Origin of the sequence: Fibrobacter sp. HC4, from assembly GCF_023373925.1 — a bacterium.
GTDB lineage: Bacteria > Fibrobacterota > Fibrobacteria > Fibrobacterales > Fibrobacteraceae > Fibrobacter.
Genome location: NZ_JALCZV010000005.1, coordinates 173,014 through 218,088, shown reverse-complemented (window position 1 = coordinate 218,088; position 45,075 = coordinate 173,014). Strand labels below are relative to the sequence as shown.

Annotated in this window: 35 protein-coding genes and 1 pseudogene (1 of these 36 only partly in view); 20 read left to right on the top strand and 16 right to left on the bottom strand. The window is 49.5% G+C overall.

The window, feature by feature from the left end; genetic code table 11:
- Both MMG03_RS05170 and MMG03_RS16280 read left to right on the top strand, forming a co-directional pair.
- Positions 1-201 (top strand): hypothetical protein (locus tag MMG03_RS05170; RefSeq protein ID WP_249505795.1); only part of this gene is annotated, 201 nt, incomplete at its 5' end.
- A gap of 216 nt (positions 202-417) precedes the next feature.
- Positions 418-1,134, top strand: a pseudogene (locus MMG03_RS16280) (PD-(D/E)XK nuclease family transposase); the annotation flags it as partial.
- Between the two features lie 78 nt (positions 1,135-1,212).
- On the opposite strand, the gene MMG03_RS05165 reads toward MMG03_RS16280, so the two are convergent.
- Entirely contained in the window at positions 1,213-1,362 is a 150-nt protein-coding gene (locus MMG03_RS05165; RefSeq protein ID WP_249505794.1) for a hypothetical protein, read from the bottom strand.
- 18 nt (positions 1,363-1,380) lie between these two features.
- The gene (locus MMG03_RS05160) at positions 1,381-3,111 is read right to left on the bottom strand and encodes a hypothetical protein (RefSeq protein ID WP_249505793.1); all 1,731 of its coding nucleotides are present in this window, start codon (positions 3,109-3,111) and stop codon (positions 1,381-1,383) included.
- Positions 3,112-3,381: 270 nt separating this feature from the next.
- On the opposite strand from MMG03_RS05160, the gene MMG03_RS05155 reads away from it, so the two are divergent.
- Entirely contained in the window at positions 3,382-3,564 is a 183-nt protein-coding gene (locus MMG03_RS05155) for a hypothetical protein (protein ID WP_249505792.1), read from the top strand.
- A 358-nt stretch (positions 3,565-3,922) separates the two neighbouring features.
- On the opposite strand, the gene MMG03_RS05150 is transcribed toward MMG03_RS05155, so the two are convergent.
- On the bottom strand, positions 3,923-4,762 hold the full coding sequence (locus tag MMG03_RS05150) for a GGDEF domain-containing protein (RefSeq protein WP_249505791.1): 840 nt from the start codon (positions 4,760-4,762) through the stop codon (positions 3,923-3,925).
- A gap of 257 nt (positions 4,763-5,019) precedes the next feature.
- Between MMG03_RS05150 and MMG03_RS05145 the strand changes: the two genes are divergently transcribed.
- Entirely contained in the window at positions 5,020-6,024 is a 1,005-nt protein-coding gene (locus tag MMG03_RS05145; protein ID WP_249505790.1) for a hypothetical protein, read from the top strand.
- An 8-nt stretch (positions 6,025-6,032) separates the two neighbouring features.
- Positions 6,033-6,176 carry a hypothetical protein gene (locus MMG03_RS05140; RefSeq protein ID WP_249505789.1) on the top strand — a complete coding sequence of 48 codons (144 nt, stop codon included), beginning with the start codon at positions 6,033-6,035 and terminating at the stop codon, positions 6,174-6,176.
- Here MMG03_RS05140 and MMG03_RS05135 read toward each other — a convergent pair.
- Entirely contained in the window at positions 6,173-6,454 is a 282-nt protein-coding gene (locus tag MMG03_RS05135) for a hypothetical protein (protein WP_249505788.1), read from the bottom strand. The two genes, MMG03_RS05140 and MMG03_RS05135, sit on opposite strands and share 4 nt — an antisense overlap.
- 248 nt (positions 6,455-6,702) lie before the next feature.
- Between MMG03_RS05135 and MMG03_RS05130 the strand changes: the two genes are divergently transcribed.
- The 5 genes from MMG03_RS05130 (at position 6,703) to MMG03_RS05110 (ending at position 16,504) form a co-directional block, all read left to right on the top strand.
- A complete protein-coding gene (locus MMG03_RS05130; protein ID WP_073157357.1) occupies positions 6,703-7,476 on the top strand; it encodes a DUF6261 family protein in 774 nt (257 codons plus the stop codon).
- Between the two features lie 364 nt (positions 7,477-7,840).
- Positions 7,841-8,326, top strand: a complete 486-nt coding sequence (gene ispF, locus MMG03_RS05125) for a 2-C-methyl-D-erythritol 2,4-cyclodiphosphate synthase (protein ID WP_073157352.1) — start codon at positions 7,841-7,843, stop codon at positions 8,324-8,326.
- A 167-nt stretch (positions 8,327-8,493) separates the two neighbouring features.
- Positions 8,494-10,212 (top strand): Na/Pi cotransporter family protein, encoded by a 1,719-nt coding sequence (locus MMG03_RS05120; protein ID WP_249505787.1) that lies wholly within the window; start codon positions 8,494-8,496, stop codon positions 10,210-10,212.
- 132 nt (positions 10,213-10,344) lie between these two features.
- The gene (locus MMG03_RS05115; protein WP_073235465.1) at positions 10,345-12,708 is read left to right on the top strand and encodes an ATP-binding protein; all 2,364 of its coding nucleotides are present in this window, start codon (positions 10,345-10,347) and stop codon (positions 12,706-12,708) included.
- A 52-nt stretch (positions 12,709-12,760) separates the two neighbouring features.
- Entirely contained in the window at positions 12,761-16,504 is a 3,744-nt protein-coding gene (locus MMG03_RS05110) for an SNF2-related protein (RefSeq protein WP_083539642.1), read from the top strand.
- Between the two features lie 157 nt (positions 16,505-16,661).
- Here the strand turns inward: MMG03_RS05110 and MMG03_RS05105 are convergent, their stop codons facing one another.
- Complete coding sequence (locus MMG03_RS05105; RefSeq protein WP_073235469.1) at positions 16,662-18,737, bottom strand: glycoside hydrolase family 5 protein; 2,076 nt, start codon at positions 18,735-18,737, stop codon at positions 16,662-16,664.
- A gap of 202 nt (positions 18,738-18,939) precedes the next feature.
- Positions 18,940-21,072, bottom strand: a complete 2,133-nt coding sequence (locus MMG03_RS05100; protein ID WP_249505786.1) for a glycoside hydrolase family 5 protein — start codon at positions 21,070-21,072, stop codon at positions 18,940-18,942.
- 396 nt (positions 21,073-21,468) lie between these two features.
- Between MMG03_RS05100 and MMG03_RS05095 the strand changes: the two genes are divergently transcribed.
- Positions 21,469-22,032 (top strand): N-acetyltransferase, encoded by a 564-nt coding sequence (locus MMG03_RS05095; RefSeq protein WP_073283954.1) that lies wholly within the window; start codon positions 21,469-21,471, stop codon positions 22,030-22,032.
- Between the two features lie 79 nt (positions 22,033-22,111).
- Here the strand turns inward: MMG03_RS05095 and MMG03_RS05090 are convergent, their stop codons facing one another.
- The 7 genes from MMG03_RS05090 to MMG03_RS05060 form a co-directional block, all read right to left on the bottom strand.
- Positions 22,112-23,557, bottom strand: coding sequence for a glycoside hydrolase family 5 protein (locus MMG03_RS05090; protein WP_249505785.1), 1,446 nt, complete (start codon positions 23,555-23,557; stop codon positions 22,112-22,114).
- A 124-nt stretch (positions 23,558-23,681) separates the two neighbouring features.
- Positions 23,682-24,278, bottom strand: coding sequence for a hypothetical protein (locus MMG03_RS05085; protein ID WP_249505784.1), 597 nt, complete (start codon positions 24,276-24,278; stop codon positions 23,682-23,684).
- A 118-nt stretch (positions 24,279-24,396) separates the two neighbouring features.
- Positions 24,397-27,234, bottom strand: coding sequence for a DNA polymerase I (gene polA, locus MMG03_RS05080; protein WP_073283946.1), 2,838 nt, complete (start codon positions 27,232-27,234; stop codon positions 24,397-24,399).
- Between the two features lie 19 nt (positions 27,235-27,253).
- On the bottom strand, positions 27,254-28,861 hold the full coding sequence (locus MMG03_RS05075) for an NAD(P)H-hydrate dehydratase (protein WP_249505783.1): 1,608 nt from the start codon (positions 28,859-28,861) through the stop codon (positions 27,254-27,256).
- Between the two features lie 18 nt (positions 28,862-28,879).
- Complete coding sequence (locus tag MMG03_RS05070; RefSeq protein WP_083538158.1) at positions 28,880-29,587, bottom strand: outer membrane beta-barrel protein; 708 nt, start codon at positions 29,585-29,587, stop codon at positions 28,880-28,882.
- 30 nt (positions 29,588-29,617) lie between these two features.
- The gene (locus tag MMG03_RS05065) at positions 29,618-31,438 is read right to left on the bottom strand and encodes a hypothetical protein (protein ID WP_249505782.1); all 1,821 of its coding nucleotides are present in this window, start codon (positions 31,436-31,438) and stop codon (positions 29,618-29,620) included.
- A 14-nt stretch (positions 31,439-31,452) separates the two neighbouring features.
- Positions 31,453-32,847: a hypothetical protein gene (locus MMG03_RS05060; protein ID WP_249505781.1), complete on the bottom strand. Its 1,395-nt coding sequence runs from the start codon at positions 32,845-32,847 to the stop codon at positions 31,453-31,455.
- Between the two features lie 292 nt (positions 32,848-33,139).
- Here MMG03_RS05060 and MMG03_RS05055 point away from each other — a divergent pair, with 292 nt between their 5' ends.
- The 8 genes from MMG03_RS05055 to MMG03_RS05020 all read left to right on the top strand — a co-directional run bounded on the left by MMG03_RS05055 (position 33,140) and on the right by MMG03_RS05020 (position 41,645).
- Positions 33,140-33,574 (top strand): metal-dependent transcriptional regulator, encoded by a 435-nt coding sequence (locus MMG03_RS05055; RefSeq protein WP_073235490.1) that lies wholly within the window; start codon positions 33,140-33,142, stop codon positions 33,572-33,574.
- Positions 33,571-33,855 (top strand): FeoA family protein, encoded by a 285-nt coding sequence (locus MMG03_RS05050; RefSeq protein ID WP_073283939.1) that lies wholly within the window; start codon positions 33,571-33,573, stop codon positions 33,853-33,855. Before MMG03_RS05055 ends, MMG03_RS05050 begins: the two co-directional genes overlap by 4 nt.
- A 37-nt stretch (positions 33,856-33,892) precedes the next feature.
- Positions 33,893-36,727: a ferrous iron transport protein B gene (feoB, locus tag MMG03_RS05045; protein ID WP_249505780.1), complete on the top strand. Its 2,835-nt coding sequence runs from the start codon at positions 33,893-33,895 to the stop codon at positions 36,725-36,727.
- A 184-nt stretch (positions 36,728-36,911) separates the two neighbouring features.
- The gene (locus tag MMG03_RS05040) at positions 36,912-38,051 is read left to right on the top strand and encodes a hypothetical protein (protein ID WP_249505779.1); all 1,140 of its coding nucleotides are present in this window, start codon (positions 36,912-36,914) and stop codon (positions 38,049-38,051) included.
- Positions 38,052-38,178: 127 nt separating this feature from the next.
- Positions 38,179-38,739 carry a DUF3793 family protein gene (locus MMG03_RS05035; protein WP_073157315.1) on the top strand — a complete coding sequence of 187 codons (561 nt, stop codon included), beginning with the start codon at positions 38,179-38,181 and terminating at the stop codon, positions 38,737-38,739.
- Positions 38,740-38,764: 25 nt separating this feature from the next.
- Positions 38,765-39,193 carry a flavodoxin gene (locus MMG03_RS05030; protein WP_073235495.1) on the top strand — a complete coding sequence of 143 codons (429 nt, stop codon included), beginning with the start codon at positions 38,765-38,767 and terminating at the stop codon, positions 39,191-39,193.
- A gap of 86 nt (positions 39,194-39,279) precedes the next feature.
- Positions 39,280-39,507 carry a DUF1490 domain-containing protein gene (locus MMG03_RS05025; protein ID WP_073157310.1) on the top strand — a complete coding sequence of 76 codons (228 nt, stop codon included), beginning with the start codon at positions 39,280-39,282 and terminating at the stop codon, positions 39,505-39,507.
- 35 nt (positions 39,508-39,542) lie between these two features.
- A complete protein-coding gene (locus MMG03_RS05020) occupies positions 39,543-41,645 on the top strand; it encodes a heavy metal translocating P-type ATPase (protein ID WP_249505778.1) in 2,103 nt (700 codons plus the stop codon).
- Here the strand turns inward: MMG03_RS05020 and MMG03_RS05015 are convergent.
- Entirely contained in the window at positions 41,642-42,247 is a 606-nt protein-coding gene (locus MMG03_RS05015; protein ID WP_073235501.1) for an HD-GYP domain-containing protein, read from the bottom strand. The genes MMG03_RS05020 and MMG03_RS05015 overlap by 4 nt on opposite strands.
- 121 nt (positions 42,248-42,368) lie before the next feature.
- Between MMG03_RS05015 and MMG03_RS05010 the strand changes: the two genes are divergently transcribed.
- Positions 42,369-42,620 (top strand): hypothetical protein, encoded by a 252-nt coding sequence (locus MMG03_RS05010; protein ID WP_073235504.1) that lies wholly within the window; start codon positions 42,369-42,371, stop codon positions 42,618-42,620.
- Positions 42,621-42,754: 134 nt separating this feature from the next.
- Here MMG03_RS05010 and MMG03_RS05005 read toward each other — a convergent pair whose 3' ends face one another.
- Together MMG03_RS05005 and MMG03_RS05000 are read right to left on the bottom strand one after the other, a co-directional pair.
- Positions 42,755-45,040: an SUMF1/EgtB/PvdO family nonheme iron enzyme gene (locus MMG03_RS05005; protein WP_073235507.1), complete on the bottom strand. Its 2,286-nt coding sequence runs from the start codon at positions 45,038-45,040 to the stop codon at positions 42,755-42,757.
- 12 nt (positions 45,041-45,052) lie between these two features.
- A protein-coding gene (locus MMG03_RS05000; RefSeq protein ID WP_112132701.1) for a hypothetical protein crosses the window boundary here: on the bottom strand, positions 45,053-45,075 show its final stretch. It continues 1,360 nt past the right edge of the window; 23 of the gene's 1,383 nt are visible here — the last part of the coding sequence; its start codon lies off the right edge, out of view — the gene reads right to left on this strand; its stop codon occupies positions 45,053-45,055.

The following is a 45,075-nucleotide window of genomic DNA, read 5'->3' as shown; positions in this document are numbered from 1 at the left end:
TTCCAGAGTATTGGACAAAGGCTTGGCTTTGTGAGCGCCGGAGACGAATACCGCGCCCTTGAACGCAAGGTTCGCAGGATGGAGTCGGCAAGCAAGGCAAAAGATGCGAAACTGGCCGATCAGGCCAATGCTCTTGCCGATAACGCTGCTGAAATTGCTGCTCTCAAGGCAGAAATCGAACGGCTTAAGAGTGGCAAATAGCTGCTGCAAGCATTTCGCATAACGTCAGGACTCCTCGCGGGTCCTTTTTTTGTATAAAATGAAAACCCCCAGCCGGTGGGTTCCTTTTTTGTTTTTGGGATGAAAAAAAACAAAAAAAACGGGAGCGTCGTCTTGAAAAAGTCGTGTTATATAGCAGGTGGAAAATTCACTCCGCCTCAACTGCTATTTGGCATTTGAACAAGAATAAAGAGTAACATGACACGAGAAGAATTTGCCGAACTTTTGAAAAAATTGAGGGTGGAGAATGAAAATGGGGCAAGACCCGAGGATCTTGATAACATCTTTCAGCCTTATGCTGACCGGAATGTGTATATCTACAACGATGCTTGCATCAAGAAAATTCTAGCAAGCAATGAAAATCTTGACTTGACCACGGATCTGGTGAATGCAGCTCTTAATTTGCAAGGCGAAGAACGTATAGAGAATCCGACTCTCACGAATCCTTACATTCCCGGAGAACTTGGCTTTAAGAACGTTGAACCTGATGTTTTGCTGCGGAAAGTTCATCCTGTATATTGCGGAACAAAGCCTCCTGATGATATCATCTCAGTGGAGGTTCAGCACAACGGTAGTTCGATTTTTAGCGATCGGTTGATGCTTTATGTTGCCCGTCATACAAGTCGCATGGTGCCCCCAAACGACATGCGTCCGCTGGACAACTTGAATCTAATTAGCTTTCAACTTTTCGATACGTACCCGTGGAAAGTTTGCAAGGATTACCGTTATACAATCCAGATGCGGACTCAGAACGATCTCGTGTATTTCAGTAAACAGACAATCACCCTCGCGGAGGTGAAAAAGTTCTTGAAACACGCTGAGTACTTCAAGGATGACCATAGTCGGCTGGCTCAGTGGCTTCGTGCTATTGACGCTTTGAATAGGGAAGAATCTGCGGCCTTTGCAAGGTATGAAAAAAATTACCACCGAATTTTATTGCATAAAAAAAGCCCGACTTCAAACGAAGCCGGGCTTTTTCAAGATTCTCGAAACTTAGGCGTTCTTTGTGTTTTCAACATCGAAGTTGAGGCCGAACTCGCCTTCGTATTCCGGAACATCGGGACCATCACCAGAGCCTGCAAGCAGGGAAGATTCAAACTTCATGTCAACGATGGTCATTTTCGGTGCGACGTATTCTTTCATTTCCATTTTCCTATTCCCTTATTTGATAATGACCTTTTGGCCCTTGTTGTAATATGTTCCCTTGACAGTGGGCTTCTTGTTCATCATGCGGCCCTTCATGTCAAACCATTTGTTTTCGTCCATGGAGATTTCACCGGTTGTGGTGTTCATGGTGCCGATGGCGGTTGTTGATCCGTCGCCATCAATAAACTTGACGGTGATGGTTTCTGGAAGATCTTCTTCTGCGATTTCGGCGCCGGCTGCAGCCTTGGCAAGAACGCCTGCGCTGTTGTACTTGAGATAGGCTCGCATGGGCGGAACAGTTGCTCCTGTACCCGCCTTTATGAACTGGCCTGCGGTAATATTGTCTCCTTGAGAATTCCCGGCGAAACCATAGACGCCCTTCTTTGAGGATTCATTGAAGGTGATCTTTTCGTAGGTGCCCTTGAATGTCCAAGTTCCGGGTAGTCCCTGGTTGCCATCGTTTTTATTATAATCTGCTGTGAATTCAGCGTCGTTTATGCCATTTTTTGTGCTAAGCGTGTATTGACAAGGTCCGTCCCATCCAGAAGAATTGAACTCAATTTGTGCCTTGCTTGCTACAACGAAGTAGGGTGTGTTTGCTTTCATCGTGTTCAAATAACCAACTGCATAAACTGCCCATGAACCTTGGTTGTTTTGGATATTTGCTATTTCGTAGAGCTGTGTTGCGCTATTTAAGCATCCACCTGCGATGTCAAAGGGTAGAACGACTGTGGATGCAACATCACTGTATTGCCCAATATTGAATTCTCTATTATAAGCAATAGAGTCAACTGTCACGTCTTCAGGAATGCTCAACGTCTGCAGTCTTGCGTCGCTCTTGCCATCAATGCAGGCGACCCTCTTGTCATTGATCATCTTCACTTCAAAGATGCCGTCACCTTCCTGGAAACATTCTCCTTCTTCGATAACTTCTATTGATGCGGGGAGTAAGACGGAGTTGTCTGCTGCGGATGCAAAAGACAATCCCGGTGCGGGTTTTGCCATGGTTCCCTGACTATTGTAAACCAAGTAAGCTCGCATGGGCGGAACACTGGCGTTTGTTCCTGCTTTTACGAATTTTCCAATAGTGCCTGCACCAGCTAATCCATAGGAATGACTTCGCTCTGTATCGTTTGCGTCCCAGGTCTTTGTTGTGTAAACTCCCTTGAATTCCCAAATTCCTTTTAAACCAGTGGGTGATTTGGGATCAGGGTCTGCAGAATATTTGGAGACGGCAGCACCATCAGTGGTGTTCAGGTCAAATGTACAATCTTTTCCGCCCAACTTGAAATATAGTCCGTTACTATCGCGTTCCCCAAACTCGATTAGATAAGGACGGTTTGCCTCGAATCCTGTGGAAGAGGTTGTTACTGGATTTGTTAGCACAGTCCAAACAGAATCTTTGTTTTTATAAATTCTTCGAATATCGCTTAAGTTCGCGCCGGTAGATGTGGGTTTGCACCCTTGAGATGGATATACGGGCAATGCAATAGTTTGTTTTGCGTTAGTAGCAGAATTCTTTCTGTAGTAGTATACTGAATCCACCGTTTCTGTGGTAGTGATTGTCGCAGGCTCATTGTGATGTTCGCCATCTGCATCAATTTCTGCGAAACATTTATTACCGACCTTTTTGATAGTAATAGGTCCGTACTGTTTGGGTGTATCGGTGCAGGTGGTTGCTGCCTGGGCGACGGAGAATGCTCCGGCGATAGCGATTGCTGCTGAAATTTTTAGGGTACGTATCATGTTGTTCCCACTTCTTAGGTAAAATTCAGTTCCAAATTTAGTTAAGTGGTCTCTTGGTGTCACTAAAAAAAGTCGCAATAGATTGGAATATAGGGGAAAAAGGTGTTTTTTTTAGGAGTGTAAAATTTTTATAAAAATCGTAGTGATGAATATCACAAGGGGGTTGGAAAAAAAATTTACAGCTTATAATCCGTATTTTTATTTTTGTAACAAAATAAACCAGGTGGAAACATTATGTTAATAAAATGGACTCCCACTGCAGAAGTAAATATGGTTAAAAATTCTCGTGACTGTTATCAGATTAGAACGGCTGCGGATCTTTATCGCCTCAATTCTATAAAGACCGTTGATCCTTCTGTTGGTGGCGAAGTGATTGACCCGGAAGAAGAAACCTTCCAATCGTGGTTCCTTCTACAGCAAGCAAGTAATCGTCAAGTAAGGAGTGAAAAATGAATATTAACGAAAATATCGAAAAGAAAGAATGCGTCCTCCTCAAATGACCGTTTTGAAGATGGACGGTGTTGCGACTCCGCTCTGTTGTTCTGATAATTGCGGTTATGGTTCCCAGTCGCTTAATGATGAAGGTGAATCCCTGGATTAACTTTCGTTCTATCGATACGAGAACGTTCTTGTAACACTCTAGTCGAAGCAGAACAAATACAGCATTAAAAAATCCCGCAGATGCGGGATTTTTTTGTATCCTTCACGAAAAAGTCGGGACGATTTCCTTATTTCGGGGGCGACTTTTCTCCCAGCACTCACGAATAAATGTTGGTTTTAAATAGGGAAGAATTTTGGGGATTGTTTTCGCTTAACCGCGGTAGAACGTGAAGGACTTGCCGGGAACTTTCTTGCTTTCGTAAGTGCAAGCGTCCGCCTGCTTGTAAAGCTCATCGAAGTTTGCTTCGCCGCCCTTTGCGATAGTTGCACCTAGGCTTACAGAAATGCGATAATCTTCAAGGCCCTTCACCTGGGTGTTTTCCAGCGTATTAAAGAATCTCTGGATAACCCTTGCGCCCAGTTCCTCGGTAGTGATATCCTTGGCGAAAAGCACAAATTCGTCACCGCCCAAGCGCATCAGAATGTCGTTGTCGCGGAAAGCCTTGCGCAGTGCCTTTGCGGTAGCGATAATCACCTCGTCGCCAGCCTGATGCCCCAGCGTATCATTCACCTGCTTGAACTTGTCGATGTCGAAAAGGCAGAACATACCATCCACCTTGTTGAACAATTTTTCCTTGATCTTGGTGGATCCGGCCTGGCGGTTGAACAATCCCGTCATGGCGTCGGTTTCTGCCATGGAAGTCAAGTGTGCTTCGCGGTTCTTCTGTTCGTTGATATTTTCAACCACATAGATGACGCGGTGCAGAACTTCTTCTTCGCTATCTTTCACGGCGATGAAACGTGCGCGGCACCATCCGAAATGTTTTCCCAAAAATTCGTGGGTGATGGTGTTCTTGTCCTTCAGTCGATCCTTCAGGGTGGTCATGTCGGTAAAGGCGAGAACCTCTTCCAAGTAGTCGGGATCCGTGGTGGCTTCCATCACTTTTTTGACGCAAAAGGTAAAATTCTTTTCGGTGGGCAGGGTGTCCTGGATAAACTGGTTGGTTCGCATCATGGTGAACTCGTCGGTATCCATGTCGACTTGCGCCATGGAAAGCAACGAAAACGCATTTAGGGTTCTGCGGTTTCTGCTATCTTTTATTATGGACATCAAAAATCAAGTGCTAAATGTGATAGAACATACAGAAAAAGCAGGCCGAATATTGCCATATATATGGTAAAACCTAAATTTGGGACGAAAAGTTTTTAGGTCGTAAAGAACATAGCCCAATTTTAAAATATTGAAAATTTTTTCTGTTTTTCTAAATTTACCCTGGTTTGGTAATGTTATCAAAGGGAGTCTTAAGAATGAAACGTTTGTTCTTTTCTCTGTTTGCAGGCGCGCTGGCCGTGTCCGCTTTTGCAGTAGATGTGGATAGAAGACCGTTGGCTGAGCTGAATAAGCTTGCTGAAGGCAGTGTGAAGTTTGATAGCGTGAATGGCAAGTTGGTCGCTACCATTCTTGAAGCTCAAAGAACTTTCAACATTAGTGAAAATGTTGTGGTGGATTCTGTAAAATTGGAACGTAAGTTTCAAAAAGGTGTTTCCGCAACCGTTATGCTGCCTTTTAAGATTGCTCCGGGTAATGTTTCCGGTGCGACATTCAACAGGTTGGCTAGTGTAGATGTTGATAACGCAAGGGTTGGCTTGTATAGAGAAGATCAGTTTGTTTTTTCTTATGCGGCTTATATCGTTGTGCCTGAGGGTGAAACGATCTCTTTCAACGAATCTCCCGTAACATTATTGGCTACCGTTGATGCAAATACTGCTGGCAATGCCTGGAATAATCCGTGTGCAAATAACGGCGGATGGCGAATGATGGGAACCACGACCCTTAAGGGCTGGAAGGATGGCGGCAAGTATGAGGCTGAAATTGGCAAGGTGTATGGATTCGCTGGCTTTGCTCTTTCTGAAGCCGATGCTCAGAATTATGTGGATGGCGCAGGTCCTGTCCAAGTTGGCCAGTTTATAAAGGTCAAGTCCGGTGTCGCTGTGGATCCGATGCGCGGATACATGATGCAGGGTGAATGCGGTCAAAACAAGCCTGCCGTTCCTGGCAGCGAACCGCTTTTTGCTCCGGCTGTTTCTGTTGAAGACCTGCCCGAAACCTTCTCTGTTTATATCGTGAATCCGTCCGTTCCTGGCGCAGGTTCCGATGAAAAAGGTGACGAAGACGTCACTGCAATCAAGACTGTCAAGACTACTGCAGCTTCCAAGGCTGGTCGCTGGCATGATGCCGCTGGCCGTAGCCTGAATACGCCTAAGGCTCATGGCGTTTACGTTAACGACCGCACACCGGTAATGGTCAAGTAGGGGAAATCATGAACGTGAAAATCGAAAAGAAAGAATACGAAGCTCCCCAGATGACTGTGGTGGATGTTCAGACCGCGGCTCCCTTGCTGAGTGCCAGTCAGAGTGATCCTGCAGATGATGAAGGTTGGGACGATTTCAAGAAGTTGAATTAGTCAAAATCCAAAAACATTGCAGTTTCCGCAAAACGGAATTTTGCAAATTTTAAAAACGGAGTGCCTTTCTTGCGAAGGAAAAGGACTCTGCCAAGAAAAATCCCGCCTTCCCAAAGGCGGGATTTTGCTTTGTCAAGAAATTTTGTGCTTTCCGTGAAACGGAATTCCGCTCTGTCGAAAAAATTTGCACTTTCCGTGAGACGTGATTCCGCTCTGCCGCAAAATGTTGCACTTTCACCGCGGTGGAAAACCGCTCTGCACGAAAAAAATGCACTCATTCCCTCAGGGAAAAGTGCTCTGCATTCGAAAAAAGTGGCAAGGATGTGAGGGGAAAGGGCTCTGCCATACAAAGGAATAAATTTTTTTTGCGATAAAATTGGCTTTTTTGAACGAAAAATGCAGATTTTGAAAAAATGTTCAAAAAAAGTCCTGAAATTCTTGGTCTGGAAAAAACGAACTTTGTAGTTTATGCTTGTCTCAACAAACGAACGTTATGTTGATAACGTAAAAACAAAGAGGTAAAAATATGAATGAATTCAAGAAGATCAAGAACATCCATTATAAAACCATGCGCAACGATGAGTTCAAGGGAATTCACAGCGCGGGCGTGCAGTTCGCCAAGGAGTTGACTGCCCAGCAGATGCTACCCCTGGTCAGGGACTACGAGTTGGCTTACAATGAGTTCAGCAGATACATGGACAAGAATGCAGACGAATCAGTTGGCCATGTGGCCAGCTTGCTGCACGAGGAACGACGCAACCTGTTCTCTAAGTGCCGCAAGGCGGCCAGCGTGGCTTCGGACTATCCTAACGAGGGTGCCGCAGAAGCCGGGGCCAAGGTGTGGAAGATATTTGAACATTCGAATATGTCTCGCTTGAACCAGGTGCAGATGACGGGCTACGTGGATGACGTCGTGAACGGCCTGCGGGGCCTTGGCGAAGATGTGCTGAACGCCTGCGGTTTCAAGACCTGGGTGGATCGCCTTGACGAAGCCAACAAGAACTTCGAAAGGGCTGCCATGGATCGTAATGCGGAAAATGGCCAGCGGGAACATGAGTGTGGCCTCAAGCTTCGCCGCAAGTGCTCCCTGGCTTTTGAACTGGTTGCGTTCCAGGCTGTGGTTCTTGCTGCGCAGGGGGATGCTTCCTGTGACAAGTTCATCGATTCCGTGAACGATGCGGTCAAGACCAAGCTGGCTCAGGTCGATAGCCGACGAACCCGCGGCAAGACGGCCAAGCTGGCTGACGACTCGGTAACTGAAAATCCGGCTACCGAGGAGATAAAGGAACATGCTGCATAAAAACTCCTTAATCGGAACACATTTTAACCCCGACCTTCACGAAAGGCCGGGAATTTTTTATGCATTTTGTTTTTTTAGCGCTGGAGAAAATTTTAAGAAGGACTTTTTCGGCTTAAGAAAAAGTTTATAGCCTTTACTTTTGCGTCTCGCGGTTCTTTCTGTAACAATGCACTTCGTCTCTTCTGGGATGTAGCCAGGATTGTGGTTATGGCTTCCAGTCGCTTAATGATGAAGGTGAGTCTTTGGACTAATTAACAGACTTAAATATCGTCGTTCTACAAACATTCAAAATCTCCCCGGCTTGCTGAAAAACGCAACCCGGGGATTTTTTATATTTCCTGCCGTAAATAAAAAAGGATTCATTATGGATAAGATTTATCGTTCTGGTATTGGTTTTGACGTTCACAAGTTGGTGGAAGGCCGCAAGTGCATTATCGGCGGCGTAGACATTCCCTACGAAAAGGGTTTGCTGGGTCATAGCGATGCCGACGTGCTGCTCCACGCCATTAGCGATGCCTTGCTGGGTGCTGCTGGCCTGGGCGATATCGGAACCTATTTCCCGGACACCGACCCTGCCTTCAAGGGTGCCGACAGTCTGGAGCTCTTGCGCAAGGTGGGTGAGGAAGTGGCGAAGGCTGGCTACGACATCATCAATATCGACGCCATTGTCATGTGCGAACGCCCCAAGGTGAACCCCCACAAGGACCAGATGAAGGCGAACATCGCCCGTGTGCTGAACCTGGATGTAAAGCAGATCGGCATCAAGGGCACCACCACCGAAAAGTTGGGCTTTACGGGCCGCGGTGAAGGCATTGCCAGCCAGGCTGTTGCCATGGTCCGTTCCAAATAAGCACATGTTTTTCTATATTTAGCCGCACTTGATACAAACAGAAAACTACGCCGTGAGCCCGGACTAGCAGAACTACTGTGAAAGCGCTCTTGCGAATGCGAATCCGCTTGTACGATCCGATAACGGCGCAAAACTCGGCCCTGTGGATGGGCTAGATAGGAAAATATATGCCCGCTGTGGACATGAAACTCGCTGTGCTCACCCTCCTTGGGTGTCTTGCACTTTTGATGTTCGGTATGAAGACCATGTCTGAAGGTCTTCAGAAACTCACTGGAAACACCCTGCGTACCATGCTGGGTACCATGACTAAACACCGCGTAATGGGTGTGGCCACCGGTACCGCAGTCACTGCCACCATCCAGTCTTCTACCGCTACTACCGTGCTCACCGTGAGCTTCGTTAATGCTGGTCTGCTTACTTTGAAGCAGGCCATTTCTATTATCATGGGCGCCAACATCGGTACCACCATCTCTGGTTGGATCATGGTGCTGGGGTTCAAGTTCGATATGCTCTACCTGGTGTACCCCTGCTTTGTACTGGGCATCATTCTGGGCTACTCCAAGAAGAACGGAACCAAGAGCTTTAGTGAATTCCTGTTCGGCTTGGCCTTCATGCTGTTCGCCATTACCACCCTGCGAACCACGGGTGCCTCTATGCACCTGGGCGACATCCCGGCGGTGCAGAACTTTGTGCAGTCCTGCGGCCAGTGGGGCTTTGCCAGCACCTTGCTGTTCTTGCTGATCGGTAGCATTATGACCATGTGTGTGCAGTCTTCTGCCGCAGTCATGGCCATCACCTTGATCCTCTGCTCCAGCGGCGCTCTCGAAATTTACCAGGGTATCGCTCTGGTGATGGGCGAGAACATCGGTACCACCGTCACTTCTAACGTGGTTGCCCTCAGTGCTTCGACCCAGGCTCGCCGTGCGGCCCTTGCCCATATGCTGTTTAACTTGTTCGGTGTGGTGTGGGTGCTCTGCGTGTTCCATCCCTTCATCAACTTGGTTTGCAGCCTGGTGGGTTTCGATCCTTCTATCAAGCCTTCTACTCCCGAAGAAGTCAAGGCCGCCCAGGATGGCGTTACCTTTGCGGTGGCAGGCTTCCATACCATGTTTAACGTGTGCAACGTGCTGATCCTGATCTGGTTCATCCAGCCTATGGAAAAGCTCATCTGCAAGATTATCAAGGACAAGGCCGACGACGACGAATTCCGTCTGAAGTTCATTACCGGCGGTATCCTCAGCACCGCAGAACTTTCTCTGTTCGAAGCCCGCAAGGAAATCGTGCTGTTCGCCCAGCGCTGCAAGAAGATGTTCAATATGGTGCCCGACCTTCTGACTACCAAGGACGAAAACGAGTTTACCAAGATCTTCAGCCGCATCGAAAAGTATGAAGGCATCAGTGACAGCATGGAAGTGGAAATCGCCAAGTACCTGAACCAGGTCAGCGAAGGCCGACTCTCCCTTGAAAGTAAGAGCAACATCCGCTCCATGCTCCGTGAAATTTCTGAAATGGAAAGTATCGGCGACGCCTGCTACAACATGGCCCGCGCCATCAACCACAAGTTCCGTAGCAAGGACGACTTTACCGAAGATCAGTACAAGCACATCAACCACATGATTGAACTGTGCAATGTGGCTCTGGACTATATGATCGAGGTGGAAGAGGGCAAGCCCGGTGCCGACTATAACCGTTCACGCAATGTGGAAAATGAAATCAACAATTACCGCAAGAGCCTGAAGGAACGCAACGTGGTGGACATCAACGACAAGAAGTATGATTACCAGATGTCGGTGCACTACATGGATGTGGTGAATGCCTGTGAACACCTGGGCGACTACGTGATCAACGTGGTAGAAGCCCACGTGAACAAGAAGCAGACTTCCTAATTCAATCTTCTAGACGAAAATAGGCCCTGTTTGCGGTCTAGATTGAAGAGTCCCCTCCGGGGGACTTTTTTTTTGTTTATATTTCGTGATGTAAGATTTTTGTAATTTGCCGCATTTTTATAGAGGTGAGAAATGGCTGACAGTTCCGAGATTCTTGAGCAGGTTTTTGAGCATTCGAACCAGATTATTATCGTGTGCGATTATGTGACTCACGAGATTCTGTATGCGAACCCTGTTGCACGAAGCCTGGCCTTTATTCCCGGAGCCTCTGTGTCGGGGGCGGTCTGCCATAAGTATCTGGTGGGTCTGGATAACCCCTGCCCGTTCTGTCTGCTGGAAAAGATGGATGGCGAAAAGATCAAGGAAGACGAACTTGAAGTGGGCAAGCGCGTGCTGTCGCAGAAGTTCGTGGTTTCGGAATGGAAGGGACGCAAGGTCTTTATCGAGTACGCCTGGGACATTACCAACATCCGCCGTACCGAGAAGCTTTATGAAAGCCAGGTGAGCCTGCTGTTCGCTTCCATTCCCGATGCGTTTGGAATTTTCCACCTGGATGTAACCGATAACGTGGTGCTTGGCCTGAACGGGAAGTCCCGCTCTGTAGAAAGCTTTAGGAACTGCCGTTCCGTAGACCAGTTGATTGCTTACATGGGACGTTTTATTCCCGATGAGGCGTCACAGATCCGCTTTGTGCAGAACTATTCTTGCGAAAAACTGCAGAAGTTCTTTGTAGACGGTAATATTTCCTTTGACCAGGAATACAACATTATTGTGGACGAGGTCTTGTCGCCTTGCCGTATTCATGTCCGTTTGCTGATGAATCCCAGAAATTCACACCTGGAATGCATCCTGTATGGCCTGGATATTACCCAGGAAAAGAAGGAAAAGGAACGCATGACCATGTTGCTGGATGAAGATAAATTCCGCAAGAAGGTTTTTGCCGCCCTGGAACGGGCTTACTTCTGTGTTTACTATGTGGATTTAACGTCGGGCAAGTTCCGCGAACTGGGACACACCGATGTGGATGCCATCAAGAGCTTCATCGGTCAGGAAGGGGATGCCCGTGAAAAGTTCAAGGTCATGAGCGAACAGATGGTGGAGCCCGGCTACGAACAGGTTATTACCGACTTTACCAACCTGGATACCTTGCCTTTGCGCATGGGTGGCCGCGAGTCCATTAGTGTCCGCTTCAAGGGTACATACATTGGCTGGGGTGAAGGTCAGTTCATTGCCATGGAACGTGATGACAATGGCCGCTGTATCAGTGTGCTGTGGGTGATCCGCTCTGTAAGCGACGAGGTGGCCCGTGAAGAAGTTTACAAGGCTCAGCTGAAGGCCGCAGCCCAGAAGGCGGAACGTGCCAGCGCCGCCAAGTCCAGCTTCTTGACCCGCATGTCCCATGATATCCGCACTCCCCTGAACGGAATCCTTGGTTTGCTGGAACTGGACGAGATGAAGAAAATCGAGGGCGAGGCCCGCGACGAGTTCCGCAAGAAATCCCGCACGGCGGCCAACCACTTGCTCTCCTTGCTGAACGACGTTCTGGAAATGAGCAAGCTGGAAGATGCAGACACGGTTCTGGCCGAGGAACCCTTCCACCTTTATGACTTGCTGTCGGATGTCTACACCATTGCCGGTTTGCGTGCTGTCGAAAATAACGTGACCCTGGATCATGACTGCGGCGTAAGCCTGAAGCATAGGGATCTTATTGGAAGCCCGCTGTATGTCCGTCAGATTTTTCTGAACTTGCTGACCAATGCCATCAAGTACAACAGGCACGGCGGCTCCGTGTTCTGCCATTCCGAGATGATTAGCGAAACGGAAGACCAGGTGGTGTACTGCTTCCACGTGGATGATACGGGCATTGGCATGAGCAGCGATTTTGTTCAGCATATCTTTGAACCGTTCGCCCAGGAGCACTCCGACGCCCGCAGCACCTACCAGGGATCCGGCATGGGCATGGCTATTGTAAAGCGCCTGGTAGACAAGATGAACGGCCATATCGAAGTCCATAGCGAAGAGGGCATGGGTACGCGCTTTGCCGTGACGGTCCCCTTCAAGATCAACCACAATCCCCTGGCTAGGGAAGAGGTTTCTACCGAGAATGTGTCGGTGGAAGGCATGCGTGTGCTGCTGGTGGAAGACAACGCCCTGAATATGGAAATCGCACAGAACTTCCTGGAAGACATGGGCCTGGTGGTGACTTGCGCTAACAATGGCGAAGAGGCGGTAAAGGTTTTCGAACGTACCCCTGAAGGTAGCCTGGATTTGATTCTGATGGACCTGATGATGCCTGTGATGAACGGCTATGACGCCACCAGGAGGATCCGCCTGTCTGAAAAGAAGGATGGCAACCTGATCCCCATTATTGCCCTGTCTGCTAACGCCTTTGCAGAAGACGCCCAGAAGTGCAAGGAAGTGGGCATGAACGGCCACCTGGCAAAGCCTATTAACGTAGCACAGCTGAAGCAGACCTTGGCTAAATTCAGAAAGTAGAGCGCGAAGAGCTGCACAAAAGTGCCGTAATTTTATTACATTTGCGCTCGTTATGGAATATGGAGTTTATGGAGGGACGTGGTGGAGCAAGAAGTGGCTCGACACCTTGCTTGCCGGCGTATCGTCCCATGATGTAGAGGTTGCCCTTAAATATGTGGCGAGGGGTCAAGTCACGTCGCTAGACGTGATGGATAATCGTGTGCGTTCCGAGGTGAAGGGCCCCAATGGGGGCTCCCACGACAACTACATCGTATTTCCCAAGTTCCCCAAGGAACAGGCCGATATTTTCGTAGGGCTCTTGAAGCAGCAGCCTGCAGACCTGGTGGCCATATCCCACGATTCCATCAACCCTTCCATCGAGATCCTGCTTGAAAAAAGTGGACTCACTCTTTTTGACGCGGCCAGCCGGGTGAACATGAACTGCGATTGCAGGGATGCTCTGCCCTGCAAGTACGTGATTTCCACCTTTCTGAAAATGGCAGAAAAGATTGCCGCCGACCCGCTGGTGCTGTTCAAGATTCACGGTCTGGACCTGACGTTCCTGAAGGATTACAAGCCCGAGAATGTGGAAACGGATGTGCCCATGGAGCGGGCGCTGGTCCATGTGTTTCCCGGATTCCGCGAAGAGACGCCCCGCGTTCCCATGTTCCGTTTTGAGGACTGGCGGGACTATTCCCATGTGCTGCCGGCCATGCTCACCAACTTCCCGGATTTCTGCCCCGGCGGAAACTTCAAGAAGAGCTTTGTCGACGAACTGGAACGGTGCCGCAGCTTTTACAATCATTTCGAAACCTTCGAACAGTTCGCCCAGGACTTCGGCATTTATCACGCCCGCACCTTCCTTATGGAAAAGGAACGGCTGCAGGTTATCCATGCCAAGGGTTGGTCCTGGACTTTTGACCAGCTGGTAGAAGACCGCGTGGTGGCCTCTGGCCTTGCGGTAGAGAACATCATGGGGGCTCTGTGCCGCCTGAACCAGAGTTGCGTGTGGCATAACCATGTGACGGTGCGCTACCTGCACCAGCTTTTGACGGTGGCCTATTACCTTGTCCGTTGCGGTGCCATTTACCCCCAGGTGTTCTGGGTCAACAGCTTTACGGCACAAGTCCGCTGGCTCCCTGCCGAAATGCTCCCCGACGTCTTGAATGTGGTCATGGAACTGGAAAAGTTCGTGCCCGACGATTTCGCCTTTGACGAGAAGATGGTGGCCAAGGAAGGGGCTGAAGACGATTCCGGGAACCCGCCTGAAAAGGTGCCGGTGCGCAAGGAGTTGGCCCAGGCTGCCGAACATATCCTTTCCATTTTTATCGGTCGACTTTTGCGGTTTTCCCGCACGGCCCAGAGCAGCAAGAAAAGCGTTCACGACAACTTGCTGGGATTTTTCTTCGACTGCAAATCCGGGCGCCTGGCTGCCGGCGGCCTGAAGATCCCCTCAAAAATCCAGAAGTGGTTCTCGGTTTACAACTCCCTGGATTTCAACAATCAGATTGTGTTTGTCTGCGGTGAAGTGGGCAAGGCTGTTGGCCTGGAAGTGTTTGTGGAAGAGGATGGCGAGACCAAGGTGCGCTCGCCCCTGGCAAACCTTTTTGCCGCTAACGACCCGAGGCTTCTGGCGTTGATGAATGTGCTGAACTGCGTGGCCGAAACCTTTAAGCCTATGAAGGTTTATTTGGAAAATCGCGGGTCGGAAACGCTGATTTTGGAAGGTGCCGAATTAAAGGAATTCGTTACCTATGGAATCAAGAAGTTTGAAGTATTCGGCATCAAGACAGAACTGCCCAAGTCGCTGTTGAATATTGCCAAGCCCAAGGCCCAGATGAGGCTTAAGGGTAGCCTTGGCATTGGCGCCTTTAAGGCCAGCGACCTGTTGGACTTTGACTGGGAAGTGGCCCTTGGCGACGAGACTGTTTCTGCCCAGGAATTTTTGAAGCTGGCGAAGAACGCCGGCGGTCTTCTGAAGATGAAGTCCCAGTATGTGGAATACAGCGAAGACGACTTGAAGCTACTGGAACAGCGACTGCAAGACAAGAAGGCTTCTGGAAAGGCTGGTGCCGCTGGGGTGGATACGTCGGGTGAGGGCACAGCAGAAGGCTCGGAAAACGGCTCGTCTGAGGATTCGGAAGAAGAATCTTCACAGACCATATTCTCTACGGCACGTCTGCTGCAGGCTGCCTTGACGGGCCGCTGCGACGAAGTTCCCATTACCATGACCGACGGGTTGAAGGCCCAGCTGGATGAATGGCGTGCGGATACTTCCCTTACGTTACCCGAAGGTCTGAATGCCACATTGCGACCCTACCAGGAAAGAGGCTATGCCTGGATGCATAAGAATCTTGAAATGGGCTTTGGCTGTATCCTGGCCGACGACATGGGTCTTGGTAAGACCCTCCAGGTGATTACCTTCTTGCTGAAGATCAAGCAGGAAGGCAAGATTACACCCCGGGGGTGGTTTGATGAACAGGGTATCCCTGGCCCCGGCTCCGTGCTGGTGGTTGTGCCTGCAGGCCTTTTGTGCAACTGGAAAATGGAAGTGGCCCGCTTTGCGCCGGAGCTTTCCGTTTATACTTATCACGGCCCGGGACGCAAACTGGACAAGTTCCAGCACCATATTTTGCTGACCACTTATTCCACTTACCGCCTGGATCACAAGAAGTTGCGTGACATGCGCTGGCAGGTGGTGATTATTGACGAAGCCCAGAATATCAAGAATGCCGACAGTGAACAGAGCCGTCTGTTGCGAGCCCAGCAGGCTCCCATGAAAATTGCCATGAGCGGTACGCCTGTGGAGAACCGTCTGCTGGAATTCTGGACCATCATGGACTTCTGTAACCGCGGCTTTTTGCCGGGTCAGGCCGAGTTCCGCGACAAGTACGAGACTCCTATTCAGAAGTTCAATAACCAGGCGGTGGCCGAACGGTTCAAGAATATTACCGCCCCCTTTATGCTTCGCCGCATGAAGACTGACAAGACCATCATTAGCGACCTGCCCGATAAGATCCAGCAGGACGAATACGCCGAACTGACCAAGAGCCAGGCGGCTCTCTACAAGCATACCCTGGACGATTTTATGGCCCAGTTGGCGGCTATGAATGGGGAATCCGTCATTTCTATGGACGATTCCACGGCGGATGTCCTGGAAATGGCCGAAGTGCCGGCGGGTGGCAGCCTGTTCAAGCGCAAGGGTCTGATTCTTCAGATGATTATGGCCTTAAAGCAGATTTGCAACCATCCCAGAACATTCCTGAAGGTGGGGGAGGGCAAGGTGGAAGATTCCGGAAAGCTCCGTATGCTTTTGGACCTGCTGGCCTCTATCCAGGAACAGGGCGAAAAGACTTTAATCTTTACCCAGTTCCGCGAAATGGGCGACCTGCTCCAGGAAGTGATTCAGCGAGAAATGGGGCTGCAGGTGGATTTCTATCACGGCGGCTGTTCCCAGACCCAGCGTAATGCCATGGTGAAGAACTTCCAGGAAAATCCTGATTCCAAGGTGCTGATTCTTTCTCTGAAGGCGGCGGGAACGGGCTTGAACCTGACGGCGGCTTCCCAGGTGATCCATTATGACTTGTGGTGGAACCCGGCTATCGAAGCCCAGGCCACGGACCGTGCCTTTAGAATCGGGCAGACCCGCAATGTGCAGGTCCACCGCTTTATTACCAAGGGTACTTTCGAAGAAAAGATCAACGCCCTGCTGGAATCCAAGAAGGCTATTGCCCAGATGACGGTGAACGCCGGCGAAACCTGGCTTGCCGACATGGACGACAAACAGCTAGACGAAATCTTCAGACTGGACGGATAAAAAAACGGCCGCACGTCTGCGACCGTCTTCCCAAACCAAGGGACCAAATTTTTGGCGACAATCTCCGGGTCGGCTATGTCGCCACTTTACCGACCCGCCTTGCGGAACACACTCCTGAGTCGCGCAAGGATTTTGAGTTTTTTAGAAGCGTTACCGCTTACTTCAGGGTTACCTTCTGAACATACTTCACGTTATCCTGCTTGATGACCAGGAGAGCGGAGCCGCGGTAATCAGTCTTCAGCTGAACGGTGCTGAGGCCCTGCATGGCGGTGTAGTTCTTGGAGGCGATTTCCTGACCAAGGCTGTTGAGCAACTTGACGGAAGCCTGGCTGCTTCTGTGGGCGTTGAAGGTGGCGGTAACGAGACCGTTCTGGGCGGTGACCATCACCTTGTTGTTGGTAGCGGCGATGCTCTTGATGGCGGCAGTAGTAGATGTACCCCAGTCGCCGGTTGCGTTTGCTGCAATGAGAGAACCGCTTGCGATACCATCGAAGGTGCCAGATTTCTTGTCGAAGTTGTTCAGGGTGTCAACAGTACCGTCGGCCTTCCACAGGAGCATATTGTCCAGGTACATGTCGCCGGTGAACTGGGTGCCGTAAATGTTGATGCCGATAGCCTTCATGCCCTTGGCGTCGACGATAGCCATCTGGTTGGCGCTTTCACCAAATTCAACCTTGTAGTTCTTCAGACCCAGTGCAGCGAGGGAATCCACGTTGCCCAGGCTGACTTCCTTCCACTTCCAGTTGCCGGACATGTTGAACAGGGAAACGCTTGCCCAACCGTATTCGCCGCAACCGTCGCGAGTCTGATCCAGGCAGGGGCCTGCAACAGTACCGGCGACACGCATGTCGAAGGAAATGGCCACATAGTCGCTCCAGTTTGCACCGCTCAGGTCGATACGGAAGGTACCTGCTTCGCTGGTGTCAGACTGTACGGTCTTGTAAGAAATGTGAACAGCCTTGTCGCCTTCCACAACCTGGGAGGAACTGGGAGTAGAGGCGCCGCTGATGGCGGGGAGACCATAAACTTCGCGGATGGCGTTGATGGCGCCTGCGTCAAGCAGCTTGCCCATGGGAGCGGACTGACGACGGAGATAAGCCATATTGTCGTAAGCTTCGGTGCTTTCGTTACCCATGTCCCAGATAACGGGGATGACGCCGTTCTTCTTGGCGGCCTTGGCCACGTCGCGGTGCCACTGGATACGGCCTTCGATGTGCTTCTGCAGTTCTTCGCCGCTGAGTTCCGGGTAGCGGATGTTGGCGCCGAATTCACCAATCAGGACGGGGATGCCGTAAGCCTGGGCAATCTTCTGGAACTGATTGTCGACGTAGGCGCCGGTGCTGACGGTAGCGTCGACGGAATTTGTCCATGCGTTGTAGCCTGCGTTGCGCTTGGCATCGGCACTCTGGTAATCACCGTAGAAATACTGGGTCAGAATCTTTTCGCCACCAGGTGCGCCCCAGTCCTGTTCGCTGGGCATGATGGTGTACTGGTAGGGGCTATAGTAATGGACTTCGAACATCATGTAGCCTGCCTGCTTGTCGGTGGGGAGCATGTTGGGCTTGATGTGGGTGACAGACTTGTCGATGTCGGTGTTGGTGCCCTGGATAATCAGGGTACGAGTTTCGTTGTTGCCGCCAGTAGCGCGGACAGCGTCAATGAAGGTCTGGTAGTAATGCATCAAGGTCTGAGCATGGGCTGCGTTCCAGTCATTATCACCCAGGTTAGAGCCCGGTTCGTTGGCACCAGCAAAAAGCAGGTGTTCGTCGTAATCCTTAAACTTGTTTGCAATCTGGGTCCAGTAGTTCTTCATCTTGGTGTCGACTGCGGCTTCTACAGTTTCGCCGATGTGAGTCTGGAACCAGCCATCTTCGCCTTCGTGGTGGATGTTCAGTACCACATAGAGGTCGTTCTTGATTGCGAAATCAACGACGGTCTTTACGGAGTCCAGCCAGGTTTCGGTAATGACACCGTTAGGAGCGTGAGAATCCCAAGCGCAGGGAATACGGACGGTAGAGAATCCAACAGCCTTGATGGAATCCAGCAGTTCCTGGGTGGGGAACGGGTTGCCCCAAGCTGTGGGGTTGCTGGGGACTTCCAGGGAGTTACCGATGTTGAAACCGAATCCCATCTTTCCTGCCAGATCGGCGGCCTTGGGAAGTGCTGCGAATGCAGAAGCGCTTGCCAGCAAAGAAGTGGCGCAGGCGAGACCGAATGCATTTTTGAAGTTCATAATTGCTCCTTAGTTTTATTTAAGGACAATTTATATTCCGGATTGGAGCATTAGTTGTTTTTTCGTGCCGCTGTTGAAAAAGCCGGTGTAGAGTTCTCAACATGGGTATCGGAATTTACAACGCATACTTTATAAAGAAACGGCCCCTCCAGGGAGGGGCCGTAATCAAAGGTATGCAGTACTTTTTTGCGAACCTAGTTCATTACTTCAGAATAACCTTCTGCATGAACTTCTGGCTGCCCTGCTTGACCAGCAACATGGCGGCGCCGCGGTAGCCGGTGGTGAGCTGAACCGTGTTGGCCCCTGCATGGGCGGTGAAGTTCTGGGAGGCGATAACCTGACCCAGACCGTTGATCAGCTTGGCGGAAGCTTCACCTGCCTTGGCTGCGGTAAAGGTGGCGTTCACATAACCCTGCTGCACGTTCACGAACATCTTGCTATTGACAGCGGCCACGGCCTTGATGCCTGCAACAAATTCGGGACCGGTGCCGTCTGCGTTGGCGACAATGAGCTGAGCCTTGGCAATGCCATCGGTATCCGGCAAATCAGCGTCGAAGCTCTGGAGGGTATCGCAAGTGCCGTCAGCCTTGATCAAGACGATGTTGTTCAGGTACATGGTGCCCTGGAGCTGGGTGGCGTAAATGTTGATTCCGAATGCGGTCACCTTGGACTTGTCCTTGAACTTGAGACCTTCTGCCTTGTCGCCATCGGCGTCAACCAGCTTGATGGTAACAGTGTTCAGTACGCTCTTGAAATCTTCCATGGCTCCCAGATGGAAGTCGGACCAGCTGCTTGCTGCCGTGCTCATGCCAAAGGCGTCGACACTTGTCCAGGCGTAGCCATTGCAACCCTTGGTCGAATCACCGACGCAACCAATGACGGAAACAGGTTCGGTGCGGAGCTGGAAGGAAATTGCTGTGTACTGGGACCAGTCTACGCCACCGTTGAAGTTGAGGCGGACGGTACCAGTTTCGCTTGCGGTGCTGATCTTGGTGTTGTAGGTAACCCAAAGTGCCTTGTCGCCTTCCTTGACTTCAATCTTTTGTGCGGGGGTGTATTCTTCTGCAGCGGCGAACTGAGTGACCATGGCGTTCATGACCTGCTTGTCAACAACGGAACCCAGATCGGAACCGTAAGCTGCCTGACGGCGGATAATGGTAAAGTTGTTCACGTTGATGGAGCCGTCTTCGATCTTGGCGGAGGTGCCTTCAAAGCCGGTATCCCACACAACGGGAACGAGGCCGTGCTTCTTGGCGGTTGCCACGGTGTAGCCGTACCAGGCGGCGCGAGCCTTCTGGTGCATTTCCAGGTCGGAACCGCTAAGGGTGTAGTGGCCTGCAATACCCATTTCACCGATCACCACAGGGATGCCCTTGTCAGAGAACAGCTTCTGCATCTTGGAGAAGGTCTTTTCGATGTCGCTCTTGGAACCGGTTGCGGAGCCGGAACAAGTATGGGCGGCGTCAGCACCGGTGGTCTGGTCTTCCCAATAGTAGTACACCTTACCCCAGCTTTCGTCGGCGGGCATAAAGGCCAGCTGGTAGGGGTAGTAATGGAATTCGGCCATGGTGTAACCTGCACCGGCCGGATCTTCGGGATACTGGGCGCTGAGCAAGTCGGCCTTGTCGTGTTCAGTACGGGGAACCTGCACGATCACGGTACGGGTTTCGTTGTTGCCGCCAGTTGCACGCACTGCCTTGAGGCAAGCTTCGTGGTAATCCTTAAGGATGTTCATTCGGTCTGCACCAAAACCCAGCTGACCGTTGTCGGTGTAGGCGGCGCCAGAACCGCGGTGGTCGTTAACGCCCGGTTCGTTGGCGGAGGCGAAAATCAGGTGTTCGTCGTAGCTCTTGAAATAGTTGGCGATCTGGGTCCAGAACTTGCCCTGGAGTTCGGCGATGGCCTTGGCGTCGGTAGTGCTGTTCTGTCCGTTGCGGTCGATATGGGCGCCGTCGAAAACGTTGTCTTCCAGCCAACCGTTATCCCAGTGGCTGTTCAGCATCACGTACATGTCGTTGGCGATAGCCAGGTCGATTACGTCCTTGACGGTCTTGAGCCAAGTTTCGTCAATGACGCCGTTTGTAGAATGAGTGTACCATGCGCAGGGAATGCGGATGGTGTTAAATCCGGCTGCCTTGATGCCATCGATAATGGTCTTGTTCGGCACAATGTTGCCCCAGTTGGTAGGATCGTTGGGCACTTCCATCGTGTTGCCGATGTTGTAACCCAAACCCATCTTGGGGTAAATATCAGAAGCCTTGGGGAGGGCGAAAGCGGAAATGCTTGCCATGAGGCCAAAGCCTGCAACCAGGCTCAAAAGTCTAGAGACGTTCATCGTTACTCCTTTTTGCGGGAAAATCCCATTTAACCAACCAAAAACCAAACAACCAAGGCTAAAGTTAAATAGGGGATGGCTGTTTGGGACCATTACTTTGATGTGCGTCAAAATAAGCGGTGCAATATCTTCAACAAATGTATATGAAAGTTTACCTTTCCGGTCGGCTGTAAGCCATAAAATGTGTTCCAAATCAAAAGATGAGGTCTACGTCACACCAGGGGCGCGCTATGTAAAAATGACGAAATTTGCGAAAAATAAGAAATTTGACCTATTTTTCTGCCCATAAATAACATACTTTAGGTTTAACTGGATTGGAAGGGCTAGGATATGGAGTTCCGTTTAGCGAAAAAAGAAGAACTAAAGGAATGTATTAGGGTGTGCTCCGAGGCTTTTATGCCTTACGAGTTCAGCAATATTTACCGCCCCAAGTGCGAAAAACGCTACCGCAGGTTTACCTGGGCCATTCATCGTACGGCGGTGAACATCTATTTCAAGCGAAAAATGCTGTTTGTGGGCGTCGAGGGCGATCGTATCGTCTGTTGTGCCTGCATGGACGCTCCTTGGCACAAGACCATGACTTTGGGGGAATACCTGAAGAACGGGGCGCTCCGGGCGGCATTTTCCGGAGGAATGTTTAACCTGCTGGGTTATGCCAGTATGATGGACCGCCTGGAACGTCATTGCAAAAGCATCAAGGAACCACACTGGCACCTGAGCAATTTCGCCGTGGCGCCTGAATGCCAGCGAATGGGCTACGGATCCCGCATGCTGCAAGAAGGCATTTTCTCTTACATTGCCAAAAATGGTGGCGGCGACCTTTACCTGGTTACCAATTCCCAGAACAATGCCAAATTCTATTCACGGAACCGTTTTAGGGAAATCGTCTACGAGGATTTGCTCCTGAACAAGAAGCATCTTGGAAACTGGACTTTCAGAGCGAAAATTTTGGCGGTTTAAAGCCGACAGAAAACGTCTAACAAAAAAAGAAGCTGGCAATTCGCCAGCTTCTTTTGGTGAGGAAAGAAAACTTGTCGGACTATTTTACGTTAAAGCGGGTGGTTGTACCGCCCTGTTTTGATATGTAGGAGCCGGGACGCAATTTGCCGCGAACCAGGTTTCCGTTCATGTCAAAAATACGGTTGTCGCCTGTAGGTGCCTTGATGTTGGTAATGGGCTTCGTGCGAATCTTGGTTGTATTCTCGCTGGTGAAGTCATCGACGTGGGTGATGCCTGTGTTCACGTAATCTCCCATGCCGTAGACCTTTCGCAAGGCGTTCAGTATCTCGACATCGAAGACCGCTGCGTCAACTGATTGACGCTGAATGATGGTCATGTTATTCTTGCCTTCGTGGCCGGTATCCCAGGCGATGGGAACAACCTTGTTTTCTAGAGCGGCCTTGGCTACGGCGGTGTACCAGCCGATACGTCCCTTACGGTGCCTTGCATAGTCATCACCTTCAAGAATATTCACGCGGTCATTGGCGCCGTATTCCCCGATAATTACGGGGATTCCCTTGTCCACGTAGTTTTCCTTCATCTTCTTGAAGGCCTTCATGGCATCGTCGGCGCTGCAGGGGGTTCCCATAGCGCCACCCCAGGGGTTGTAACCGCAGTTATGAACGATGTCTGCGCCGGTGGCGTAATTTTCTTCGCCCCAGTAATATTGCGGTTCCACAATGGCGCCCCAGTCTACTGGCTCGCCTACAATGGTGTACGGTGACGGATCATAGTAATGCACTTCGAACATAAGTCGACCATCGATTACATCCTTAGGCATCTTGTTTGCCGGGTAGACTTCTACGGAACGGTCGATGCTAGTGGAAGGTCCTTGAATAATCAAGGTACGGCTTGCGTTATTTCCACCTGTTGCACGAACTGCATTTACGAACGTCTGATGGTAATCCATCAGGATTTCTGTTTCATGTTGGTAGTTGCCGTCGGTCGTAGCGGGCTCGTTCGCGCTGGCAAAAAGCAGATTTTCGTTATAATTCCTAAAGCGGGTGGCGATCTGTGTCCAGAAATCTTTCTGACGTTCGTTAACCTTTTCTTTATCGGCGTCGTTCAGTTTTTCTTCTAACCAGCCGCTATCCCAATGGATGTTCAAGATGGTCACGAGGCCTGCACGCATGCAGTAATCGACAACGGTCTGTACGGAATCCATCCAGCTAGAAGCAATTTCATTGGCGCTGCCTCCGGGGACAATATCTGTTGTGCTGGAGTCGCGACTCATGGCGTTGGAATGGCTATACCAGGCGCAAGGAATGCGGATGGTGTTGAAGCCGGCGGCTTTTACTGTGTCGATATAAGCTTCTGTAGGGAACTTGTTTCCCCACCAGGTGGGATTTACCGTCACTTCCATGGTGTTTCCGATGTTGATGCCCAAACCCATTTTTTCAAAGATTTGCTGGGCGGTAGGAAACGGTTCTGCCTGGGCAAAACTAAACGCAGCTACAAGAGCTGCTCCCAATACACTCTTTTTCATAATCAACCCCTTTTTTTTAACAACAAATACCAAGCTATATAAATAAAGGGTGGAACGTACGAAAGAAAACGTCTACCCTTTTTATAAAAGTTGAAATTTACTCAACGGGATAAGTCTATGATGCTTATGGATTGCAGTCGAGGCAAGTCCATTCCACAACGCCGGAACCTTGCCCTCCGAAACGGGCCTTCGTGTTGACCTCGATATCGATGAGGAATCCGAGAGCGCCTGCATTCCTGGTACAGCAACCGTCGCAGTCTGCGTCAGAGCACATATCGTACACTACGGCGTCAATTTCGTGTCCGCCTTTACGTAATCGGAATGTCTTTAACTTGTATGTATTCCAGTCCTTTTCGTGAACGGCAATGATGTTGTTTTCGGCCACCCATTCTGGGGTCTGTTGTTCATCTAGACCTGCAAACCAACCTGCCCATTCGCAACCATTATATTCAATGCACTCTTCGCTGCCTTCATCAGGGTAGGATTCGTACCAGGTCAAGTTGGCGCGATTCCACTGAATTTCGTTTGCGGAGGATTCTGGTTCGGCGGGCGTATTGTCGCTGGAGGATTCGGGGACAGAGACTGCCCCGCTGGAGGCTTCGGGGGCGGGAACTTCAACGCTTGAAGAAGACGGTTCGGGAATCGAGCCCACGTCTGCAGAAGAATCGTCACTGCAGGCGACGAAAAACAAAGCCGTCAAAATTGCCGGGAGCAACTTCATGTTTGCGGACATGTTATCGTGCCAGCAGAACAATGGCGTTGCACAAAACCAGCAGACCGATAATCAATGCGATGGCGGTCTTGTTAGACATTTTCTTTTGAGGTTCCATAAAATCTCCTTAATGTGCGATTAGCCAGTTTTCGCCAAAGCCTACGCTGGCTACCAAGGGAACTTGAAGTTTCATGGCGTTTTCCATTTCGGATTTGACCATGGCGGAAAGTTCGTCGACGCGGTCGCGGGGACATTCGAAAACAAGTTCGTCGTGGACCTGCAGCATCATGCGCAGAGGCAAGGCTTCATCGTTAATGCGCTTCTGGATGCGGATCATGGCAATCTTGATCAGGTCGGCGGCGCTGCCCTGCACGGGAGTGTTTACGGCCATGCGTTCTGCCATCTGGGATTCCATGCGGTCGGAACTGTCGATGCCTGCGATGTAGCGGCGGCGGCCGGTAAGGGTTTCAACGTAGCCGTCGCGGTGGGCGTTTGCCTTTGTGCTTTCGATGAACATCTGAACGCCCTGGAACATGTCGAAGTAACCGGTAATGAAGTCCTTGGCCTGGCCCATGGGAATTTTCAAATCGCGGCTCAGGCGGAAGGCGGTCATACCGTAAAGCACGCCGAAGTTCACCACCTTGGCATCGCGGCGCATATCGCTAGTGACGTTTTCCAGAGGTACGCCATAGATGGCGGCGGCGGTACGGGCGTGAATGTCGATGTTGTTGCGGTAGGAATCGATGAGGGCTTCGTCGCCGCTCAGGTGCGCCAGCATGCGCAATTCAATCTGGGAATAGTCCACTGCAAGAATTACGTTCTCGGGATCCTGGGGAACAAAGGCCGCACGGATCTTTTTGCCCAGTTCGCTACGCACGGGAATGTTCTGCAAGTTGGGATCGCGACTGCTGAGGCGACCTGTTGCAGTACCCCACTGCACAAAGCTGGTGTGGATGCGCCTGGTTTCTGGATTTACCAGAGTGGGCAGCACGCTGATGTAGGTGCTCTGCATTTTCTTCAGTTCGCGGTATTCCAGAATGGCTGCAATAAAGGGACTGGCGGTTTCGTAGAAAAGTTCTTCCAGTACGGCGGCGTCGGTGCTGCGCTTTTTAACCTGGCGCATGCCTAAGGTGTCGAACAGGACTTCTGCCAACTGCTTGGGGCTGCCGATGTTGAATTCGCAGCCAGCCATGTCGCAGATTTCCTTTTCCAGATTTTCGATGCGGCGTTGCAGTTCGTATTCCAGAGTTTTAAGGCTAGGAACGTCAACGGCGATGCCTACGGTTTCCATCTGGTACAGAACCTTGAGCATGGGCATTTCTTGCTGGTAGAAGTACTTTTCGTAATCGTACTTCTGCAGCTGCTTTTGCAGCGGAGCCCACAGGCGCAAGGTGTAAACTGCATCTTCGGCGCCGTATTCGGTGGCCTGGGGAATGGGAGCGCGGTCGAAGGTAATTTGGTTCTTGCCGCGGCCAATGAGATTCTCGATAGGAATCATCTCGTGCTGCAGTCGCTGCATCACCTGGTTATCCAGACCCAGTCCATTTTCGCCGGGGCTTAACATCCAGGCGGCAATGAGAGTGTCTATAATGTTTGCTTTCTCGATCTGCTGTAATGTCAAATCAAAGGCGCGGGCCAGAACGTGCAGGTCGAATTTTGCATTGTGGAACACAAAGGTGTGCTGAACTTCTGCCGATTCATCCTGGCTAAAAATCTCAACGAACCACTGCTTAACGGCGTTGATGTCGAAGTTGGCTCCCTTGGCCACGGGCAGGGGGAACCCGATTTCGTCGTGATGGTTCAGGGGGATGTAATAGCCCTTGGCTTCATCTGCAGACAAGCATAATCCAACCAACCCGCACTGCATGGGGTCCAGGCCGTCTGTTTCCGTGTCTACGCCAATCAGGGGGGCGGCTGCAAACTCGGCCTTCATCTGTTCAAAGATTTCAGTGGAGTCTACGCAGATGTAGGTGGGGAGAATATCCTTGGGCAAATCGAAATCGACGCGGATTACTTCCTTGTTTTCTCCAGTAGTTTCGTCTGCGGCATTGTCGGCGTCTGCCGGCTTCACAAAACCAGTCTTGCTCGGAACTTTTTCCAGCAATCTCAACAGACTGTTGATTTCGTGCTCCTTGAACATGTCGGCCAAGGTGTCTACATGGATGCCGTTATATTCCAGGGCATCCAAATTTCCGTTAAAGGCTCGCTTGGTCTGAAGCGTTACCAGTTCGCGGCTCAGGAATGCCTGTTCCTTGTTGTTGGCCAGATTGTCGTGCAGACCTTTCTTCTTGATGTTGTCGATGTTGGCGTAAATATTATCCATGTCGCCATACTCTTCAAGCAGGGTAATGGCGGTCTTGGGGCCAACCTTGGGAACACCGGGAACGTTATCGCTGGCGTCTCCCATCAAGGCCAGATAGTCGCGGATTTTTTCAGGCGGAAGGCCGTACTTTTCCAGAACCTGTTCCGGACCGAAGTCAATACCGTCAGCGCCTTTTTCCAGATGGAACAAATGAATCTTTTCGTTCACGATCTGGCTCATGTCCTTGTCTTTACTGATAATCAGCACATGGTCAAAACCGGCCTCGGCGGCAGCCACGGCGGTACTTGCCATCACATCGTCCGCTTCGTAACCCGGTTCCGACAAAAGGGGAATGCCGCTTGCCTCCAGAGATTCTCCAAGCAGGGGCATCTGGGCGGCCATTTCTTCGGGCATGGGGCCGCGATTGGCCTTGTAATCCGGGTACAGTTCGTGGCGGAACGTTTTTGTATGAGCCACGTCGCGGGCGATGGCGAAATGGGTGGGTTTGTGCTTTGCAAGAATCCTAAGGACGGCGCCCCAGTAGCCATGCATCATGGACACATCTTCGCCAGCGCTGTTTTTAAGCGGGTTCTGGGAATAGGCATAGAACATGCGGAACGCAAGAGCGTAGGAGTCGAGCAAGAGTAAAGTTTTTTCGGCCATGGTTCGAAAGTAGAATGTTCTAACAGAAAGCTCTGTACAAGTTCTTGATAACGTCGCTGGGGAGCATGGAGAATGGCCCCAGTTCTTCGCGGGTCAGGCGGCCTGCCTTTTGATGAATCAGCACACCGAGAACGGCTGCTTCGCCAGTGGGCATGCCCTGAGAAAGCAGAGAGACGATCACGCCTGTAAGCACGTCGCCGCTACCGCCCTTGGCCAAGCCGGAGTTGCGTGCGGGAATCACATATACGCGACCGTCCGGGAGGGCGACGTAAATGGGGGAACCCTTCAGCACGATAGTCAGCTGGAACTGCATGGCGAAATGACGCAAGTATTCCGGGTAGTAACTTTCGTTGGTCGGCAGAGGTCCGAAGTTGCGTTCCCATTCGCGCTTGTGGGGCGTAATGATGGCGTTGGCGGGGCCGCCTTCCATGCAGAAGTATGCGGAACCGCAGGCGTTAATGGCGTCGGCGTCAATGACCACCGGGGTGCTTAAGCCTGTCAGGAACATACGGACGGCGTCCTGGGTTTCCTGGGTGGTTCCGATGCCTGGGCCGATGGCGATGGCCGTCTGCCTAGAGGCGACACTCTGAAGGTGCATCAGGTGCATTACAGAAAGACAATCGCAACTGTCATCTCCAAGGCCGCAGAATACGGGCTCGCTAAGCTTTGCCTGCAGTGTGCGCAAGTTAGACTTGGGTGTGGCCAAGGTGACAAGGCCTGCGCCACTTCTAAGAGCCGATGCGGTGCAAAGGGCTGCTGCGCCGGGCATATTGGAAGAACCGGCGATAATCATGGCGGTTCCCTGGGCGCGCTTGTCGCCGATTTCGTTGCGTTCCGGCAGAAGGTCGGGAATCATGCTTTCGTTGGCCAGGAATACGCCTGCGTCTACCCTGCGGATCAATTCGTCGGGGTAGGGGAGCTGTGCCAAAAGTGCGGTTCCGAAAGCGGCGGCGCCTGCAGAGGTGTAGGCGTCCAGACGGGGGAGGCCAAACTGCAATGTTTCTGCAGCGCGGATGCAGGGGGCGCACATTATGTGCTGCTGGGAATCATAACCGGTAGGGGCGTCTGCAGCCAATACGGGAATTTTCCAGCTGTTGATGGTGTTTACCGCTTGTGCGAAGGCGGGACGTAATTCTCCGGAGGCCCCGTTACCCAGCATGCAGTCGACTATTAGGGTAAAGTGGGGTGCTAGGGGGAGCTGCTCACAGGAATGAAGTCTGCCTCCTGCCGATATAAAATCATCGCAGGCCATGCGGGCTTCGTCCTTGAAGGCATCGGGCTTTGCAAGAGAATAGACCGTGCAAGGAATGCCGTCTTCGATCAAGAGCTTTGCAAGAACAAGACCGTCGCCGCCATTGTTGCCGCCGCCAATAAAGACCGCAACGCTCTTGTGCATTTTTTTCTTTTTCAGAAAATCCAGCACTGTGTCGCGGAGGGCTTGGGCGGCCTCCTTCATCAAGATGTAACCTGCTCCAATGGGGGTGTTACTGATTCTGGAAGCATCGGCAGACGATGCGAAATCGTTTCGGGTGTTGTAGACCTTTGTGTCGTTATCTAATGCCCTCATGGCGTCGTTAGACACGATGGGGAGGCATTCGCTATACGAAAAATCGGTTAGCAGTTTCATGCTGAAAAAAACAACGGATTAGATGAACCAGAAGTTAACGCCGAGCTTGATGCTCATCATCTTTGCACCAGCCATATCGATGGAAGACGGGTGCTTGATTTCATCCATGTTGCTGAATCCACCGCCGATGTAATCGGCGTCGGGGAACAGTTCGGACATGCCCATGTAGAAACGCAAATCAATGCTAACCTGGTCCATTACGAAAACTCCTCCACCGGCCACAATGCCGAAGCTGAAAGCTCCCTGTTCGAAGTCATCCATTTCTTCCTTGACTTCCTTGTGGGTAATCGGGTCGGTGTGGTATGTGGGGGCGTCTACGTTGCTGGCGAGACGGAGATTCAGCTGGGCACCTGCATTCACGTAGAAACGTTCTGCTACAACGCCGCGGAACATCAGGGGGATTTCCAGATTCATGCTGGAGTAGGTTCTTTCATTTCGGCCTGCGCTGTGGTTTGTGCTGCTGTAATTGAAGTCCACTTCCGGAACGAAGTACAGATTGTTTACCATTTCAACGCGTGCGGTAAGACCCGCTTCAAAACCGAAGCCTGTGGGGTCGTCAGTGAAGTCGTCATCCGGTTCTTCAAAACCGTACATCATGTCGTAATCAAAAGCGACACGAACGCCAACGCCTGCATCATGACCCTTCTTTGCGGGGGATTCCTGGGCGAGGGCTGCAGAGGCGGCGAGGCCTGCGATCAATAACATCTTTGTAAATAAAGTTTTCATTTTGTTCTCTTTTCGTATGGGTTGAAATTATTAAAAGTGATTACGTATAGTGACGTTGGGGTTTATTGTCGTGATTTTGTAAATGGTTGCTTTGGAAGAAGTCTTATGATCGTTTTTCCATACAAGGGCGATTTCGTTTATTTCTTCTAAGAACGTATTGAAACCCGCTGTTTTGAAATTTTGAAATTTCTCAAAAGGTACCATAAGTGGATGAGATGTTTCCCTTTCGGGAATCGCGGCCGATTCCCAATTTTCCATTTCCCACCCAGAGGAGATTAACTTTGAAATTTGTAAAGATAAGGAGTCTTCCGAAGTGTATTCGATACAGAGACCTTTCCATTCTCTCGCATCGATTGTCTTTTCGCTCAAAACATCCGCTACAGGTATGGTAATGTAGTTTTCGGTCGTATCGTTAGAAAAAAATAGGTCGAGTCCGTCCTTGGTGGAATTTTCTGAATGATTTGTACTTGAGATCTGTAATGGGTATCCTTGTAAGGAAGAGTTTGATTTCTTTTTTGCATTATAAATTTCTTTGCCGCCGCAAGTGGCTGGCTTCAAAAGGCTGTCTTCGGGCACGTTGGCGATTGTGGTAATCTTGTTGATTTTGACTGATCCCGTAGAATTGGGATCATCGAGACTGAATGAAATCACGCTTGAGGAATTTATGATGTTATTCCTATAATAGCCGTTGGATTCAGACCATTCGTTCCAATAAAATTGTCTGGACTGTAGTAATCCTTGTGTTGTGTCGTAAATTTTCAATACTTGAGGATGATTGATTTGGTCTTGTTGTTTTTCGGCATCGCGTACAGTAACGGCTAAATCAGCTGTCGCTGAGTATTCTATGCATAGACCGTCCCAGTGTATTATGCTGTATTTATTCAAAAGGGCTGATTTAACTGAATCAAGGTAAAAGAACACTTGATTATTAGAACTATTGATGGTTAGATCTTTTAAGTTAACAACATTATCTGCATCGAAAACTTGTCCCAATTTGTATTTGCCATTTTCGTAAATAGCCGTACCTGTACAGTGTTGCTCCGTGGAGGTGTTTTCCTCCAAACTGACGTTGGCGAGTGTTGTGATTTTAGAGACGGTTATATTTGTTGGGTCTGACTTTTCGTTCTCGAAGGAGAGGAATTTTATCTTGTTTGTTGAAAAATTACCTTTTATAATATTGTTGCTATTCTTGGGGTCTTCCCATGATAAGTTGAATGATTTCTTTTCGCCGTTAGTTATTGGTAGCACTTGTAGTCTGTAGTTGTTTTCAATGCCTAGGTATAGGTTTGCAGGACCATCGGTGGCGTATTCAATGCAGAGGCCTTCCCACGATGTAATGTTCCTTGTTGATGAGGAGTTGTCCGAGGAGGCAATGTCTGTTATTAATGAGTGAAGTTTTGTGCTATAGTAGATTTTTGCGGTTGCTCCGACATCCTTTATGAAACTGACGCTGTCGTCCGCTTCTATCGGATTGCCAAAAACGTTTTTGTTGACGTCTTTATTTGCGTCGTAAATGACTGTGCCCGTACAACCTTCATCGTTTAGGCCAGTCTTCTGCTCGCTGCTGGAAGAGGTGTTTCCATTTGAAGTGCTGGAACCGTTGTTTGCGTTGCTGCTACTTGAACCGGCTGCGTTATCTGTTGCGCTGCTGGTTTCGCTGCCGTTACCGCCCGCGGAATTGACATCACCGTTGTTGCTTGTAGAATCAGTGTCGTCGCCGCTTACCACTTCTGCGAAGTCGTTGCCGTCATTATACTTGTCCTGGAAATTTTCCAGATAGTCGGTGCAGGCCGCGAACGCAAAAAGCGATGCGGCTACGGCAAGGTCCTTTGCTACGCTAAAAAACTTCATCTTTCTTCTCCGTCCTAAAAAAGCAGCGTTACGCCTACGCCTACGAGGCCAGCGGCGGCTATGCCAAAACCGACGGCGCGCATGTTCTGGGCGCTCTTGATCTTATCGCAACGGTCGTCGTACTCAGATCGGGTAGACGCTTCCTTTTCGCTTTCTTTTTTGGCCTTGTTGTTGAATACGGCGGCCATGACTCCGCCTCCAATCATCACCACGCCTGCAACGGCTGTAGGAATCCAGGATTTCTTGGAACCGCTGTTGTTCTGTGCGGCGTCTTTGGCGGCGTTCTTGGCGGCGTTCTTGGCGGCTTCATCTTCTTGCTCGTTGACATCTGCAGTGTCCGCTACAGAAACAATCAATGCCGTGGTATCAAGAGAAGCCAACTTCTTTACCACGGGGGCGGGCTTGGATGTGTTGCCAGTGACTACATTGGCGGCAATCTGGCCCTTGACCTTTGCTCGTTTAATTTCTTTTTGATTTCCCCATATCCAGCGTCCCATCAAATCTTTTTCTTGATAGGCAGCTGTAAATTCCACACGTCCCCTAAAATTCTGCAATTTCGCTTGAGTACCCAGAGGCTGCTCCACCTTCTGGTCGCGAAGGTTTACCACGAAGTGAGCGTAATCCATGCCGGAGGGAAGGGCTGCCACGTCAAACAGTTGGGCTCCGCTCAAGAAATAGGCTCCAGAAACGGGTTTGCTTAAATCCTGGTAAATGTCTAGCTTTTCGGAATTCAGGATAATCTTGATGTTGACGTTATTTTTTTCAAGGGAGTCGTTAACGGCATTGACTCGATCGACAAACAAGGGGGCAAATTCATCGCCGGCCTTTCTAATCACCACGTCGCCACATTTTTCCATCCAGCGTTCCACTAGAGCTTTCTGCTGCTTCAGTCGGCTGGGGTCAAAATACAGGGTGAAGTCGTAGGTCGCGTCAAAGGCCCCTGCAAGATCAAGGGGTTCCAGGTCCACTTTGCCGTCCAGTTTTAGCAATCGCTCCCTGGGAACGAGAATGCCGCCAAGTGCAGAAGCGCAAACCTGGATCTGCTCGGTTCGCTCGGCCAGGGTGTTGCCCATTTTGACGGAATTCAGGCGCACCTCGCCGGTCACTTCCATATACATATCTTCGAATTCGGGAAGGTCCACCGAGTAGAAGTGACTACATTCGTCGTCCAGAACGTCGTTGATGGAAATCATGGAACAACGGTTGTTCATTTCTGCGATTTTACTGGCTCGATTCAGCAAATCATCCACTTGAGGGTTGCTTTCGCCCAGCTCTGTCTTAAGGTTTTCCAGGTTCTGCTGGAGGTTTTCCAGTTCGGCCGGGTCCTTAACGAAAATGGATGTGGTCTGGCTAGCAAAAGAGGCTGCTGCCAGTATGACCATAAGTTTTGCAATGTTCAAAAAGTTCATATCCTAGAAACCGCCAAGCCCAGGCGGCTTTAACTAAAAACCGTCTGCTTGTTTGTGTGAATGTAATAAAATAATACGAACACATTTTAGATACTGGGGGGACGTAGGGTGTGTAAAAGTCTGATTTTTAACGAAAGTTAGTTAAAGTTAATTTTTTATCAAGTTTAGTCTTGACTAATTAGCCTCGGTTAACTAAATTTAGTCTTGCCTAATTCAATTAGGCTTGTCTAAATATGGCTAGCGCGCAAATAAAGCCGTATTTAAGCAAGGTTCGAACTAAAAAGAGGTAACAATGGAAAACGAACACATTAAGCTCAGCCAGAGCTTGGAAGATTACCTGGAAATGGTGCACATGCTGCGCCTTGCCCATGGTATCGCTCGCGTAAAAGATATCGCCGCTGCTCTGCAGGTAAAAATGCCCTCCGTGGCAAAGGCCATTCTGGAATTGAAGAAGCTTGGCTTGGTCACCCAGGAACCCTATAGCGGCATTGAGTTGACTGAAGCTGGCCGCATGGCTGCCAACGATGTGCTGAATCGCCATATCCTCCTGAAAGGTTTTTTAATTCGTCTCGGTGTCTCTGAAGCTATTGCTGATAAGGACGCTTGCTGTATGGAACATATCCTGTCGGCAGAGACTCTGTCTAAAATTGAAGACTTCATGAAGCCTTCGGAAACTGTAATCACAACTGTAAAGAAGTTGAAGGTTGCAAAGGGTAACAAAAAATGAGCTGTAATTGCGGCTGTGGCTGCGACGGAAAAACGAAAAAGTGGAACGTCGAGCCGAAATTCTCTGAACTTAAGAAAGGCGACAAGGTGGAAATTGTTGGCTACAACGAAGGCGATGCCCGTTATAAGTCCAAGCTCCTTTCCATGGGCCTTGTCCGCGGCGTCACTTTGGAAGTGATGCAGATTGCTCCTCTGGGGGATCCCATTGAAGTGAGTGTCTTGAACTACCGCCTTTCCCTCCGTAGGGAAGAAGGCAATGTGTTGAACCTGAAGAGAATCTAATACCCGATCCGCGGGATTCTAAAGAAAAGAGAATATCATGTCACCAAAACCGTTTACAATCGCTATTGCAGGTAACCCGAACTGCGGTAAGACTGCTTTATTTAATGCCTTGACTGGCTCGCGCCAAAGCGTAGGCAACTGGCCTGGCGTCACTGTAGAAAAGAAGGAAGGCTTCTTCGACCTGGGCGCTCGCCACATCCGTGTGGTGGACCTTCCGGGTACTTACGCCATTTTCGCAAACTCCGAGGACGAACGCGCCGCTGTCGATTTCCTCCTCACTCGCGAAGCCGATTTGATTGTAAACATCGTCGATGCCACGAACATTGAACGTAACATGTTCCTGACCACCCAGCTGGTGGATATGCAGCAGCCTATGGTCATCGCCGTGAACATGATGGATATCGCTGAACAGCGCGGTCTCCATATTGATCTTGAAGCACTCTCCAAGCGTTTCGGGGTTCCCGCCATTCCTCTTTCTGCGGTGAACGAAAAGAGCATTACCAATTTCATTAGCCAGATGGCCCATGTTATCTCTAGCCCTATTGCCATCCCTGCTGGTCTCACCTATGGTGACAAGGTGGAGAATGTGGTGAAGGAATTGGAATCTCTGGTCGCTCCGGTGGCAAAGCTCTTGGATGCTGAATCCCGCTGGGTTGCCCTTATGTACTTGGGTAACAGTAACAGCTATGCAGACAAGTTTGCTGCTGCCGGTGTTGCCTTGAACAGGGATGAAGTTACTGCAAAGCTTGGCGAAGAATCTGAATTCGTCATGGCCGATGCCCGCTACAGCATGGCCCACGAAATCGCCGGTACGGTAATCGTTGGTGATCGCGCCAAGAAAACGCATTCTGATAAGTTGGATGCAATCCTTTTGAATCGTTGGCTTTCTCTTCCCATCTTCCTTTTGGTGATGTACCTGGTGTTCTGGGTGGCCGTGACCATCGGTAGCGCCTTTATTGATTTCTTTGATATTTCTTTCGGTGCCATTTTTGTGGATGGCCTGGGCTATTTGCTTAGCGATGTGATTGGTGCTCCTGCCTGGATTTCTGCAGTTCTTGCCGATGGTGTTGGCGCTGGTATTCAGACTGTGTCTACCTTTATTCCGGTGATCTTCTTCATGTTCCTCTGCCTTACCTTCCTGGAAGACTCTGGTTACATGGCTCGCGCCGCCTTCGTGGCAGACCGCTTTATGAGATTCCTGGGCCTCCCTGGTCGTGCATTTGTCCCTATGATGGTGGGCTTCGGTTGCGGCGTTCCGGGTATTATGGGTTCTCGCGTTCTTGAAAGCAAGCGTGAACGCTTCCTCACCATATTCCTTGTGCCTTTCATGAGCTGTGGCGCCCGCTTGCCGGTGTACGCTCTGTTCGCTGCAGCCTTCTTTGGAAAGCAGGCTGGAACCATCGTGTTCCTGCTTTACCTGGTGGGTATTGTGTTCGCCATCATTTACGGTCTGTTCCTGAAGAAATCCTTGTTCATGGGTCAGTCCAGCAATTTCGTGATGGAACTTCCTAACTATCATTTGCCGAAGATCAAGTCCTTGCTGATTCATTCCTGGCTCAAGCTGAAGGACTACGTGCTTCGCGCCGGTAAGGTGATTACTGTTGCCGTGGCTATTCTCGGCTTCCTCAATGCCTTTGGCTATGTGGATGGCAAGTTTACCGCCGGTAACGCAGATTCCGAAAACAGTTTGCTTTCTTCTGTGGGTAAGACCATTACCCCTGTGTTTGAACCCTTTGGTGTCGAAGAAGATAACTGGCCGGCCTCCGTTTCCCTCTTTACCGGACTCTTGGCTAAGGAAGCTGTCATCGGCACCATGAACTCTCTGTACTCCATGGCTCCGAAGAGTGAAGCGGTGGAAGGCCCTCAGGCTGAACCCGCTGCACCTTCTGAAGCCGCAGAAATTGTCGCTGAGGAAGCCCCGGCTGTTGAAACCGCCCCGGCACCAGAAGGAGAAAGTGTGGCTGTTACCGACAGCACTGCTGCTTCTGCTGACTCCAACGTCATTCTGAGCGAAACCGCATCCCGTGTCATTCCGAGCGACTCTCCTAGCGTCATTCTGAGCGACTCTCCTAGCGTCATTCTGAGCGCAAGCGAAGAATCCAGTGCGGAACCTGCCGAAACCGCCGCAGTTGCAGAACCTCCCGCCGAAGAAGAAAAGCCTCTCATCGCAGGTGTTGACGAATGCCCTGCAGAAGAAGAGGAAGATGGTGCTCCTGATCTCAAGGCTGCATTCATTGAAGCAGTTTCTTCTATCCCTGCAAACCTCAGCGAAGTCTTTGGCTCTCTTACGGACATCCTGGGAACCTCTGGCGAACTTGAAGCCCAAAGCGCTGCAGAACTGAAGAAGGAAACCTTGGATAAGATCCAGGAAGCCAAGGTCTTGACCTGCGAAGAATATGCCGCTATCGAAACCTTCGGCGAAGAAGAAGGTGACGAAAAGACTCGCGAAGCTGTATTTGCAAAGCTTGCTGCTGCCGGTATTGAACTTGATGAAGATGCTATGGGCGCTCTTGAAGAAGGCGACCTCAGCGAAACTGCCGATATCTACGCCAACCTTCGCTCCTACTTCCATAACGGCGGTCATGACGGGTTCAACTGGCAGGTGTTTGCCTTCCTGGTATTCATCCTGCTGTATGTGCCTTGCTTGGCGGCCATGGGCGTGGTGGTTCGTGAAATCGGCCTGGGTCTTGGCGTGCTGATGGCGACTGTTCAGACGATCCTTGCTTGGGCCATTGCCGTACTTCTCTACCAGATTCCTGTGGGCGGAAGCACCGGCTGGATTGTCACGGCAGTGATTGTCCTCATTGGTACTGGAATCTTCCTGAAGCTCTTCGGTATCAAGGCAAACAAGCAAAAGCGTTTTGAAGACTAGCGAAAAAGAATCGAGAATCGCTATTAAATCAAAAACGTAAATCGGGGCCGTTGGAACGTGTCTCCTCCAACGGCCCTAATTTACAAACCTTTAGTTAGCTTAAACTAATAAAGTTAAATAAATCTAAAAAAGACGGTTCCCTAAAACCGCCGCTACCAAGAATGTTCAAAAAATAGGAGTAATAATGAAATCTCGTTTAGCATTTGGCCTTATGGCTGTTTCCCTCGCCGCAGTTTCCGCCCACGCCGAAGAGCGATCGACTGTCATCCCGAGCGAAGTCGAGGGATCCAAGGGCCCTGAAGTCGCAATTTCTGGCGAAGTCGAGTTCGATGCCTACACCGGCGATCTTTTTAGCGATGGTCCAAAGTCCCATAACTATGCCTCTACTTTTGATTTTAATGTGGGTGTGAAGTTTAATGACCAGTGGTCTGCAGAGGTGCAGTTGGAAGCGGATGGCGAATCTACTGATCCTGCCGCTATTTACAATGGCGCATTCGTTCAGTACACCAAGAGCGAAAATTTTGTGGTCAAGGCCGGTGACTTGACTTTTTCTGAGGGAGCTTTCCTGAACTACTACGGCTACGACGATCCTGCCGACAATGCCGCTGGTATGGCTGAACACGATATTCGAGGAGTTGAAGTTGACTTTAATGGTTTTGTTTTTGGCCTCGGCTTTGGTCGCGGTGACAACGACAATCAAGTTTGCGCTGAAGAAGATGGTGAGGAAACGTGCGTAGGCGTCGCCTATGACGCTCACTTGGCTTATGAATTGGGCTTAGGTGAACACACTTTGCGCCCCTATGTGGATTACAAGTCCTATCAGGAACCGAAACACAATGAACTCCACGCTGGTGTGGATGCCAACCTGAAATTTGGCGGCTTCGGATTCCACGCCGTGTATGGTCTCCATGTGGATGCCCTTGGTGAAGATGAACCGGGTGCAACTCATGCCTTCCTGGTGGAACCCTCTTTTGAAGTGGGTGGCTTTAACATCAAGGCAACCGCATTCTACGCTCTCTTTGACGAAGATGCTCCCATCGATCACGGTGAAGAAATCCCGGAATACTTCTTTGCCTATGTGGAACCCAGCCTGAATTTGGTGGGCGCTCTTACCTTGGGAATCCCGCTGGAATTCCACAGCAACACCTTGGATAGCGATGAGGATTTGGGTTCCTTTGCTGCTGGCCTCCGTCTTTACTTTGCCCCTGTAGAAGGTCTTGAAATTACCGGCTTCGGTATGCTGAATAAGCCCCTGGGTGATGACTATGGCGACAATGACGACATTAGCTTGCAGCTTGGTGTGGAAACCGTCTTCGCCTTTTAAGAAAATGCCATAAAACCTCCGCCAGCTCGAAGTTATGTTACCTCATTGAGCTGGAGGGTTTCCCGCCCCGGTAAATGCCGCGGGCGGGATATATTTGACAAAAATTTGAAGTTAGACTAATCTAATTATGGCTAGAATGTTTGATTCATGTCTCGTTCGGCAATGTGCGCCTACACTAGCTGGCGTAAAGGTGGGGAATTTATTCTGCCTTGAAATTGCCGACGGCCTTCTGTTATGCAATCTTCTTTCCCGCTGGAATAAGGTTTTGAATCCTAAAGGCGTTTTTGTCAAGGTTGTTGCAGAGAAAAGAGGCTGTTATTACATCTATGTCTATAGGGATTGTGCGCTTAGATCTCTTACCTGTTCTTGTGAAATCCAGAATTTCCTGAAAAGATTCGGGTATGCGAAATTCGATGTGGATTCCTTGCTAAAATCGTTTCGAAAGCGCATGATGAAATCTGTTTGTTTTCCCCATGAAGTAGGGGTTTTTCTGGGATATCCCTTGGATGATGTGCGGGATTTTATCGCCAACGGAGGCAGAAATTACAAGCAAATAGGCTGTTGGAAGGTTTATAACGACGTTCAAAATTCCATGCATATTTTTGAGGTCTTTAAAAAATGCAAGGAGATTCTTTGGACTCGATTTGAACAGGGTGCTTCCTTGGAACGCTTGACTGTCGCAAGTTGATTTACTAAAAAAAAGGAAAAATAAAATGAGTAAAATTGCAGTTGTTTATTGGTCCGGAACCGGAAATACCGAAATGATGGCGAAGGAAATTGCTGCTGGCGCACAAGGTGTCGGCGGAGACGTTTCAATTTTTCATACCACCGAGTTTTCTGCAGATTCTGCAGCGGTGTTTGAAAAGTTTGCTCTAGGTTGCCCTGCCATGGGTGCCGAAGAATTGGAAGACAGCGAATTTCAGCCTCTTTATGAAAAGATGAAACCTGCTCTTGCTGGCAAGAAGGTGGCTCTTTTCGGTTCATACGGCTGGGGCGGCGGCGAATATATGACTCCCTGGAAAGAGGATGCAGTTGCCGCGGGCTTGAACCTTGTGGATGAACCCTTGGCTGTTGAAAATGCTCCCGATGACGACGCAAAGGCTAAGTGTCAGGAACTGGGCAAGGCTTTAGCTTTGGCTTAAAATAAAAGTTAGCTGGTCTAACAAAGTTAAATTGGCTAACAAAATTAGAGTGTCTAACTTAGTTAAAAATTAACAAGGAGTAACCTATGTCTATCTTCAAAAATGAAAAGTTCTGGTTGGTGGTTGCTGGTGCTGTTGGCTCCGCTATTACCAAGAAAGTGCTCAAGGCAAAGAAAACTCGTGAACTTGCTGTAACTGGCCTTGCTCACGGCATGAAGTTCTCTGCCGATGCCAAGGCTGCCTTCCAGGATATGAAAGACGAAGCTAACGACATTTGCAACGACGCCAAGTCCGAAGCAGGCTTGGACAAGTAATTTTTCTTGTCAAGTCATCTTGTGTAGGTAAGTTTATGAAATTCAGAATCGCATACGATCGGCCGGGGCGTATCCGTTTTCGCTGTGGTCCTTACGCCTTTGAACCTAAGTTTGAAGGCCGTATCCATAAGGCTTGCGTGGGGATTCCTTGCGTAAAGTCTGCGGTAATCCATAGTGCCAATGGAAGCCTTTTGCTGAACTATGGCAGCGATGAATCTGCAGAAATAACTGCTGAAAATCGCCAGATGATTCTGGATTTTGTAACTGCCTTAAAACCGAGGGAATTGCCCGAAGTGGATCCGGATACGGATTACCAGTTGCAATCCCTGGATGACAATTTCCAGAACAGCCTGTGCAAAATGATAGCTCGCCGCTATCTGATGCGCTGGTTTGTTCCTTTGCCGATTCGAACGGCCATAACGGTTTTCCGCGGCCTCAAATATGTGGCTAAGGGATTATCCACTCTTGCAGAAGGTAAGTTGACCGTCGAAGTTCTGGATGGTGCCGCCATTGGAGCCTCCATGCTCCAGAAAAATTATGAGTCCGCAGGTACGGTTATGTTCCTGCTAGGGGTTTCTGGCTTATTGGAAGATTACACCAAGGCTCGCACCCGCACAGCGCTTACGGGCAGCCTTGCTGTAAAAGTGGACAAAGTCTGGGTGGTTAAAAATGGCGTGGACACCTTAGTTGACTTGAAGGACGTGGTGCCGGGTGACTTGGTGAGAATCCGCGATGGTGCCATGATTCCTGTGGACGGTACCGTTGTAGAAGGGGAAGCCTTTGTCAACGAATCTACCATGACCGGCGAGTCCAAGGCGGTGCTGAAGAACGAAGGTAAGACTGTTTTTGCTGGCACCATTTTGGACGAAGGCTCCTTTGTGGTAAAGGTCCGTGCCGTTAATGGAAATACAAAAATCCAGAAGATTATTGAACTTATTGACCATAGCGAAGATTTGAAGGCGGGCATCCAGAGCCGTGCGGAACATCTGGCTGATAGCATTGTTCCCTTCAGCTTCCTTGGTTTTGGGCTGACATTGCTGTTTACCCGGAACATAACCAAGGCTGTTTCCATCTTGATGGTGGATTATTCCTGCGCCATTAAACTTTCTACCCCGATTTCTGTGATTTCTGCATTGCGCGAGGCGGCGGATATGAACATGACCGTAAAGGGCGGCAAGTATCTTGAGGAATTTGCCTTGGCAGATACTGTCGTTTTCGATAAGACGGGAACTTTGACCAAGGCAGAACCGAAGCTTCAGAAGATTATTGCCTTTGGTGGTCGTTCCGAAGAAGAAATTTTAAAGATAGCTGCCTGCATCGAGGAACATTTCCCTCACAGCATGGCCCGCGCTATTGTAAATGGTGCCGCGGAACGTGGCATCGATCATGCCGAAGAGCATGCGGATGTAAAGTACATTGTGGCTCATGGTATTGCCACAACCCTTAGAGGTGAGAGGGCTGTCATCGGTAGCAGGCATTTCGTAATCGAGGATGAAAAGGTTCTCGTGACGGAACAACAGCAGGCGACCATCGAAGAAGTGGGCGGTGCCGCATCCGTCATCTACTTGGGTATTGGCGGCAAGTTGGCTGGTGTCTTGTGCATTAGCGACCCTCCGCGAGAAGAGGCTGCCGTCGCTATCAAACGCCTGCGAGAAACGGGCATCAAGAATGTGGTCATGATCACCGGCGACAGCCAGAAGGCTGCGGAACGTACCGCTGAAATCCTGGGAATAGACACGTTCTACGCACAAGTTTTGCCCGAAGACAAACACAATTACGTGGAACGGATGAAAGCAGAAGGCAAACACGTCATTATGGTGGGGGATGGCATTAACGATGCTCCCGCCTTGGCTGCCGCAAACGTTTCTGTAGCCATGAGCGATGCTTCCGACATTGCCCGAGAAACTGCGGACGTAACTCTCCGAGGAGAAAATCTGGAAGACTTGGCTGAGCTTCGCGTTCTGAGCCAAAAGCTGATGGATCGAATCCAATCCAACTATAAGTTCATCGTCGCCTTTAATACGGGTTTGCTTGCGGGTGGATTCTTCGGATTCCTTTCTCCCACCACGTCGGCATTTTTGCATAATGCGTCCACTATGGCTATTTGTGCCAAGAGCATGACTAAAATTGGAACTTAACTCTGCATGGCGCAGACGGCAGTGCCCGATTTAATTAAATCATCCCAATTTTCCAAAGCGACTTTAACCACGTCGGGATCGTACATGATTCCGGCGTTCTTTTTTATTTCTTCCTTACAGATGGAAACGTCCATTCCCTTGCGATACGGACGGTCTGAAATCATGGCGTCGATGGAATCGGCGATTGCGATAATTCTTGAACCCAGGGGAATGTTTGCTCCGGACAGTCCATCGGGATAACCTTTACCGTCCCAGCGTTCGTGGTGTCCGCGTACAATGATAGCTACGTTCTCAAATAGCTTTGCCTTCCGTAAAATTTCGTAACCTTGCAAAGAATGGGATTTCATGATTTCCCATTCTTCATCATTCAATCGTCCTGCTTTTAAAAGAACGTCGTCGCGTATGCCAATTTTCCCAACGTCATGCAAGTGTGCCGAAATATGGAATAGTTCTTCCTGATCGCCGGTGATGCCTAAAAACCTGCAAAGGGCTTCCACCATTTCCGCTACGCGGGAGGAATGGAAACTGGTGTAGGAATCTCTTGCTTCCAGGGCGGAAACGACGCACAAGATTAAGTCATGGTATTGAGATAAGGCTGACATTTATCCTCCTACTTACTCAAATAAAGTTAGATAAATCTAACAAAAATGTAAATGGGTTTGAGACGAAAAATGAAGAATAAAAATTATAGTGAAACCTTAATCTTTTACATATTATCAAACGATGGAATCACCCATAGCCGCATTGTTTGTTGCGTTGTTGCTGCTTTGTGCGCAGTTCTATGTTTTTTGTCTAACGGAAAATTTCGCCGATCAGCAGAAGAAACTTCGTGAAAATATTGCTGCAAAAATCACCGCCATGAATAATGGAGAAACCGGCGAAGTTGCAGTTTCAAAAAACACATCCTGGAAGGAACTGATTGGGGTGGCTGGCGGCCTTGTGGTGTTCCTTGCGGGATTGTTTATGCTGTCGTAGTGCTGATTGGCAGAGGAATCTTCTTGAAACTCTTCGGCATGAAGGCTAACAAGGAAAAGCGATTCGAGGATTAAAGTCCTCGTGTCATCCTGAGCGAAGCGCAAGCGGAGTCGAAGGATCTAGCGGATTTTTATTTATTTAGCGTCTTGTACGCAACGGACGTTGGCGTAACCGCTTTGATTAGAATCATTCGAAAGATACATATCACCATTGGTTGGAATTTGCTGGGGGCGGAATTCAGCAAATCCTCCTTCGGCTGTCCAGAAACCTAATTTGTATTTTATTGAATTGTTGGAGACACAGTATCCGTAGTTGTTGATAGGCTCATCCCCAAACAGGAAGTGGTATGTGTTTGTTGCGTCGTTTCCCCAATGGTCGAAAGTGGATAGTAAATTTTCCCATTCTGTTTTTGTTGGCAGTCTCCACGTTCCATTTGCATCAGAAAGTTTATTGCAATACGTTTTAGCGCCCTCGTAAGAGTAAAGGGTAGGATCATTTGCATTTTTAATGTCCTTTATTTCGCAGACGTCATAAGCCGTACTACCTGAAAAATCTGGCCAAGTCCGGTCATGCAACTGCCAATTTAACAAATCGACTCTTGCAAATTGAGCTTCTGTTAACGAGGCTTTTTGAGGGTTGGATGTTGTCTTCTTTGCTGTTGTAATTCGGCGGATGTGGACCGCACTTTTATTGCTATTGGTAGACGGGGATACTTGCAATATTGCTGTATTGGATGCGATGGCGGGGCCGTTGGGGCTAAAGTCATTCCACATCCATGTTTTCCTTTTGGTTTCTCCATTTGTTTTGGGAAGAGTTGCTTTTGAAGCAACTCCATTTCGTAAATTGCCGTAACTTGCTGTATTTATACTCAAATAAATGTCTTCTGAAGCTTCGTAATCTACGCAGAGTCCTTCCCAGCTTGTAATGTCAAATGTGGAATCGGATGTATAGGTTGAGGAAAGTGTATACAGGTAAGAACTTATTTCTCCTTCGGGGATGGTGAATTCGTTACTGGAGACTACGCTACTATTGTTTGGTATAAAACTTTCACTAAAATTGTTATTGCTATTATTTTCGTCAAACACAATATCTCCAGTACAGGGCCCATTATCGAATGCGATGCTGCTGCTAGATTCTGCAACAGAAGAAGAACTGCCTGGGTCAACCTTTGCGATGGTTGTAATTCTTGAGATGGTTACTTTTTTGGTAGTGTTTATCCCGAATGAAAAAGAATCGAACTTATTGAAGGATACTCTACCTCTACCATTGATGGAAATCTTTCTGGATGTTGTGTCTGCCCAACTGATTTCCTTGAAGTGATCGTTTGCAGGTAGATTGATTTGCTCTATGTTATCTAGCAAATCGGCAAGGTAAAGTGGTATATCTTCGTTAGACGAGTATTCTAAACAAAGACCTTCCCATGAAGAAACGTCGTGAAGATCGTTTCCGCTCAAAGCGAAGATTGCATAATTTTGCTCAGTATTGCTTGAAAGTTCAATGCCTTGTCCATTTTCCGGTAACTTCGTGGTAGTTGCATTTGGTAAGAACTGTAAATTGAGCCCAAGTTTTCCCGGGTTCTTGTAATCATAAATTACGGTGCCCTTACAGGGCTCGAAAGCGCTGCTAGATTCTGCAACAGAAGAAGAACTGCCTGGGTCAACCTTTGCGATGGTCGTAATCCTGGAAATGACCATGTTTATTTCATCGGAGAAGTCAAAAAAGAACTTTCTAAAATCATTGAATGAAATATTTTCTTTATATGCAGGGTCGTCCCATTTGATTTCTTTGAAATTGTCGTTTGCAGATAGATTGACCTTTTCTGTTTTTTTGCTGTCGCCAAGATAAAGAGAAACGTCTTTGTCCGTTGTATATTCTATGCAAATGCCTTCCCATGATGAAACGTCGTAACTTCCGTTCCATCGGAAGCCTGCGTAATCTTTTTCTTCTAAGCTTGAAAAAACAATTCCACGTTCGTTTTCTGGCAAAGTTGAGGAATAACTTGACCTAAAAAACTGCAAATCAAACCCTAGTTTTCCTTGCACTTTGTAATCATAAATAACGGTTCCGCCCTTGCAAAGGTTCTCTTGGTCTGCGACGCTGCTGGAACTATTCTTGCTGTCGGAAGATTCTGCATCGCCGTTGTCCTTGCTGGAAGAACTGAGTTCGCTTTCGCCACCGTTGGAAGAACTGAGTTTGCTGTCGCTGCTGCCGTCGTCGTCACCATTGCCGCCGTCGCTGGATATTTCAGCGAATGCGTTGCCGTTGTCATACTTGTCCTGGAAGTCTTCCAGGTAGTCGGTGCAGGCTACAAGTGCGACGAGGGAGGCGGCAAGGACTGGATTCTTCGCTTTGCTCAGAATGACGCGGGCGAGGTTACTCAGGATGACACGGGAGGGATTGTTCAGATTGTTCATTTTCATATCATCCTCTCCTTAGAAAAACAGTGTGACGCCTA

Excerpts from the sequence above, each read along its gene's own strand:
- MMG03_RS05165 (WP_249505794.1), bottom strand. The coding sequence starts at position 1,362 with ATGAAAGAATACGTCGCACCGAAAATGACCATCGTTGACATGAAGTTT.
- MMG03_RS05160 (WP_249505793.1), bottom strand. The coding sequence starts at position 3,111 with ATGATACGTACCCTAAAAATTTCAGCAGCAATCGCTATCGCCGGAGCA.
- MMG03_RS05155 (WP_249505792.1), top strand. The coding sequence starts at position 3,382 with ATGGTTAAAAATTCTCGTGACTGTTATCAGATTAGAACGGCTGCGGAT.
- MMG03_RS05150 (WP_249505791.1), bottom strand. The coding sequence starts at position 4,762 with ATGGCGCAAGTCGACATGGATACCGACGAGTTCACCATGATGCGAACC.
- MMG03_RS05145 (WP_249505790.1), top strand. The coding sequence starts at position 5,020 with ATGAAACGTTTGTTCTTTTCTCTGTTTGCAGGCGCGCTGGCCGTGTCC.
- MMG03_RS05140 (WP_249505789.1), top strand. The coding sequence starts at position 6,033 with ATGAACGTGAAAATCGAAAAGAAAGAATACGAAGCTCCCCAGATGACT.
- MMG03_RS05135 (WP_249505788.1), bottom strand. The coding sequence starts at position 6,454 with ATGAGTGCATTTTTTTCGTGCAGAGCGGTTTTCCACCGCGGTGAAAGT.
- MMG03_RS05130 (WP_073157357.1), top strand. The coding sequence starts at position 6,703 with ATGAATGAATTCAAGAAGATCAAGAACATCCATTATAAAACCATGCGC.
- ispF (WP_073157352.1), top strand. The coding sequence starts at position 7,841 with ATGGATAAGATTTATCGTTCTGGTATTGGTTTTGACGTTCACAAGTTG.
- MMG03_RS05120 (WP_249505787.1), top strand. The coding sequence starts at position 8,494 with ATGCCCGCTGTGGACATGAAACTCGCTGTGCTCACCCTCCTTGGGTGT.
- MMG03_RS05115 (WP_073235465.1), top strand. The coding sequence starts at position 10,345 with ATGGCTGACAGTTCCGAGATTCTTGAGCAGGTTTTTGAGCATTCGAAC.
- MMG03_RS05110 (WP_083539642.1), top strand. The coding sequence starts at position 12,761 with ATGGAATATGGAGTTTATGGAGGGACGTGGTGGAGCAAGAAGTGGCTC.
- MMG03_RS05105 (WP_073235469.1), bottom strand. The coding sequence starts at position 18,737 with ATGAACTTCAAAAATGCATTCGGTCTCGCCTGCGCCACTTCTTTGCTG.
- MMG03_RS05100 (WP_249505786.1), bottom strand. The coding sequence starts at position 21,072 with ATGAACGTCTCTAGACTTTTGAGCCTGGTTGCAGGCTTTGGCCTCATG.
- MMG03_RS05095 (WP_073283954.1), top strand. The coding sequence starts at position 21,469 with ATGCCTTACGAGTTCAGCAATATTTACCGCCCCAAGTGCGAAAAACGC.
- MMG03_RS05090 (WP_249505785.1), bottom strand. The coding sequence starts at position 23,557 with ATGAAAAAGAGTGTATTGGGAGCAGCTCTTGTAGCTGCGTTTAGTTTT.
- MMG03_RS05085 (WP_249505784.1), bottom strand. The coding sequence starts at position 24,278 with ATGAAGTTGCTCCCGGCAATTTTGACGGCTTTGTTTTTCGTCGCCTGC.
- polA (WP_073283946.1), bottom strand. The coding sequence starts at position 27,234 with ATGGCCGAAAAAACTTTACTCTTGCTCGACTCCTACGCTCTTGCGTTC.
- MMG03_RS05075 (WP_249505783.1), bottom strand. The coding sequence starts at position 28,861 with ATGAAACTGCTAACCGATTTTTCGTATAGCGAATGCCTCCCCATCGTG.
- MMG03_RS05070 (WP_083538158.1), bottom strand. The coding sequence starts at position 29,587 with ATGAAAACTTTATTTACAAAGATGTTATTGATCGCAGGCCTCGCCGCC.
- MMG03_RS05065 (WP_249505782.1), bottom strand. The coding sequence starts at position 31,438 with ATGAAGTTTTTTAGCGTAGCAAAGGACCTTGCCGTAGCCGCATCGCTT.
- MMG03_RS05060 (WP_249505781.1), bottom strand. The coding sequence starts at position 32,847 with ATGAACTTTTTGAACATTGCAAAACTTATGGTCATACTGGCAGCAGCC.
- MMG03_RS05055 (WP_073235490.1), top strand. The coding sequence starts at position 33,140 with ATGGAAAACGAACACATTAAGCTCAGCCAGAGCTTGGAAGATTACCTG.
- MMG03_RS05050 (WP_073283939.1), top strand. The coding sequence starts at position 33,571 with ATGAGCTGTAATTGCGGCTGTGGCTGCGACGGAAAAACGAAAAAGTGG.
- feoB (WP_249505780.1), top strand. The coding sequence starts at position 33,893 with ATGTCACCAAAACCGTTTACAATCGCTATTGCAGGTAACCCGAACTGC.
- MMG03_RS05040 (WP_249505779.1), top strand. The coding sequence starts at position 36,912 with ATGAAATCTCGTTTAGCATTTGGCCTTATGGCTGTTTCCCTCGCCGCA.
- MMG03_RS05035 (WP_073157315.1), top strand. The coding sequence starts at position 38,179 with ATGGCTAGAATGTTTGATTCATGTCTCGTTCGGCAATGTGCGCCTACA.
- MMG03_RS05030 (WP_073235495.1), top strand. The coding sequence starts at position 38,765 with ATGAGTAAAATTGCAGTTGTTTATTGGTCCGGAACCGGAAATACCGAA.
- MMG03_RS05025 (WP_073157310.1), top strand. The coding sequence starts at position 39,280 with ATGTCTATCTTCAAAAATGAAAAGTTCTGGTTGGTGGTTGCTGGTGCT.
- MMG03_RS05020 (WP_249505778.1), top strand. The coding sequence starts at position 39,543 with ATGAAATTCAGAATCGCATACGATCGGCCGGGGCGTATCCGTTTTCGC.
- MMG03_RS05015 (WP_073235501.1), bottom strand. The coding sequence starts at position 42,247 with ATGTCAGCCTTATCTCAATACCATGACTTAATCTTGTGCGTCGTTTCC.
- MMG03_RS05010 (WP_073235504.1), top strand. The coding sequence starts at position 42,369 with ATGGAATCACCCATAGCCGCATTGTTTGTTGCGTTGTTGCTGCTTTGT.
- MMG03_RS05005 (WP_073235507.1), bottom strand. The coding sequence starts at position 45,040 with ATGAAAATGAACAATCTGAACAATCCCTCCCGTGTCATCCTGAGTAAC.